Below are 44640 nucleotides of genomic sequence, written 5' to 3' on the forward strand. Positions count from 1 at the left end.
CCTCTTTCTGATGAGTTTTAGCGACTACATCGTGGCCCATTGCGAGGCCGATTTAAAGTGGATGGGTCCATTCCATTATCCATGCCGCCAACGGTCACTGGTACAACAATACCAATCCTCACTAAGCTTTTCGCTGTTCGTTTAGCTAAAAAGCTATTGCCCCAAAGCAAGATAACTTTATCGTCAGTTTGCAGTATGAATTGTCATTGCTTCCCCAGTGACACGCCATAAACTCGTCCCTGAGGGCTCGACGGCTGCATCCATCCCGCCAACGGTCACTGTTGCAACAATGCCAATCCTCACTAACCCACTCGCTTTTCATTCAGCTAAAAAGCTATTGCCCCAAAACCATTTAGAATTATTACTCATTAAAGTTTTGTATACCTGAATTTTTTCCTTCACTAAGCTAATGTGAATCAAGACTGGTAAGCCCAATCAAAGTAAAACAATGCGATACACTAATATTTGCAGAGCCCTTTTCATTGGATTACAATAACTTAATTACATATTGACATAGTTAGGATAAGGACGTTGATAAGCAAAAAGGGACAAAACAAAAAAAATGCTACCGTAGTGCTTGGCAGCGGGCTTCAATCTAGGCGCGTCAGAGAAGAGTTACTAAAACTTGCCAGAGTAAGTAATCTATCGCTCGAGCAAGTTACGGCAAGGGTCTTGAAGTATGGTATCTATAATAGACTGTCCATCGTACAACAAGATATCAGAGCTGAAAGTGTTCTTATTAAAGAACACCCTAAATTAAGAGAAGCTACTAATGTAAGAATAGTGGTAGATGCTCAAACAAAATCAGAGCTTGTAACAATCTCCACAAAGAACTGTCTTACTCTACTTCAAGCATACAATAACGTTCTAGACGCTACTCTAGCAGCTTCTAAACGCGATAGGTCGGTCGTCGATAGAATTATAAAAGTAGACCCTATAGAACCGTGGCCAAACGAAATAAAAAGAGAGCTTAAGTAATGGCTAATCGTACGAAATTTGAGAACATTTACGACGAGTTCAGAACTCTCGAGCTCAACAAAGAGTATTATGGCGCAAGAGCTCAATCGGTAAAGAACAAGCTGTTAGCCATGGATATTATCCTTGCTTTAGCTGGTAGTGTCTCTGCATTGGCTAGCATTAAATGGTGGACTGCAGAGATCTGTGGGGTGGTAATTGGTCCATATTTACTGGCTTTCGGAGCTTTGGTTGCGGTAATCCTTGGTGTAGTTCGTCCATACTTGAAACTAGAAGATGAGCACGCCCGTTTATCAAGCATGCAAGGCTCGTATAGCGCTATTTCTCACGTAATGAAGGATGTTGTAAACGACATCAAAATTAAACAGGATGTATCTGAGGTATCTCAAGCTGTTTATTCTTCACTACGTCAAGTTCGCGGCTCTCTGAGCTCCAAAGAGGACTCACCTGAGAACCGAAAATTAATCATTAAAAAGCAACAAGAAGTTCTCCAACGATATCCGATTAGCTTTTTTTATTACCCTAAGGAAGGCGATCAAGGTAAAGATTGATTTTCAGGCTATTGGCGCCTCAAATTCGATCAACCCTTAACTATCCGACGATAAAACGAAGAGCAGCGCATTTCTTATTTAGTTTCAGGCTAATGCGCTGCATCTAAGTAACTCTTAAATTAATATAGCATCAGGTTATCAATCTTTAACTTCTGGTTTTCACCATACACTTTACTACATCAATCTGCTTTAACAATGACAGCATTAACCAATCAACACTAGAAAAGTAAGCTCTCATTATCCGATTGGATTGGAACAGCACTGTTACTGATCTTCACCGTTAATATTTGACACCAAGTTATCCGACCCTCCATATATGTAGTTATTTGATTATTGATAATTTAACAAAGCCGCTAACACGGAAATGTCCCAAAGCGTGCTGCGTAAAGCTTTTAAATCTGCAGGTTACACTAATGCCAAAAAGGTGAGTCATGGTGATTAGCGAGACGACCGTCCGCCCCATGGATGGGGCGGTCGAGCATCCAGGGAGGGACTTGCTGGGTGTCGGTGAGTGAACATCATGGCTTGCCCATTAGTAGGGGCCAGCATTTAAGTTACCAAACAAGTTATTTAGTCGTACTAGGCCTCTATTTTTAACGCTATTCTGTCTGTTTTTAAGTCAGTATGTCCGCAACCTTTTGACTTCAAACCGAGAGTATTCACCTGTAAATACGTGATTTTAGAGTGCAACTGCTGTAGCCTCGTGGAAATTTATTGTTTCTTGTTCTGATCTTTTAGGATGCAAGCTTCGAGCTTTGCCATATAAGGTTGTTGATTATTTTCCCCGTGACTTTTGCTGAGTCTTTCGCTCGTCAGCAAAGCGTTCACTCATTAGAGAGGGTGTCATGTGAATGCACTTCAAAACCTAATTAAGCAGTTCAATTTCGTCAAACTAACTGTGCTGGCATTGCTAAGTTTTTTGGCTGGCTGTTCTTCAATGCAGACGGGTGAAAATGGTAACTGGGTGGGATTCACTGAATCGGGTCAGGCTTCCTTTTATGGGGATAAACATCAAAATAAGCAGACGGCTAGCGGTGAACTTTACAAACATAAATTAAAGACGGCGGCGCATAAAAAGTTACCCTTTGGTTCGAGCGTTAAGGTCACCAATGTTGATAATGGCAAAAGTGTGATTGTAAAAATCAATGATAGAGGGCCTTTCGTGCGTGGCCGCATTATTGATCTGTCTAAATCGGCGTTCAGTAGCATAGGCAACACTTCCTCTGGTTTGATTGACGTGAAAATTGAAGTGATTAAGTAGCGGCTATTTCGAAAGCAGCTGTCTAGAAAAGAACTGTTGCGAAAAGGGCTATCTCGAACACGGCCATATCGAAAAGATCGTTTTGAAAGCCGCATCTTAAAAATGAGCAGTTTGAAAGCACTCTCTTCAAAATATGGCTTCGCCGCAATTTAATGATTGAGTGCATAAAATCGAGTCGACGCTTTTGAATAAAATCCCAAAGCAGACAATTTGTTAAGCCGATGTTTGGGCTTTACGGCATTTGGTGAGAGACTAGCGGCAGACTTGGATAACAGTAAAAGGACCCGCTATGGAATACCCACTAGTAAGTACGCAGTGGCTCGAAGCATACCTCACCGATCCCCATTTAGTATTGCTCGATGCCAGTATGGAAACCGTTATTGGTAAAGAACCCCTGGTTTACGATGAGCCTATTTGCATTCCGCGCTCACGTCGATTCGACTTGGAAAATGTGTTTTGCGATAAAACTTCAACTCAAATCCATGCCTTGCCGACGTTTGAGCAATTCATCCAAGGGATAGCGCAACTTGGGATAGAGGCCGACAGTGTTATCGTTATCTATGATAATCAAGGCATTTATTCAGCCCCACGGGCGTGGTGGACCTTTAAAGTCATGGGTTTTAATCGAGTCTATGTACTCGATGGTGGCTTGCCTCAGTGGATTGAAGAAGACCGCATCACCTCATCGCGTTATCAAGCCGAAGGCGTCGATTACGGCCCGACGGATATCGATACATTAGCTGATGTGCTGCAATACCACCCCGAGCGGGTGATGGATGCCGAGGCCGTGTTATCACGTATCGAAGATGCCGAAACCGCGATTGTCGATGCCCGTGGTGCGCCACGCTTTTTAGGCCAAGTGAGTGAGCCGCGCCCCGGTGTGCGCTCAGGACATATTCCTCGCTCGGTTAACTTACCCTTCGCTCAAGTGCTCGATGGCAATAAAATCAAAACGACCAGTGAGTTACAGGCTATTTATCAAGGGCTAGCAGCAGACAAGTCCGCAAGGATATTCAGCTGTGGCTCTGGGATTACGGCGTGTATTTTGATCTTGGCTTCGGTTGCGGCAGGGCATACACATCCCATCCTCTATGATGGCTCGTGGGCGGATTGGGGCAGTCGTACCGATCTGCCGATTGAGTGCTAATTGTACCGTGCATTGATTGAGTCAGCTCAGTTTTGAGCATTATGTCTTTGCAGTGTCGTAACCCCTGCGTTGTTTGGCTAGATCACCAAGGAGGATCCCTTGATTGGTAGATTGATTGATAAGTTGGTTTTTGGGTTGATTCTTGTGATTGCCTTGCAGTTGCCGCAACTGGCTGATCATTATCAGCAATTTCTCGCTGGACTCTATGCATCGACCCAATGGCAGGTAGAAGGTTACGAGGCAACGGCTAAGGAATATCATTATGCCGATGCTGAGGCCATGATTGCTCGTCACCAGCAAAATGAAGAGCCTAGCGTGCGTGCCGACGCCGAGCAAAAGGTACAGACAATCGAGCTTTATAAAGAGTTAACACAAGGCTTGGCGATTTTTAACACGGGCAATTTGTTTGAGAAAACTGCCTATATGTTTAATCCCGTTCGCTTTGATTATCTTGAGAAAACCGTCAGTAACTTTAAGCCAGGAATACCTTTAACCACCAGTGGGATTGGCTTTGGCGTTGTGGTGGCGTTAGTCGTGCATTATCTCGGGTCAATCCCTTTTATCCTGTGGGCAAGGCGTAGAAAGCGGCAGAGATTAGCGAGAGCAAATTAGCTTTTAAAAGTCGTTATGGTTCTCAGACCGAGGCTATATCTTAGGCGAGGCTTAGTGTTGTTGCAGCTTTAATAGTAAAGAATGACTTGCATCTAAATGACTCGCATCTAAATGACTCGCATCTAAATGACGAGTGGTTAAATGGCTCGCGCATATGACAATGATGCCCATCGGATTGTATATCCGATGGGCATCATGCGTTATGGCTTAAAACCAGTTCTTAAAACCAGCCTTTAAAATCTGTTCTTTAAAAAGTGCTTTAAATAAGCTTTTAAAACAAGTCTTTAAATCTGTGATACAGCATGCCAGCCGCGAGCATAGGCGAGCGGAATGTCGGGCCGCCGGGGAAGGTCATGTGTTTGATTTTTGCGAACACATCGAAATGTCCCGCTTGTTGGCAAATGGCCTCGGCCAGTAGCTTTGCCGCCATGTGAGTGGCATTCACGCCATGTCCTGCATAGGCTTGGGCGTAGAAAATATTATTGGCATCGGGCAGGCGACCAATTTGTGGCATACGGTTCGCCCCAATACCTATCATGCCGCCCCATTCATAATCGATACGCACGCCTTTTAACTGCGGGAACACCTTCTCCAGATTCGGTCTCAGTGCTGCATCAATATCTCTGGGGTCTTTACCTGAGTAAGTACAAAGGCCACCAAACAGCAGTCGACGATCTGCGGATAAGTGAAAGTAATCTAAGGCAATTCGCATATCGGCGAAGGCCATATTCTGCGGGATAATGCTCGCGCATTGGGCCTCAGTTAAGGGCTCTGTCGCCAATAAATAACTGCCAGCGGGCAACACTTTCCCCCCAACAAAACTGTTAAGTTTGTGGCCAATATAGGCATTGCCAGCCAGAACTAAGTATTGGCAAGTGACTTCGCCCTTGGCGGTCATGACCTTAGGTTTAGTGCCTTGAATGATTTTTTCGGCGGCGCTGTATTCAAACAACTGCACGCCCAGATTACGGGCGACGCGTGCCTCACCCAGAGCAAGATTCAGCGGGTGTAAATGGCCGCTGCCCATATCAACCAGCGCACCTTGATAAAAATCTGAGCCTATGACTTCTCCTAATTGTGGCTTAGTTAACAGCTTGATTTCTTGCTGATAACCCATGGCCTTGAGTGCGCTAAATTCTTCTTCAAGCTCATCCATGTGACGAGGTTTAACCGCTAAGTCGCAGTAACCCATTTGCAGATCGCAGTCGATACTGTGTTCTCGTATGCGATTTCGCACTATCTCGACGGCTTCAAAGCCCATCTGTTGAATTGCTTGAACACCTTCAGTGCCGATTTCACTTTGAAATTGTGCAGGGTCATGGCCTATGCCGCGAATGAGTTCGCCGCCATTACGCCCCGATGCGCCCCAGCCAATTCGCCTCGCTTCTAACAGCACGACACTCATACCACGCTGCGCGAGTTCTATGGCGGTATTGATACCGCTAAAGCCGCCGCCCACGATACAGACATCGGCATTGATATTGCCTTCGAGTTGTGGGTGAGCGTAAATTTCTTTAGCAGTATCAACATAATAAGAGTGTGGATACTGTTCACTGTGCACTGGAGGTTTGCTTGCCATTATGGCTCCCAAAAATTGTTTTTATTGTAAATTGGACTTGTCTCAGTATACTCATCACACTTTTAACATGACGCAAAAAAGTGTTCGTTTTATTTAACACGCTTTTTATGTAGAATACAATGAAAGCAGTAAAACACGCGCTTTTTGGGCGAAAATGCGTTCTGGATGGTGTTTATCCTGAACAACCTGTTCGTCATCTATCGGGATTGACCCGAGCCTTTAGGGGGATGTGAAATTTGGATATTGGAGCCAGCCTCAAAACTGTTCGAAAAATGAAAGGCTTATCTCAACGAGAATTAGCCAAACGTGCTGGTGTGACTAACAGTACGATTTCAATGATCGAGAAAAACAGTGTTAGCCCGTCAGTCAGCTCTTTAAAAAAAGTGCTGTCGGGTATCCCGATGTCTTTAGTGGACTTTTTCTCCATTGAAGCCTCAACGGATAGTGAGCAAAAGGTCGTCTATCGATCCAATGAATTACTGAATATCGGTACTGGACCACTTGAATTTAAACTGATCGGTCGTGATTACCCGAACCGCGCAATGTCAGTGATGAATGAGATTTATCCACCCGGTTCAGATACGGGTGAAGAGATGCTAAAGCACGAAGGTGAAGAGGCCGCTATGGTGATAGAAGGTAAATTCGAACTCACTGTTGGGGATGAAGTGTATATTTTGGAAGCGGGTGACAGTTATTATTTTAACAGTGAATTGCCCCATAGATTCCGCAATCCCTTCGATGAACCTTGTCGCCTAGTGAGTGCGACTACGCCTGCAAACTTCTAATTAAGTCATTAACTTACCCTATTATTCAACATATTAGGCCACTTACTCACTAAAAGTGAGTGGCGTAATACTGTTATTCAACACAACTGCGTATTTATACCAATCACATTAAATATCTAATCCGTTCAGAGCCTCACAGGTATTTCAATCCAAGGCGCATTGACGCAGAAATGGTCATTCCCTTTTAAGTCAATGCCACGGGAGTGGGATGCCTGTGAGGCTCCCGAAGGGCGGCTGATGTTCACTACATGGCAACGCGCTTTATACTGCGTTCAAGGCTTTCGACAGAGTACCACTATGCCTTCAAGCCTTCGCCTTGTCTAAAGCGCGTTGAACTCCCGCTGAATGAACAGATATTTAATACGATTGGTATTACCTACTTTTTAACCCTGTCATATTGGTTATATATCCTCTTCTTTGTGTAAATAATATTGGTTCAAATTTAGCGCGAATACGGTTTAATTTACGCTGCTAAAAGTGAGCTTTTTGCCAGCTTAAGCACTATTTTATTCACATGAAATAACATTAAATAACCAAAATATGGGTTTAACTACATGTTATTTATGCTTATTAAACATAAGTGGATGAAATAATCTTTAACAAGTGCTTAACCTCTTGCCTAGTATGAAATTTCGGTGTACTGTGTGAAAAAATGAACATTTAAAGACAAAGTGTTCGTTATGCTAGTAAAACGAATTCTAAAGGTGAGATATGTCAGCCGATTTGCCCCTCATAGGTGTTATTGCTTGTAATCAACAACTGGGTTCACATCCCTTTAATATTGTTGGTGAAAAATACCTTTTAGGTGTAGTTAATGGCGCGAAAGGCTGGCCGTTAGTGATCCCATCGTTAGGTGGCGATTTACCGATAGACACGATTTTAGAACGTCTTGACGGTATTTTGTTTACTGGCTCTCCTTCTAATGTAGAACCCCATCTTTATGCAGGCCAACCGAGCGAGCTTGGTACACACCATGATCCTAAACGTGATGCGACGACTTTGCCGCTGATCCACGCCGCTATTGCTGCTGGGGTACCTGTATTAGGTATTTGTCGCGGTTTTCAAGAAATGAATGTGGCCTTTGGTGGCAGTTTGCACCAGAAGTTATATGAGGTGGGTGGCTTTATTGAACATAGAGAAGATAAAACCGCATCCTTAGATGTGCAATATGGGGCTTCTCACAGTATTACTGTTGAGCCCGGGGGGCTTATTTACGAGGCCTGGGGCCGTAACTCTGCAGAGGTCAACTCTGTGCATACTCAAGGCGTGGAGCGTCTGGGTGTTGGGTTGCGGCCAGAAGCTTATGCTCCAGATGGGTTAGTGGAGGCTTTCTCCGTAATAGGTACTAAAGAATTTGCCCTCGGTGTGCAATGGCATCCAGAGTGGAAGGTGAGCGAAAATCCGTTTTACCTCTCCCTTTTCAATGCCTTCGGTGATGCATGCCGGCGCAGGGCTACAACTCGAGTGAAATAATAATGAATAAGCTAATCGCTTTTTTAAAAGAACGAAAAATCACAGAAGTCGAATGTGTTATCAGTGACATGACTGGCATCGCCCGCGGCAAGATTGCTCCAGTCGATAAGTTTCTCGATGAAAAAGGCATGCGTTTGCCCGAAAGCGTGCTGTTACAAACCGTCACCGGCGATTTTGTGAATGAAGATGTTTACTACAGCTTGCTCGATGCAGCCGACATCGATTTTGTCTGTGTTCCCGATGAAAACGCTGTCTTTATGTTGCCTTGGACCATCGAAGCCACGGCGCAGGTGATCCACGATTGCTACGACAGAATGGGTAATCCGATTGAGCTGTCACCACGTAACGTACTGAAAAAAGTCTTGTCTCTCTATGACGAACAGGGCTGGGAACCGGTTATCGCTCCTGAAATGGAGTTCTATTTGACCCGTCGTAGTGACGACCATGATTTACCCCTAAAGCCACCTATTGGCCGTTCAGGTCGCCCCGAAGCGGGTCGCCAGTCTTTCTCTATCGATGCTGCCAACGAATACGATCCTATGTTTGAAGACATGTATGATTGGTGTGAGCTTCAAGGTTTAGATATCGATACCTTAATCCATGAAGATGGCCCAGCTCAGATGGAGATTAACTTCAGCCACGGCAATCCATTGTCCCTTGCTGATCAAGTGTTTATCTTTAAACGCACCTTGCGCGAAGCGGCACTGAAGCACGATGTTTGCGCTACCTTTATGGCTAAACCTGTGACTGACGAACCTGGTAGTGCAATGCACATTCACCAGAGTGTGATCAATAAAGAGACGGGCAAAAATATTTTCACCAATGAAGATGGCACTAAGAGCCAGTTATTCTTGGGATATATTGCCGGTCTGCAAAAATTCATCCCTGAGTTGCTGCCGCTGATGGCGCCCAATGCAAACTCTTTCCGTCGTTTCCTACCCGGTACTTCGGCGCCAGTGAACTTAGAGTGGGGCGATGAAAACCGCACCTGTGGATTACGTATTCCCGAGTCTTCGCCACAAAACCGTCGTATCGAAAACCGGATTCCCGGTGCCGATGCAAACTGTTATTTGGCCATTGCCGCGAGCTTATTGTGTGGTTATATCGGTATGGTTGAGGAGCTAAAACCTTCTACGCCAGTGCAAGGTAAAGCCAACGAAAGCCGCAGCAACAACACCCATTGTTTACCGCTTACCTTAGAAGAAGCCTTAGCGGCGATGGAAGAAAGTGATGCCTGTAAGGAGTATTTAGGTGAAGCCTTCACCACAGGTTTTGTGGCGGTGAAACAGGCTGAACTTGAAAACTTCCGCCGTGTGGTCAGTTCATGGGAACGTGAATTCCTATTGCTCACTGTGTAATGTTTTTGGATTAAGTGCACTAGCTGTGTTACCGCGTTAACCCAAGGAAAACTGAGGTTAACGTCGGTCATCCCAAGACTGAGCTTTGCACTGTTTTAGTGATATTGCACCCAACCGGTGCAACTCACTTGTTAAATAATCTGATGGTTTTTAATGGCTTGTTGATTAAAGTGATTATTCAATTCAGATGTGTGTCCGCAAGAAAAGTGAAATAGGCCTAACTGTTTTAAGTCGCTCGTTTGCTAGAGTCGCTAACTAATTGTTAGTCATATTTAAAATGTGTTTTATCTTAGTGGTTTTTGCGATTGCTTAGGGACTTGAGGCATTTGCCTTAATGTTGCAATATGTATAAGCAGTGTCATATCTAGTCTAATTTTTTGAGTGTTAATGCAATACTGATGCCTCGAAAATTTGGCACGAAACCTGATACTTAACAAATTGCAGCAAGATATAAAGCTGGCATGGATCCCGTGCCGTAGAGACTGCCGATGCGGTTTGTAAGGTGTAGCATTGGTCGAAAATAACAACAATATCCGGATAGCCCGGTGACACAATGTCAGAATTTGCTTAAGCAATTCTGCTACCCGAGAAAGGAGAAAGCATGAAGCTATTTAATAAGATGACCACTCTAGCTCTGGTCACTGCGAGCGTATTAGCGAGCGCAGCGGCCCAAGCGGAAGAAGTGGTTCGCGTGTATAACTGGTCAGATTATATCGCGGAAGATACCTTAGAAAACTTCAAGAAAGAAACGGGCATTCGGGTAATTTACGATGTGTTCGATAGTAACGAAGTGCTTGAGGCTAAATTACTGTCTGGTCGTAGTGGCTACGATATCGTTGTCCCTTCTAACCATTTTCTCGCTAAGCAAATCAAAGCGGGTGCTTTCAAACCTTTAGACCGCGCTAAGCTACCTAACTTCAAAAATTTAAATCCTGCTCTGATGAAGCTACTTGAGAAAGCCGATCCGGGTAACCAGTATGCCGTGCCTTATTTATGGGGAACCAATGGTATTGGTTACAACATAGATAAAGTGAAAGCGGCTGTGGGTGAAGATGCGCCATTTAACTCAATGGAACTGATCTTCAATCCTAAATATGCTGAAAAAATCTCTAAGTGTGGTTTTGCTATGCTGGACTCTGCCGACGATATGGTGCCTCAAGCACTGATTTATTTAGGTTTAGATCCCAACAGTTCCAACCCAAGCGATTATGAAAAAGCCGGTGAGTTACTGGAAAAAATCCGTCCTTACGTGACCTATTTCCACTCATCCCGCTACATTTCTGACTTAGCAAACGGTGATATTTGTGTGGCCTTTGGTTTCTCTGGTGACGTATTCCAAGCTAAAGCACGTGCTGAAGAGGTGGGTAATGGCAATAAGATTGGTTACTCGATTCCAAAAGAAGGCGCTAACCTGTGGTTTGATATGTTAGCTATCCCTGCGGATTCAACTAACGCAGATAATGCACTGACGCTGATTAACTATTTCCTCCGTCCAGAAGTCATAGCGCCTATCTCTAACTATGTGGCCTATGCTAACCCGAACGATCCTGCACAACCTCTGGTTGATGAGGCTATCCGCACCGATCCCGCGATTTATCCACCACAAGAAGTGTTAGATAAACTTTATATTGGTGAAATCCGTCCTTTGAAAATCCAACGCGTATTAACCCGTGTTTGGACCAAAGTGAAGTCAGGACAATAGTCGATAAGGGGCAAGCCTAGCTTGCCCCTAGCTTGGCAGACTTGCTATGTCCAATCCTATGCATAGTTCATCCACGTATAGGATTTGACACAGTTTGGTTAACCTCTTTTCATTCATTAATCGTGTTGAACCCAGAGTTTGAGCGTATTGACGCATCATTTTCGGGTGGAGAAGTACTATGGCAATCACCTCGGGCGTCACCAATAAACCGACAACAAAGACGCAAGAAAAAGTACTGCTCAGAATTGAGCGGGTAAGCAAGTTATTCGATGACGTACGGGCTGTCGACGACGTGTCATTAACCATCAATAAAGGCGAAATCTTTGCCTTACTCGGCGGCTCAGGCTCGGGTAAGTCGACGTTATTGCGTATGTTAGCGGGATTTGAAAAGCCCACCTCTGGCCGTATTTTCCTCGATGGCGAAGACATCACAGATTTACCCCCATACGAACGTCCGATCAATATGATGTTCCAATCCTATGCTCTGTTTCCCCACATGACAGTGGCGCAAAACATTGCCTTTGGTTTGAAGCAAGACAAGTTACCTAAGGCCGAAATTGAGCAGCGTGTACAAGATATGCTCAAGTTAGTGCACATGGAGCAGTATGGTAAACGTAAGCCACATCAGTTATCCGGTGGTCAACGTCAGCGTGTTGCCTTGGCCCGTTCACTGGCAAAAAGGCCGAAATTATTACTGCTCGATGAGCCTATGGGCGCATTGGACAAAAAACTGCGTACCCAGATGCAACTCGAAGTGGTTGAAATTCTTGAGCGTGTCGGTGTGACCTGCGTGATGGTGACCCACGATCAGGAAGAAGCCATGACAATGGCGGGACGCATTTCCATTATGAGCGACGGTTGGATTGCCCAAACAGGCTCGCCCATGGACATTTACGAAAGCCCGAACAGCCGCATGATTGCCGAGTTTATCGGCACTGTGAACTTGTTTGGTGGCGCGATTGAAGTGGATGAAGTCGACCATTTGATCATTAAACCTAATGAGTTGGCTCAATCTTTCTATGTTGGTTACGGGGTGTCGACCAACGTAGAAGACAAAAATGTGTGGTTAGCTGTGCGTCCCGAAAAGACCATTATTAGCCGCGAACAGCCTGAAGGTCAGTACAACTGGGCCAAGGGAATCGTACACGATATCGCGTATTTAGGCGGTATTTCAGTGTATTACATTCGTTTAGAGAATGGTCAAATCGTCCAGTGCAGTATGACTAACCGTGAACGACGCGCCGATCATGCCACATGGGATGACGAAGTGTTCATCAGTTGGGAGGACACCAGTGGCGTGGTGTTGAGATCATGAAGATACCGACTAAATTAAAGTGGCTCAAAGGCCGCATTTGGACCATAGGCATACCCTATGCTTGGCTGTTATTGTTCTTTGCCTTGCCATTTGCGATTGTCCTTAAACTGAGTTTTTCGACGGCGGCGATTGCGATCCCGCCCTATGAAGCCACGTTCCAATATGCCGATGATGTGTTAAATATCTTCCTGCATTTTGGTAACTATTTGATGTTGCTTGATGATTCGCTGTATTACATGGCGTATCTCAGCTCATTGAAAATGGCGTTAATCTCGACTATCGGCTGTTTGATTATTGGCTATCCAATGGCCTATGCGATTGCCCGTGCGCCAGCGCGTTTGCAAACTGTATTGCTGCTGTTAGTCATGTTGCCTTCTTGGACCTCATTTTTAATCCGGGTTTACGCTTGGATGGGGATCTTAAGTAACACAGGGATCATCAACCATTCGCTGATGTGGCTGGGAATCATCTCTGAGCCGTTACAAATCCTCAATACCAATATTGCCGTGTATATCGGCATTATCTATGCGTATTTACCTTTTATGATTTTGCCTTTGTACGCCACCTTAGTGAAACTCGATATGAGTTTGATTGAAGCCGCGTCTGACTTAGGCTCAAGCCGTTTAAATACCTTCTGGAAAATCACTTTCCCGCTGTCAAAAAGCGGTGTGATTGCCGGTTCTATGTTGGTGTTTATTCCTGCTGTGGGTGAGTTTGTGATCCCTGAGCTACTCGGTGGTCCAGATTCCTTAATGATAGGTCGAGTCTTATGGCAAGAATTCTTCAATAACCGCGACTGGCCTGTGGCTTCGTCACTGGCGATTGTAATGCTGGGCTTATTGATTATTCCTATTACCTTATTCCATCGCTATCAGGCGCGTAGTTTGGAGAAAGACCTATGAAAAAGTTAAGTTTTTCTTCAGCGATGTTGTGGTTTGGCTTGTTCTTCCTTTATGCACCTATGTTAGTGCTGGTGATTTACTCCTTTAACGACTCTAAATTAGTGACGGTATGGGGCGGATTTTCACCTAAATGGTACGGCGAGTTATTTCAAGACCAACAGATTTTAGACGCAGTATGGACCAGCCTGCGGATAGCCTTTTATAGCTCAACCATGGCGGTCATTATTGGCACTATGGCAGCCTTTGTGATGACGCGCTTTAAGCGTTCATGGGCGAAGCTGACATTATCGAACATGATCACAGCACCGCTGGTTATGCCAGAGGTGATCACGGGTCTGTCTTTGCTACTGCTATTTGTGCACATGGCCGACTTGTTTGGTTGGCCTAAAGAGCGCGGCATGTTGACTGTGTGGATTGCGCATTCGACCTTCTGCGCTGCCTATGTGGCTGTGGTTGTGTCGTCAAGATTGCGCGAGCTGGACATGTCTATCGAAGAAGCGGCAATGGACTTAGGCGCAACCCCGCTTAAGACCTTCTTCCTCATCACAGTGCCTATGATTTCGCCGGCGCTGGTGGCGGGTTGGTTGTTGTCATTCAGTTTGTCCTTGGACGATTTAGTGATCGCAAGCTTTGCCTCGGGCCCAGGTGCAACGACGCTGCCTATGGTGGTGTTCTCCTCAGTACGTTTAGGGGTTTCGCCTAAGATCAACGCCTTAGCGACGCTGATCATTCTGTGTGTTTCGTTAATCGCCTTCTTGTCTTGGTATATGGCAAGGCGGGCAGAGAAACGCGACCGCACACCGATGAACTAGTTTGCTTAATCTTGGGGTGGCTTTGGTATTGCCAAAGCCACCCTTGTTAATTGTCACCGCTTCCATCATCCGCTTCGCTTTGCAGGCCAGTTCTGCTACTCGACACCATTAGCATGACATCACTGCGCTTAAGATTATTGCGTGTTTGAAATATCAAACAAAATGTAAATTATTACACTTTTCTGGCTAGTGTTTCGTTTTCTGAAGGTGTAGGATGTGATGGCTGTTTAAAATAATGAACATTAGAATTCAAGGGAACAACATGTCTGCCATAGCTCACGCTGGATCATATTATGCGGCATCGGCCAACGATAAGGTTGAACGTCCGCGCCTAGAGGAATCGATTGAAGCCGATGTTTGTGTGATTGGCGCGGGTTATACGGGCCTTTCTGCTGCGCTGCATTTATTAGAATCTGGCTTTAGTGTGGTGGTGTTAGAAGCCGCTCGCATTGGCTGGGGCGCCTCGGGCCGTAATGGCGGACAAATCGTCAATAGTTTTAGCCGTGACATTGATACTATTGAAAAAACAGTCGGCAAAGAACAAGGTAAACTCTTTGGCCAAATGGCCTTTGAGGGCGGAAAAATCATCCGCGATCGGATTGCTAAGTACAACATTCAATGCGATCTAAAAGATGGCGGCGTGTTTGCTGCGATGAACGAAAAACAAATGGGTCATCTGCGCCATCAAAAGCAACTGTGGGAAAGCCACGGTCATGTGAATCAGCTCGAACTTCTCGATGCTAAAGGCATTCGCGGTGTGGTAAATACTGAGCGCTATGTCGGTGGTCTGCTCGATAAAAGCGGCGGCCATATTCACCCGCTTAACTTAGCTCTTGGCGAAGCGCGTGCGGTCGAATCCCTCGGCGGCAAGATTTTTGAAGACTCAGCAGTGCTGAGTGTCGATGAAGGCGATAGCCCAGTTGTGCATACGGCGCAGGGCAGTGTCAAAGCCAAGTTTGTGGTCGTAGCGGGTAACGCCTATTTAGGTAAGTTAATGCCAGAGTTGCAGGCGAAATCTATGCCCTGCGGCACGCAAGTGATTACCACTGAGCCTTTGAGCGACGATCTGGCGGCGAGCTTATTGCCGCAGGATTACTGTGTCGAAGACTGTAACTATCTGCTCGATTATTTCCGCCTGTCTGGCGACAAGCGGATGATTTACGGCGGCGGCGTAGTGTATGGTGCCCGTGATCCGGCGGATATCAAGTCGATCATTATTCCGAACATGCTCAAAACCTTTCCGCAATTAAAAGATGTGAAGATCGATTATGCCTGGACAGGTAACTTTCTGCTGACGCTGTCGCGCCTGCCACAGGTCGGTCGTATCGGTAAGAACATCTATTATTCACAGGGTTGCAGTGGCCACGGTGTCACTTATACCCATCTGGCGGGCAAGTTACTGGCCGAAATGCTCAATGGCCAAGCCACGCGCTTCGATGCCTTTGCCGCATTGCCACATTATCCCTTCCCCGGTGGTCACGCACTTCGCGTCCCTTTTAGTGCTATCGGAGCTTGGTATTACACTTTGAGAGACAAATTAGGTATCTAGTCTGTTTCATTTATTTTCATTCGAGGCAAGTGATTGCCTCACTAATGCGAGGACGTCCTTGTGTTGCTAAAAGATCCGAGTTTGCTGCGTCAACAATGTTATATCAATGGCCAGTGGTGTGATGCCGAGTCGAAAGAGACTGTTGCCATCGCCAATCCTGCTACGGGCGCTGTGATTGCAAGCGTCCCTGTAATGGGGCAAGTCGAAACCCAAGCTGCGATTAAAGCGGCGGAAGCGGCGCTGCCAGCTTGGCGAGCGCTTACAGCCAAAGAGCGCGGCGCTAAGTTAAGGCGTTGGTTTGAATTACTCAATGAAAACAGTGATGACTTAGCATTGCTCATGACGACTGAGCAGGGTAAACCGCTGGCAGAAGCTAAAGGTGAAGTAACCTATGCCGCTTCGTTTATCGAGTGGTTTGCCGAAGAAGCGAAACGTATCTATGGCGATACCATTCCCGGGCATCAAGGGGATAAACGCTTGATGGTGATTAAGCAGCCCGTTGGCGTAACGGCGGCGATTACGCCGTGGAACTTCCCTGCGGCGATGATCACTCGCAAAGCGGCTCCGGCTCTCGCTGCGGGTTGTACTATGGTGGTTAAGCCTGCGCCGCAAACGCCGTTTACCGCATTAGCCTTGGCCGAACTTGCCGAGCGTGCGGGCATTCCGGCAGGGGTGTTCAGTGTGGTCACAGGCGATGCCGTCGCGATTGGTAATGAAATGTGCAGCAACCCGATAGTGCGTAAGTTGTCGTTCACTGGCTCGACCAATGTCGGCATTAAGCTGATGGAGCAATGTGCGCCAACTCTTAAAAAATTATCTTTAGAATTAGGCGGTAATGCGCCATTTATCGTGTTTAACGATGCCAATATCGATGCCGCTGTCGAAGGCGCCATGATCGCTAAGTACCGTAATGCCGGCCAAACCTGCGTCTGCGCTAACCGTATATATGTGCAAGATGGCGTATACGATGAATTCGCCCTAAAACTCAGCACTGCTGTGGGCAAGCTCAAAGTCGGAGAGGGCATCAAGGAGGGCGTCACAACGGGCCCGCTGATCAATGCTGCCGCAGTCGAAAAAGTGCAAAGTCACCTTGTCGATGCCATTGCCAAAGGCGCATCAGTGGTCGCTGGCGGCAAAGTCCATGACCTTGGCGGTAATTTCTTCGAGCCAACCGTGCTCACTAATGTCGATAAAAGCATGCGTGTCGCCCGTGAAGAGACCTTTGGTCCACTTGCGCCGCTGTTTAAATTCAGTGATGTCGACGATGTGATTAAACAAGCTAACGATACGGAATTTGGCCTCGCCGCTTATTTCTATGGTCGCGATATTTCACTGGTGTGGAAAGTCGCCGAAGCCTTGGAATACGGCATGGTTGGGGTCAACACTGGCTTGATTTCGACGGAAGTGGCTCCCTTTGGTGGGATGAAATCTTCAGGGCTTGGCCGTGAAGGTTCTAAGTTCGGCATCGAAGAATATTTAGAAATGAAGTACATCTGCATGTCCGTTTAATACGGTCCGATTTGGCGTGTGAGGAACACTAAATGACAACAACCAATGATTCATTGATGGCACGTCGCCAAGCCGCAGTTGCGGGTGGTGTCGGGCAAATTCACCCTATTTTTACCGCTCGCGCCGAAAATGCGACTGTGTGGGACGTTGAAGGTCGCGAGTTTATTGACTTTGCGGGCGGCATTGCCGTGCTTAATACCGGTCATCTTCACCCTAAAGTGAAGGCGGCGGTTGCAGCTCAGCTGGATAATTTCTCCCACACTTGTTTTATGGTGCTCGGTTACGAGAGCTATATCCAAGTGTGTGAAAAGCTTAATCAATTGGTGCCAGGGGATTTTGCTAAGAAGACGGCATTATTTACCAGTGGCTCAGAAGCGGTTGAAAATGCAGTTAAAGTGGCGCGAGCCTATACCAAACGTGCTGGCGTGATTGCGTTTACGTCTGGCTACCATGGTCGCACTATCGCGGCCTTGGCATTGACCGGAAAAGTCGCGCCTTACAGTAAAGGTATGGGGCTGATGTCGGCGAATGTGTTCCGCGCTGAGTTCCCCTGCGAGCTGCACGGCGTGTCCGATGACGATGCTATGGCCTCGATTGAACGTATCTTTAAAAATGATGCCGAGCCAAGTGATATCGCCGCCATTATTTTAGAGCCAGTGCAGGGCGAGGGCGGTTTCTACGCCGCATCACCCGCCTTTATGCAGCGCCTGCGCGCACTGTGCGACCGTGAAGGCATTATGCTGATCGCCGATGAAGTGCAAACGGGCGCAGGCCGTACTGGCACTTTCTTCGCTATGGAACAAATGGGCGTGGCTGCGGATATCACGACTTTTGCTAAATCTATCGCGGGTGGTTTCCCTCTTTCGGGGATTACCGGCCGCGCGCAAGTGATGGATGCGATTGGTCCGGGTGGTCTTGGCGGTACGTATGGTGGCAGCCCGTTAGCGTGCGCCGCAGCGCTTGCTGTTATTGAAGTGTTTGAAGAAGAAAAGCTGTTAGACCGCGCCAATACCATAGGTGAGCGCATTAAGTCTGCCCTGAATGTGATGCAGGTCGAACATCCACAAATCGCCGATGTGCGTGGTTTAGGCGCTATGATCGCCATCGAACTGATGGAAGAGGGCAAACCTGCGCCGCACTATTGCGCGCAAGTGTTGAGCGATGCCCGTGACCGTGGATTGATTTTATTATCCTGCGGCACTTACGGTAATGTGCTGCGTATTTTGGTGCCATTAACCGCGCCGGATGCACAAATTGATGCAGGCCTTGGTATCCTCAAAACCAGCTTCGATGCCGTACTGAAAAGCTAATTTTGCTTTGATATAAAGCTGTTTTAGATGATAGTTTTACATAATACAAATCCCGCTTCGGCGGGATTTTTTATGGAAGTTGTTTTGACTGTCGATGACTTTCAGCACGAGTCAGTTTACTGAATCGCTACTGTTTAATCTCCATTAGGATCTGCAGCGCTTTTTTGCGTTTATCAAGGTCATACAAGTCATTAGTGAAGATAAACTCATTCACGCCGAGTTCTTTGACGATCATTTCCAAACGATGCTTAATCGTCGCTGGGCCGCCAATGACAGATAAACCTAAGAAATTATCGACATAGGTTTCTTCCTGCGCACTCCATAAGCCATCCATAGTGTCAACCGGAGGTTTTAACCATAACTCGTGACCACGGATAAGCGCCAGTACGCGCTGTTTCGAGGTCGTGCCCAGAAATTGCGCCTCTTCATCAGTGTCGGCGGCAACGAGCGGCAAACCTAACATCACATACGGCTTATCAAGCACTTGAGAAGGTTTAAAGTCGCGGCGATAGATTTCAATCGCATCGTAGAGAAAACGGGGTGCAAAGTGGCCTGCAAACACATAGGGCAAACCGCGCTGCGCCGCTAACTGTGCGCTAAAGAGACTCGAGCCCAATAACCAAATCGGCACATTGGTGCCTTCTCCAGGAATCGCTCGCACCGTATGGCGACGATTGTAAGGGCCGAGTAAGGTTTGTAATTCACTGACTTCTTCAGGGAATTGTTCGGCGCGGCTGATATCGCGGTTCAGTGCTCGGCTGGTAACTTGATCGCTGCCCGGTGCGCGTCCCAGTCCTAAATCGATGCGACCAGGATAGAGACTTTCAAGGGTACCGAACTGTTCGGCAACCACTAACGGCGCATGGTTTGGCAGCATAATGCCACCCGCGCCGACGCGAATACGCTGCGTATTGCCAGCAATATAACCAATTAATACTGAAGTCGCCGCGCTGGCGATACCGGGCATATTGTGGTGTTCGGCAAACCAAAAACGATTAAAGCCGAGGCGATCGGCTTCCTTGGCATACTGCAAACTGTTGTGCAGCGTTTCACCCACAGTCGAACCTTGGCGCATGGGCGCGAGTTCCAATAGCGAGAAGGGAATATCGGCCAATATTGATGTCTGTTGTGACATAGTGTCTCCAAGTGACTGCCGTCTTTTGCTAGCGAAAACATTCGGCGCTAACAGTGTTAGTCGCATTGCTAGTGGCATTGTTAGGCGCATAGCGAAGAACAAGCGTTAACGGCTCAGTCTTGATGAATAAAAAGGTATTCAGTGATATTGATATGGGGCTAAGTACTGTGCTTCTCAAGCTTGAACGGCTAACTCTTTTCCCCATTCGTTATTTCATTAGTCATGTCAATTTGAGTTTGCACTTGAGCAGCGCTATTAAACCAGATGCGTCCGAGTCCATACTTGCTTTGTAACAAATCGAGACGGTGAAGTCATCCCAGCGTGAGGGACGATAATGTGGAACTGAAGATCTTATTCTCAGCAACTCAGCGCTAGGGCTGTCACTGTGGGATTGGGTGACGTTTGCTACAGTTCATTTGGTTATGAGTTGCAACACAAGGATATAACTAAGTGAATTAATAAAAAACTGCCTATAGCAGGGCTATCGGCAGTTGATGTTATGCAATAGATAAATCGCTATTGTCAGTCGAGCATTACTGTTCGGCTTTCACATCCCGTAGCGATGCCGCAGCACTTTCATTAATATCATGATCAGCAGCATTATTATGTGAATGGTGAGTCTCAGTCAGGCGACGCATTAGCGGTAATACCGCAAGGGCGATAAAGGTACAAACCACAGCCGCGATACCCAATTTATTAAATAGGCTGGTGTATACGGGCAAGGTTTGCAGTGGATCGACTAAATCTTTTGGCACACTGGCGAAGTTAGCGACCACACCGCCCAGATACTGTGAAATACCTGAGGCGACGAAATAGGCTCCCATCATAAAGCCGCCCATACGCGCAGGTACGTAGCGGGCAATCATAGCAAGACCAAGACCACTCACCAGCAATTCGCCTAAAGAGTAAGAGGCATAGCCCCAGATCATGATCCATGAAGAGGTTTTACCGTTGACGGCGAATTGTCCGGCAAAGCCATAGATAAAGAAGCCAATCGCCACAACGGCAAAACCTAAGGCAAATTTTGCCGCGATAGAGAAGTCTTTATCATTACGACCCGCCCACGAATAACTCCACGCTAAGATTGGACTTAACACCATAATCCATAATGGATTTAATGCTTGGAACTGGGCCGGTGACCAAGTCCACAAATGGGTACCAAAGATTTGGAAATCCCAGTCCACGTTACGCAGGGCAAACAGGGCCAGAGAAGTCGACATTTGTTGATAGAAGATAAAGAAGAACACGGTTTGCACTGTGAGGATCAGCGCCGCAATCAGTCCCGCTCGTTCACTGGTTTCACTGGTGCGGATCAAGTGAAAGAAGATTGCTAATACGGCTACGCCTGCGGCGTAAACAAAGACACGGGCAACCGCTTCATATTCAAGAATAATGGCCGAAGCGACTACTGACAACGCGGCCAGAGCTAATACTATCGCGAGGCTTTTCTTGTTCACTGGGCGAGTATCTGGCTCAGAACCGTAATGGACTAAACTCTTACGCATAAGTGCATAGTTGCCTAACCCCACCAATATACCGATACAACACACGGCAAAGGCGGCATGCCAGCCAAACTCGTTGCCATACTGGGCGTTGACATAATCTTTAATCCAAGGCGTCAGCAACATAGAGAAGGTCGAGCCGACGTTGACCGCCATATAATAGATGGTAAACGCACTGTCGATTTTAGAATCGTCACCTTCGTAAATTTTACGAACTAAGTTACCCGCATTGGGTTTGAACAGGCCGTTACCGACCACAATCACGCCGAGCGCTGAAAACATAAACCACGTATTTTCAGTGGGTACGGCCATCAGCGCATAACCCAGAGACAAAATCCCCGCGCCGAGCAGCATAGTGCGTTTAGTGCCGAGGATCTTATCCCCAACCCAACCACCAATCGCCGGTGATACATAAATGAGCGCCGCACAGGCACTCCATACTAAGTTTGCCCGTGAGTCATCAAAGCCAAGGCGCTGCACCATAAAGTACACAATCAGCGCTTGCATGCCGTAATAACCAAAGCGTTCCCATAATTCGATAAGAGACACAGTCATAAATGAATGTGTTTTACTTACCGGAGCAGTCCCAATAGTCATATCGCTTGCTTCCAACATTGTTGTTTTAATATTTGAGCTCAAAAGTATAAGGCGATAACCCAAGCAAACCAATGGCAGAGACTGGCAAAACAGACTTTGTTACAAATGAATTGATGAATTTTAATGTGTGTTTAAGGCTTTGGGCGGTGTTAACAACGATTTTGGGGACGTCAATAAACCCAGCTAAACCTAAAGTCGTCAGCATCAGTAACAGTGATATAACGCTCTGCGAATCGCTGCGTTAGCGCACTGAGGCTTTAAACTCGATAAAAATATTGCTCGTTAGCCGGCCTGTTCTTGGGTTGGCATCAATATCGGTTTGTGGGTTCACTAAGATGGAATGCAGCAAATTACCGGGATAAATCACTAAACGATTCGGGCGATACTCGACTTCATGATAAATCTCATAATGACTGTCGCTTTCAACACAATAGCCCGAAGGATGGCGAGTAATGTCATCGACTAAAGGTTGAGCCGACTTAAAGTAGCCTGGCATACGTTCTTCATTTATCCGCTCAAAGCCCGTCGGAATATGGCGGAAAAACGCCGTATTGCCATGGGGGCCGTCGTTTAAATAGTGCAACAGCGCGAAATAGTGCGGTGATGGAGTATCAAAATGCGGCAGGCATTGCAGCGGTTTAAGCTCACTCGCGGGGGTGCTGATCAGCGAGAAATACAATGCCTGTAATTTGATGCTTAAGCTCGAAGGGATTTGATAAACATCATAAATCAGTTGGTACACAAGATTGAGTACATCGGTGACATAGGCCTGCGGCAAGGGGGCACGCACGCCGGGGTAAAAAGACCCGTTATCGGCAGAAAAGTGTGCTTGGTTGTAGGCACACTCACGTATTGGCAATAGATCCGCCGCAACATCATCGATAATAATCAAGGGCGTCTTTTCATTGCCAAGATAAACTAGCTGAGGCGTGAGCTTGACTGTCTGTGACTTAATTGTCTGTGGCTTAGTTACCTGTTGCTTAGTTACCTGTGACTTATTCGTATCAGCGTTGCGATCTATTGTTTGCATCCCAGTCCCTCACATTGCCATAGGTTTAGTGTTGGTCAAAACCTCAGCAGGGCAATAGTGCTGAATAAAATCGAGGTGTGCGGGTAGGCTTTCTACCTTACGCTTAACGGTCGATTTTATGTTGTTTAAGAAGGCTTCGAGTTCAGGCTCGTCCATCACATCGACTATCGGGTGATAGTGTTTTGGCATTATGCCTTGGCCCATCATCACTTGGATCCATGAGCTTTCGCCAAAGAGTTCACTACCGTATTTATAGACTTTGCCGCTGTCGGCAAACATTTCGATTCGATGTTTGAGCGACGCTGGAATGTCCATATTTTTGCAATAACGCCAGAAACGGCTGTCTTCGCGTTCCGTGGCCTTGTAATGCAAGATAATAAAGTCGCGTATATTGTCCATTTCGAGTTTAGTTTGTTGATTAAACTCATCAATATCGGATTGCACTATGCCCGCCGACGGGAATAGTTGCATCAATCGAATAATACTACGTTGGATTAAATGAATGCTGGTGGATTCCAGTGGCTCTAAAAAGCCGCTGGACAGCCCGACGGCAACACAGTTTTTATGCCAATGCAGGCGACGGGTGCCGGTTTTAAACTTAATGACCCTAGGCTTATTCAGCGGTTCCCCTTCAAGATTAGCGAGGAGCAATTCAGTGGCATCCTCATCGGAGATAAATTTGCTGCAAAAGACCAGGCCATTGCCCGTGCGATTTTGCAGTGGAATACGCCACTGCCAACCCGAATCGCGGGCAATCGAGCGAGTATAGGGAATAGGGGCACCCACTGACTGGGTTTGCACCGCAATCGCACTGTCGCAGGGGAGATAATGGCTCCAATCTTCAAAGCCAGTATTAAGCGTTTGCTCAATCAGCAGTGCGCGAAAGCCGGTGCAATCGATAAACAAATCCCCTTCGATTGTTTCGTCATTCTCTAAGACGAGCGCTTTGATATTGCCGCTATCATGATGCTGTAATACCTGTTTTATTTTTCCTTCAATACGGTGAATACCGTGTTGTTCGGCCATTTTTCGAAGGTACTTGGCATAGAGACTGGCGTCCATGTGGTAAGCATGGTTGTAATCTTGGTTTGGCAGTACGGCAAATCGTCCTTGACGGGCGGCGAGATGTTCGGCGCAGTAGTCGCCTATTTCACTCACCATGCCAAGCTGCTTACCTTTCAGCCAAAAATGTTGAAAACCACAGGCCCAACAATCTTTGCCTAAGAAACCGAAGGAATGCAGGTAGTTTTTATTGATATCCTGCCAATTTTCAAAGGAGATCCCGAGTTTAAAGGTCGCATTTGTCGCAGCCATGACCTCTTGTTCTTTGAGGCCCAGTAATCGATGGAAAATGTGTAATGTGGGAATAGTCGCTTCGCCAACGCCGACCGTACCAATTTCATCGGATTCGACCAGCACTATATCCAAGTGTTTGCCCATCAACTTAGTCAGCGCCGCAGCTGCCATCCATCCGGCTGTTCCGCCACCCGCTATCACGACTCTTTTTATGGCTGTTGTCATCGTTTATATCCTCAACTGGGCTAACGTTTGAGCTTATTGGTTAAATCTGCCCGCAGTTTTCGGGCGTTGATTTCATCGAGTGGGGTGGTCAGCATACCTTGGGCAGCACTAGGAATATGCTCTAGATCGTCATCCTCATGGTCAAAAATATAGTGATCGAACAAGGCTTTCCACGCCTGACGCTGGGCCTTGGGTAAGGAGCGTAAACTTAACATCGCGTGCAGTAAGGCATTATTGGGGCGACCAAGATAACCGGGCGTATCTCGCCACCAATGGGTAATGAGAACATTAAAGTCATCCATTCCGCGCACATGGTGCCACCACATACTGGGGATGAATAACACATCACCGGGTTCCAGTGCGGCGACCTGCGCGGCTTCCATCGCCTTGGCAAATTTAGGAAAGCGGTCAAAATCGGGATTATCCATATTGACTAAGCTAATGTCTTGGCCGCCTGGGGCAAACTCCATTGGGCCAATATACAAATTGCTGATTTGTTCCGGCGGAAACAGGGTAAAAGTGCGTCTACCGACGACATTGCAGGCTAAGTTATGGGGAAAGTCGAAATGGGCAGCGATACGAGTTTGATTGCCAAGCCAGATATTGGTGAGCGGTGACAAAGGTGCAAGATTGAAACTATTGTCGTCGCCAAGTCCGGGTAAGCACTGATTAATATCGGTTGAGCCCATATAAATACTGGCGGCTTGCTGCGCTGTGAGTTGCGTGAAAATCTGCCGCAAATCTAACTTACCCGCCTGATAATTAAACCCATCTAAAGTGTCGTTATAAAATACGCGGCCTTGATGTTCTGGCGCTAAATAATAGGCGGTGACGGGCATGCCTTGATAAAACTGGGCCAGATACTTCATCGCGCTATCGCTGGACTCAAGCCCTGCTTTCACTAAAGGCCAGTTTGCGCAAAGTCCTTTAAATACCAAAGGCTGCTCAGCATCTTTAATCAGCGTGAGCATCTCCTCGGTTGAGCAGTTTTCAAGGTGTTTGACGACATTAGTTTTAGGTTTAATCACATCAAGACTCATGGCTGCGACCTAGTTAACCTTGCGCATTTTTAAGGTTAAGCAAGTCACGTACTCTTGCCTGTGAGGCCAAGGTCATGTAAATCGCCTCTAGATAACTTTTAGCATGTAATTGAGCGAGCACTTCTGCCGAAAGGGCCGCTAGCGATTCTTCATTAATGGTATAGAAACCGATCATTTGATGTTGGTGGCCATTGTCGAGCTTGATATCTAAGGTAAAGGATTCCAGCAACTTATGTTCGATAAGCAAATCGATAAAGTGCTTACTGTCGATAAGCCCGTGGTGGATACCTTCTAACATATCCCCAATGTCATCCAGATATTGCGTATTCCCACCATAGGGATGGAACAAAGCTTCGCCTTCGGTTGTGCTGACTCTTGGGCTCGCCATATCGAGGTGTATGACCCTTTGTTTGCGCTCGACACCGTCTTCGCGCACGCTTTGCTGACCAATAAGAAATGGCTGACGACGTTGGGTGAGAGGGATATAAGAAGCCTGCCAAGTGCCATTATTTAAAAACAGATTCTCATTATTTTGAAAACCATAAAGCGCCACCGCAAAGAACTGGCCTGTGGTCTGATCCTTTTGGTAAAAAATCGGATAGTACGCCTGTACGCTGCGAAACTCCGCTGGAAAGGTGACACTGAACCAGACATTATCGCCGTACTTAGCACTACGCTCAGTGATAATTTTAATATCTTTATGATCTACGCTGTTAAGTAATACGTGTTGGCTCATAGGGTTACCTTTGTCCTTTGTTGGTTCTCACTGCCGCGAGTTATTTTTGTTATTTGTGCTAAATCTTAGGAAAACCAAATTGCCTGACCTTGTTTAATAGGTCGCGATTGCTCGGAAGGCTCTGGCTCAATGCATGGATCTTTTGCTGATTCTCGCTAAAAAGTCTTTGGGCAACTTGCTGTTGCGACGGCTTGATATGGGTGGGCAGGGCAGTATTAAAGCCCATACCATAAAGCACATATTGGAAACTCGCCGCCGGAAATAAGGGTTCTTTGTAGCTAATATCGTGACTGCTTGGCGCTTGATAACGCCATAGGTCGAGCTGCTGCTGTAATCTTTCTGGGATGGATGCGGCCTCTCGGTGATCGCGCCAGTAGCCATCTACTTCGCGTCGACTCACGACATAATGCAGTTTCAAAAAGTCGATGATTTGCTGCCAGTGGCGCTCGTAGCGTTCATTCACTCGCTGGGCAATCGTGTCCATTACGCCGCGATGCGTTGGCAGTTGCGTGGCTAAGGTATTCGCCGTCCATTCCACTAAAGCCAATGCTGATGCTTCTAAAGGCTCAATAAAGCCTGCCGCCATGCCGATGGCAATACAGTTATTTTGCCAGCATTTTGCATGGTAGCCGGGGTTGATATTTAGCTTTCGATATTCTTGTTTACGACTATCAACTGCGTTGCTGGATGCCGATTGAGGATTAGTTGATGTGTCATTGGTTAAATAGGCTCTTAAGGTTTGTTCTGCCTCGTCATCGCTACAATGTGCCGATGAATAGACATAACCCACGCCTTTGCGAGTCGGTAAACCTATATCCCAGATCCAGCCATTGGGCTGCGCCGTTGAGAGTGTGCATGAGGCGATAGGGCTGTTTTCTTCGGCATAGGGGACTTGTATTGCTAAGGCGCTGTCGTTAAACAGCACAGCTTTTTGGCAGAGGAAGGGCACGTTAAAATGCTCGCCCAGCAGCAATGATTTAGTGCCAGAACAATCGACAAACATATCGCCTAAGATCACGCCATGCTCTTTGGTCGCAAGGCTTTCGATATCCCCATTATCAAGGCTTTGAACCTGAGTGACATGATCTCTAATGTACTTTATCCCCAGTTTTTCGGTGCAATGCTGCATTAACAACTGGCTAAATTTTCCCGCATCTAAGTGGTAGCCGTAATTGTTTTGAAAATGATATTCAGGCGTCGCAATGGTTTTAGGCGCTAGCCCTAACTGAGTCAGCGCATCTTGGTTGGATACCGCCTGAGCAAAACTGACCTTGTCACTGTGAGGCAACCAAAAAGGGCACAAGTCTAATTCTTGATGACCATGGGGTAGGCTAAAGGGATGTAAATATTGGTTAGAACCGAAGGGGTTAGTATGTTCAGTATCGTCGTGCTGCCAGTAAATGAAGCGTGAGCCTTGCTTGAAACTCGCGTCGCATTGGCGGATAAATTCGGTTTCGCTGATGCCGATTTTATCTAAGGTGTTACGCATCGATGGCCAAGTGCCTTCGCCGACGCCAATCGTGGCCACATCGGGGGATTCTATTAATGTGATATTGAGTTTAGGCGAGTGCGCAAGCTGGCCTTTATCGACATTATGCTCGGCGGCCAAAAGGGCAGCGGTAATCCAACCGGCTGTGCCGCCACCGACAATGACAATGTTATTAATGGCTGTGTGAGTTGCTTGCTGCATATCGAGTGCCTAATCTTTTATTGTTGTTTATAAAAGGCTTTTATTTTTTCGTTATCACTAACGCGGTTAGCGCTTGCGTTAGGATTGAATAGTTTTACTGCGATTTCCAGTATTTATTTTACTCATATTGACTAAAAAGAGCGGCTACGTCCGTGTAGCCTGCAGTCATCCTGATAAAAATGAGGCATCTATGGCATACCTCATACGACCTTAGGGTAAAGATCTGTTGCTCTTAAATCGGTACGACTAGAAAGTGTAACGTGCACCTATACTGTAACGCGCACCCGTCTGGGTGTAGTTCAGGACTTGTTCCGTCGCACGACCGTGTACACGGGTGGCTTCATTGGTGATGTTTAAGCCTTCGATGAAGATGGTTAAACCTTCAACCGCTTCAACGTCGTAGCCTATGTTAAAGTCCACCTGCGAATAAGCTTCGGTGTATTTAGGGTTAGATCCAGTATCCTGACCTGTTGAGTTTAAGAACTCATCACGCCAGTTATAGGCGATACGGGCCGAGAAACCATAGTTTTCATAGATACCGACCAAGTTTGCGGTATCGCTGATCCCTAAAATCACGTTCTGGGTCGCATCACCTGGGCGACCTAAGTTAGTGTTATCATAGCTGTCCCCCGCATCCACCATAGTGTAGTTGGCTTGGATACCAAATCCTGACTCACCAAAGAAGTGCTGGATAGAAAACTCCCAACCATCAATCACATTACTTAAATCACTGTTTGTTGGGTTAGTAATGAGGAAGTTTAACGATGGATCACCTGGGTTACCGGTAATCTCGATATTGCCGTTATCAGGATTGATCTTCACATTCGGGTCGGTTGCACCGTATTTGTCATAAATCCATTGGCGTTGTTGAATCGCAGTGGTGGCACCTGCCGCAATGGCTTCATCAACATATTTACCGTGTGCTGGATCCGGAATGTTGTAGATGTCTGAGTTTTCAGGATTACTGCTGATAAAATTAGTCACATCTTTACGGAAGTAACCGATTGAGACGTAACTGGCATCGTTGTAATACCATTCTGTCGACAAGTCATAGTTCGTTGACTCGAGTGGTAACAGACTTGGATTACCCGCCGAGCCGCTACCACCGTTGCGATAGGCAAGCGTTCCTACTGTGGTGCCACCTTGAATCGAGGTGTAATCAGGACGACCAATCGTTTGGCTAAAGGCGGCACGGACAAACACATCTTCCAGCATTTCAATATTAAAATTGAAGCTGGGTAGCAGGTAATCGTAATCACCCTTTTGAGTTTGATAAACGCGATTATTATCCACTGAACTCGTTAGGGCGATTTCAGACTCTGCAATCCAAGTGGCTGTATCATAAGAGGAAACAACAGAAGTCGATTCAACATCTGTTTTTTCGTAGCGTAAGCCGAAATGCACATCATAGGGCATGTTGGCAATTTCGCTGGCGAAGTTGTATTGGATATAGGCAGATTGAGATTTTTCTTCAGTGAAACGGTCTGTGCCTTTGGAGTAATCGGTAGAAGGGCAGAAGCCATTACCACAATCACCCACAATGCTCGTTGCATAGAGTTCTGCTGCACGGGCACGAACCGCTTCAAAGTCCCATAGAAACATAGTGTTTAGTGGATCTGTCGATGCATTACCGTTATAACCTGCGAAATTACCTTTTGAACCATCAAATTTATCGATAACCGAACTGGTTGGAAACCAAGCAGCATCTAAATCGCCCGCTGCACCAACACCACCCCAGTCGTTACGTTGAATATCAACCTGTTGAGAGTGGTTATTCACGTCTGACATCGCAATACCAAAATCGATACTGCCTGCTTCGGCTAAATCATATTTACCCGACATTTGCAGCTGTTCAATTTCGGAGCGATTGACGGCATTGGTAAAGGTTGAACCAGTCACGCGCATATCTTCTGGGCGAACCGCATTCCCCCCCCCAACGGCGAGTACCGGGACATCACCGCTAAAATCGGTCGCTGCACTGGTACGAATAAAGGCGGCAGTACTGAGGTTGCTCGTACTGCCATTGACATTGTTAGGCGTACGTTCGGCGTAGGAGTTATGGTAATCCAAGTTTAAGGTCAGATTATCACTGGCTTCCCAAGCTAAGTTAAAACCCAGTGAACCACTTTGGTCGCGGGTACCGAAATCGCCAGCAGCCATTGAAAGGTCGGCGGGTTCATCGTAGGTTTCTGAATAAACGAGTGGTGATGAAACTGGGCCATCACTCCAAATATTTTCTTGGGACGGCACAAAGTTAAACCATGCCGAGACGTCGTGCGTTTGAGTATCGATGTCGTTACGCATGTAAGTGTAATCAAGCGTTGCGCGCAGCGAATCAATTGGCTCGTATTGCAGCACTAATTGACCGTTGGTGCGTTTGCGTTGTTGTTCTTCAAAACGGTAAATCGTGGTTTGTGGCACGCTATACACGTCATCATCGCCAGGGCGATTGACTTGATTGTCGTTTTTAGGAACGCCGCCCCATTCTGCGTTGGGGCCGCTGTAATCTTGGTCAACGATACCTGGGAAGCTGCGCCAACCGGTACCGACTTGGGCTTGTTGATTACCACTTTCCCTTTCTTGATAGCTACCTGAAATAGAAATCCCAAATTTATCATCGGCAAAGGTATTTGAGTACAAGCCAGAAAGCTCTGGTGTGGTAGAGCCTTTATCCGTGGATGAGTCATCAACGGCCTTTGCACCGAAAGTGGCTTTCATGCCTGGCGAGCTTAGCGGTCTATGGGTGAGCACATTGATCGTGGCGCCAATACCGCCCGTTGGATTTTCAGCCTTAGCGGTTTTCTCCACTTCAACCGCACTGATGGCTTCTGACGCTATGTTGGCAAAGTCGAATGAACGAGAGCCTGTGGTGACGGGCATTTGACGTCCGTTTAACAGCACTAAGTTTTGATCGGCACCAAAACCACGGACTGACACTCGGCTACCTTCACCGTTTTGACGGTCGATAGATACGCCAGAAATACGTTGTAGCGATTCAGCTAAGTTACTGTCGGGGAATTTACCGATATCTTCGGCGTTAATGGCATCAACAATGCCTTCTGAGCCGCGTTTTACGTCCATCGAACGGACTAAACTACCGCGGATCCCTGTTACTTGAATAACTTCAATATTTTCTTCTTTTTTGTCAGTATCGGCGGCATAGGCGGGCATGATAGCGCCCACGCCTAAGACTAGCGAAAGGCTAGTGGCCAATCTGGTTTTTTTAAATGTTCTAAGTTCCATCTACATCTCCCCGTTGAGTAGATATTCAGGCTACAACTCTCTGATTTTGTTTTTGGGTAGAACAAATTATGTACAGCTTGCTCATATTCTTGTTCGAGTTAGGTTTATGTAAGCGCTTACATGAAGCTAGTTTAAATTATCAACAGAGTCAACGGTAAGTTGCTTTATTGTTGCAACATTATGCTGTTCTTGTCAGTGAGTTTATTCTAACCCATTGTTTTAAAATGAAACCAGTTTTATATTTTGTTACATGTTGATGATGTTGTTTGTGAAAGAAAGCATGCTAACTCTACTTTATGAACTTCGTAATGGCGCGTTTTGCCATTTGGTGAATAGATAAAGTGTGAGGATATTTTGCGTAAGCGGGGGGGGATATAGCGTGAGTTTCTCTTGCTGTTTTTGAGTGTTTTTTATACTTAGCTTGAGTCGGGCCTGTTTATTTTTGCCTTTGAGTTCTAGTGAAAAAATGCAGCGCCTTGCCCACTGGGTCGACCCATCAGGGCAACTTAAGTATATGAGTAGACTAGGGGAGTCTACTCCTTAGTGATTTAACTATTTATGATCTTAGTTGCTGAATTTCTTATAAATAGTGATGGGGTGAAACGGCTAACAATTTCCACATCGGTTTTATTGTATACGTGTTTTAGTACCCAGAGCGCCGCCATTTTACCCATTTCATGGATGGGGTTGCTGACAGAGGTGAGCTTAGGGGAAATATACTGGGGAAACGGGATGTTATCATAACCCATGAAGGACAAATCTTCGGGCACCTTAAGCCCTTGTTCAAGGCAGGTTGAAATCGCACCCGATGCCATTTGGTCATTGGCGCAAATCACCGCTGTAAACGGCCGTTGCAGGCTGAGTAAATGTCGCATGCCATCGCAACCACTCGACTCTTTAAATGTCCCTTCGTAGAACAGCTCACTCTCATAGGGAATGGCCGATTCAGTGAGCGCTTTTTTATGGCCCATCAGGCGCTGCCTAGCATCTAGTTTGAATAAAGGTCCTGATATATAAGCAATATGTTTATGCCCTAACGACAACATATGCTGAGTCGCGAGGTAACCGCCAAGCTCGTTATCGAGATAAATACAGCGTTCTCGTATGGCGGCAACATAGCGGTTAATCAGCACGATTGGCGTGCTCTGCTGACAGAGATCGATAAGATAGTCATCTGAAACCGCTTCCACGTCGATAATTAACGCATCACAGCCGCGATCAAGTAAAAATTGCACCGCATCCTTTTCTAGGGATTCATTGCTTTTACCCGCGGCAATAATAACGTGCTTACCCGCATCGCGCAGGGCATCTTCAATTTCAGTCATCATAGGTCCATAAAATGGGCCATCGAGTTGTGATACCAGGACGCCCACACTATTTGAGCAGTTGGACGCTAATGATTGGGCTATCGCATTGGGGCGATAGTCCAACTGAGCCATAGCGTCTAATACCTTTTGTTTGGTTTTCTCACTGACATTGGTGTTTTTATTCATCACCCGTGACACAGTCGCAAGTGACACGCCTGCAAGTACCGAAACGTCGTAAATAGTGGCCATATCATCTCAAATTAGAGGTACTGAAAAGTACAATGCCTTGAAGATTAGCATAATTTTATTCGGTGGCTCTATTTAATTCCAGATGGATTTCATCCACTTTCTGGTTATTTAGCGTATAACGACGCATGATAAATGCGACCAGAATTGAGCCGATAGCGGGATAAAGGGTAAATGAAATTAAGATGCCATTGAGTGTCGTTTCACTCTGAACCACATCGGCTTGATAACCATAACTTGCCAGTAACCATCCTGCCGCTGCACCGCCAATCGCGACTCCAAGTTTGATAAAGAAAATCACCGAGGAGTAAATCATGCCTGTGATACGCACGCCGGTTTTGTATTGACCATAATCGACCGTATCCGCCATTTTTGCCCAGAGTAATGGAGTGGCCATATTGAAGGTAAATCCCCAGACAATATAAAGAGTGAAGGCGAGAACGACTTGATCTTTAGGGACAAAAAAGTGCAGTACACACAGGGTCGCGGCTAGGATTTGCAACACAATATAGGCTTTAACCTTGCAAACGCGCTTGGCTAATGGCTCTGCGAGAATGCAGCCAAAAATATTGCCCACCATGCCTAAGGTGATGAAAAGGGTGATCATATCTGGCAGGTTAAGAAAATATTTTACGTAGTAAATGGCGAGGCTAGTGCGCAATACCATGCCGGATAATAGGCAAACTGCAGCGGCGGATAACACTCGCCATTGGTCATTTTGTAATAGATAGGTAAAGTCCTGTTTAAAGCTGGAATTTTGATCCACGGGCGGATGTAAGCGCTCTTTTGTGCCCCAGAAGCAGGCCAAAAACATGGCAACGCCTAAGATACTCATGGCGAGAATCGTGAGCTGATACCCTTTTGCTTGGTCACCTTTACCGAGAAATTCGACGAGAGGCAGGGTGAGTCCTGAGACAAGTAAGCCACCGAGCATAGCGAACACAAACCGATAGGATTGCACCGAAACTCGCTCTTTGGGATCGGCCGTCAGTACTCCACCTAAGGCGCAATAGGGAATATTAATGGCGGTATATACCATCATCAATGCTGTGTAAGTCACGAAGGCATAAATCATTTTCCCATCTTCAGATAAATCTGGGGTCGTAAATGCCAATACACTGATAATCCCAAAGGGCAGGGCAAACCAGAGTAAATAGGGTCTGAATTTACCCCAACGCGTGTTCGTGCGATCTGCCAATGCGCCCATTAAAGGATCGGTGACGGCATCAATTAACCGTACTAGCAGAAACATAGTGCCAACAAAGGCGGGTGAAATGCCAAAAATGTCGGTGTAAAAAAAGGTAAGGAACAGCATAACGGTTTGAAAAACGATGTTGCTGGCAGTGTCGCCAAGCCCATAGGCTATTTTTTCTTTTATGCTAATCATGGCTTTAGCCTTATTTATTATTGTTATTGGTTAAGTGGGCCCTTGAGCGAATCAAGTCGCTGTAGGCGTGACCACTGGCCTTTATTGTTCGGGTTTGACTGGCATAATCCACATAGACTATGCCAAAACGTTTTAAGTAGCCTTCCGCCCACTCAAAATTATCCATCAAGCTCCAGGCAAAGTAACCCTGAATGTTAACACCTTGTACTATGGCATTGTCTACTGCGGTTAAATGGTGCTGGTAATAGCTGAGCCTATCGAAGTCATCGATACGCCCATCAATGCATTTATCGTCCATGGCGGCGCCATTTTCTGTGATGAAAATAGGCGGTAAATCATAGAGTTGATCTAAATAAACCAATAAATCGGTAAAGGCCTGTGGATGGATCTCCCAGCCTATGTCGGTTTTGGGTACCCCAGGTAAATCAACTTGCACAAATCCTTGTTCGGCATCGGCCTGATATACGGCGCGGGTATAAAAGTTGACCCCTAAAAAGTCAATGGGTTGACTGATAATCTCAAGGTCGCCGTCGTGAATTTCCGGTCTATCTTCTGGCGCTAATGCCGCGAGAAGCTCTGGGTATGCCGCATCGAAAATGGGCTTGATATACCACTGGTTAAAGTAATCATCGGCTTGTTTTGCGGCCTGAATATCGGCAGCATTTTGGGTTAATGCGTAGCAGGGCGTGAAGTTAAGCACTATGCCATTCATGCTGTTTGGGCTGTTCCTTTGTAGTACTTGCATCGCTAAACCGTGGGCGAGTAACAGGTGGTGAGCCGATTGACGGCCATAGGCTTTTTTCATTAAGCCGGGGGCGTGAATGCCTGCCTCATAGCCTAAATATGAGCTACAAAAGGGTTCGTTTAAGGTGGCGTAGGAATACACTCGGTCGCCGAAGGCTTGGCTTATTTTGTCGGCATAGTCTTTGAAAATATAAGCGGTATCTCGGTTTAACCAGCCGCCTTGATCCTCAATATGTTGAGGAAGATCCCAATGGTAAAGCGTGACAAATGCTTTGATATTTCTACGTTTTAGTTCGTCTAGAATGCCAATGTAGAAATCAACTCCTTGCTGATTAATGTTGCCATCTTGATTTAATACCCGCCCCCATGCGATTGAAAAACGATAGGCATCCACCCCGAGTGACGCGATTAAGGCGATATCTTCTTGCCATAGATTCAAGTGGTTGCAGGCGACATCGCCATTGGAGGCATCACGAATTTTATCTGGTGTTGCACAGAAGGTATCCCAAATACAGGTTTGGCGAGAGTCCACGCCACCTTCGATTTGAAAGGAAGCGGTCGCCACACCAAAAGTAAACGCTTCGCTTTGGAGTATCGAGTTCTTTGGTAAAGATATTTTCATATATTCAGTCACTTAATTATATTTTTGAATTCATGCCTGCGATTTAAAACACAGAGTTCAAGATAAAGAGAGTAAAGATGCTTGCCGACTGTCACTAAAAATATTGACTTTGGTTATCGACATGTTAACAATGAAAGCGCTTACATCGAGGTTAGTGACTAATCATAAAAAGGTCAATATGTGATTTGGATAAATTAATCACGCCATTTTGACTAAGAAGATTAAACGTTTTTATCTAGATAATCGGTTGGGGAGAATAGGGCAAACATGGCTATTGCAAATGAAACTGAGGCGAGTTCGGTGAGTGAGGCAGCAACGAGTGTGCACCAGAGTGGCAACTTTAGGTTCGCTTTAGTGGCATTAACATCGTTGTTTTTCATGTGGGGATTCATTACTTGTCTTAACGATATCTTAATACCTTATTTAAAAAACATGTTTGAGCTGAATTACGCCCAAGCCATGTTGGTGCAGTTTTGTTTTTTTGGGGCTTACTTTATTGTCTCAATCCCAGCGGGTGCACTTGTGGGTAAGATTGGTTATCAAAAAGGCATAGTCACTGGGCTTGGTATTGCGTGTTTAGGCTGCTTATTATTTTATCCTTCAGCGAGTTTCGCTTCGTATTGGATGTTCCTAGGCGCTTTTTTTGTTTTAGCCTCTGGCATTACCATTCTGCAAGTGGCGGCTAATCCCTACGTCAGCGTGCTGGGACCTGCAAAAACCGCGTCATCAAGACTCACTCTGACCCAAGCGTTTAATTCCTTTGGCACCACAGTTGCCCCGTTTTTTGGTAGTTGGTTGATTTTATCGACTTCACATCAAATGACAGGAGAGGCTGCTCCTGACCTTGTAGTCAGCACTGCGGCCCAAGCGAGCACAGTACAAGTTCCCTATTTGATTTTAGCGGCCAGTTTATTTGTGCTGGCGGTGATTTTTATACTGTTAAAGCTGCCTTTTTTAGGTAAAAAACTGCCTGCGAGCAGTGCTAAAGTGCTGGGCAGTGCATGGCAATTTCCGCATCTTGTTCTCGGTAGCGTGGGGATTTTTGTGTATGTGGGGGCCGAAGTCGCCATTGGCAGTTTTTTGATTAGCTTTCTAGTTCAGCCCGATATTGGCGGTTACACTCACGCCGAAGCTGCACATTACATTGCCTACTATTTTGGCGGCGCTATGGTTGGGCGTTTTATTGGCGCGGCCGTGATGCAAAAAATCAAGGCCGGCAAAGTGTTAGCCTTTAATGCGATTTGTGCTTGCCTGCTGGTGGCCTTAGCCATGTTTAGTACGGGGGCTATGGCAATGTGGGCCTTACTGTTAGTCGGGTTATGTAACTCTATTATGTTCCCGACGATTTTCAGCTTGGCATTACAAAATCTTGAACAACACACCAGCCAAGGTTCAGGCATTTTATGTTTGGCGATTGTGGGCGGCGCGATTGTGCCCTTATTTCAAGGTATGTTAGCCGATCATTTTGGTATCCAATTGGCCTTTATCTTACCGCTGCTTTGTTATGGTTTTATCGCCTATTACGGGGCTAAGGGCTGTGATGCCCCAAGACCAAGATTTTAAATTAATTAAAACACGACGATTAAACACATGGATGCGCACACGGCGTGTGTATTAAGACATTTTATTTTTTGAGGGCGAGAATTATGAGCGTTATCGCATTGAGACCCAAAACCTTTAGTTTGAGTTTATTGGCTGTGCTGACCTGCGCCAGTTTAAGCGGATGCAGCAAAACAGAGCAGATAAAAGCAGCTGACAGTCAGTCTGTTAAGCCTAGTGATGTGGCCGCATCTAGCTCACCTAATAGCCCCAATGGTTACAGTATCAATGGTAAGTCTACAGATATTAATATTTGGCCGCAGTTAACTATCCCCCATAAAAATCACGAAGATGTTGAAAAACGCGTCGCAGATTTATTGGCAAAAATGACGCTAGAGCAGAAAGTTGCGCAGATGATCCAACCAGAGATCCGCGATATCACGGTCGAAGATATGCGCAAATACGGTTTTGGCTCTTATTTGAATGGTGGCGGTTCTTACCCGAACCAAGATAAACATGCGACGCCAGCAGATTGGATTGCCTTAGCCGACGCTATGTATCAAGCCTCTATGGATGACTCGCTCGATGGCATCAGTATTCCAACCATGTGGGGCACGGATGCGGTTCATGGTCACAACAATGTGATTGGCGCAACACTGTTCCCGCATAATATAGGGTTAGGTGCGGCCCATCATCCTGAGCTTATTCAGCAAATTGCTGCGATCACCGCCAAAGAAGTCATGGTGACGGGGATTGATTGGGTATTTGCACCGACTGTCGCTGTGGTGCGTGATGACCGCTGGGGACGAACCTACGAGGGGTATTCAGAAGATCCTGTCATCGTTAAATCCTATTCGCACGCGATTGTTGAGGGATTACAAGGGGGCAATGATAAAGACTTCTTATCAGATCAGCATGTTATCGCTACTGTAAAACATTTCTTAGGGGATGGTGGTACCGAAGGCGGGGATGATCAGGGCGATAATATCGCATCCGAACAAGCCTTATTTGATATTCATGCCCAAGGTTATGTCGGCGGGTTAACTGCAGGCGCACAAACGGTAATGGCCTCATTCAATAGCTGGCACGGCGCTAAAAATCACGGTAATCCTTATTTATTGACCGATGTACTTAAGGCTCGCATGGGCTTTGATGGCTTTGTCGTTGGCGATTGGAATGGTCATGGGCAGGTTGAAGGTTGCAGTAACGAATCCTGTCCTCTGGCCGTTAATGCGGGCTTAGACGTATTTATGGTGCCTACGGCCGCATGGAAACCCTTATATGAAAACACTATCGCGCAAGTTAAGTCGGGTTTGATCAGCCAAGCGCGGATTGATGATGCAGTGAGTCGTATCCTGCGCGTAAAAATTCGGGCGGGATTATTTGAAAAGCCAAGTCCAGCTAAGCGTCCTTTATCGGGTAAAACCGAGTTAATTGGACAAGCTAGCCACAGAGACGTTGCGCGCCAAGCGGTGCGTGAATCATTGGTATTATTGAAAAATAATCAGCATTTACTGCCGCTATCGCCCAAAGCTAAAGTACTCGTCGCGGGTGATGCCGCCGATAATATTGGCAAGCAATCGGGTGGTTGGTCTATTACTTGGCAGGGTACAGATAATCAAAATGCAGATTTCCCTGGAGCGACATCGATTTATGCCGGCATAGCAAAAGCGGTTTCTGCCAGTGGTGGTAACGCTGTGCTGAGTATTGATGGTCAGTTTGATACTGCGAATAAACCCGATGTGGCGATTGTGGTATTTGGTGAAGAGCCCTATGCCGAGGGCAATGGAGATATCGATAATCTTGAATATCAAAGGGGGAATAAGCGTGACTTAGCTTTATTGCAAAAGCTCAAAGCCGCTGGGGTTCCTGTGGTGTCTGTGTTTATTAGCGGCAGACCTTTGTGGGTCAATCCTGAGCTTAATGCCTCTGACGCCTTTGTCGCCGCTTGGTTGCCTGGCACTGAAGGAGCAGGGATTAGTGAAGTGTTATTCACTCAAGCTAATGGTGATGTTCAGTATGACTTTACTGGTAAATTGTCTTTCTCATGGCCGTCGACACCACAGCAAACTCAAGTGAATGTTCACGACAGTGATTATTTGCCATTACTTCCCTATGGCTATGGCCTGAGCTATGCGGATAAGGCTGATAGTACTCCGCCTGCTTTATTATCAAATAGCTTGTCCGAAGATAACTTCAGTGAGCAAGTGCAACTCAGCCAGAAGCCGTTATTCGAGCGTGCCGTTAAGGCGCCTTGGAAGATGCTGATTGGCAGTGTTGAAGGTGACAAGGTTTTGATGGAACCCATAGCCAGCAGTGTGCAATCGAATGATGTTGTCACGATTAAAACCTTTGATAAACAAGTACAAGAAGATGCTCGCCATGTCAGTTTCAACGGTAAAACGCTTGGTTTTGTGAGTTTGCAGGGGAACTTCCCTGAAGACTTACGGGCTTATCTGGCGAGCGAGTCTGTGCTCAGCACACAAGTCAAAGTCGGTTCATCGATTACAGCGCCTGTTAATGTTGGCATGACCTGCGAAGGCGATTGTCGAGCCAATGTGGATATCAGCACTCAACTAAGCGCGTTAAGCCTTGATACTTGGAGTGAACTAAACATAGATCTCACTTGCTATCAGGCGCAGGGGATAGATTTTGGTAAAATTATCTCGCCTTTCATATTGTCATCATCGGGCGCTGTGGATATCAGTTTTAGCGATATCACCTTAAAGCCAAAAACGGCGAGTATGGCGTCAGTCGAGTGTCCGTAATGTAAGACTCCAAGGCGCAGTGGGTCGTTTACATGACGACTGTGCCTTCATTGTTTACTGTAATAAACAGCCTTTATTTTGACAGGGGCTAATGTTGTTTTTGACCTGAGGCAGTTTTCAATTACAGTGTATGGCATCAGGCAGTAGAGCCGAGCTTCACTGAGCCGCTTTGCGTTAAATATATTGAGATGGAGTAAGTTGATGTTACGAATTGGTATCGATCTTGGCGGCACAAAAATCGAATTAGTCGCATTAGATGACGATGGTAAAGAAGTGTTTCGTAAACGCATCCCAACGCCAAGAGAATATGTTGCGACAGTCGATGCATTAGTCGCACTCGTGACAGAAGTCGAAGAGAGCTTGCAACAAACCGCCACAATAGGCATAGGTATTCCTGGGGTGATTTCTCCTTTTACTGGCCTAGTTAAAAATGCTAATTCAACGTGGATCAATGGCCATCCCCTCGATGTGGATCTGGGCGCTCGATTAAACCGTAAGGTGAAAATCGCTAATGATGCGAACTGTTTTGCCGTATCAGAAGCGGTCGATGGCGCAGCTGCTGGCAAGTCAGTGGTCTTTGGCGCCATTATTGGTACTGGATGTGGTGCAGGTATCGCCATCAAAGGCCAAGTGCATGATGGTGGTAATGGTATCGGCGGTGAGTGGGGTCATAATCCTTTACCTTGGATGAAAGCCGATGAATTTAATACCACGACGTGTTTTTGTGGTAACAGAGACTGCATCGAGACGTTTATCTCAGGGACGGGTTTTGTACGCGATTTTCGCGCAGCAGGTGGAGTAGCTGACAGCGGTATTGAAATCGCCCAAATGATGCAAGCAGGCGATCCGCTGGCGACTCAAGCATTTGATCGCTTTATTGACCGTTTAGCCCGCTCATTGGCCCATGTGATCAATATGATGGATCCAGATGTTATCGTCCTTGGCGGCGGAGTGTCCAACATCGATGCCATTTACACTGAATTGCCAAAAGTTTTACCGCGATATGTGGTTGGCCGTGAGTGTCACACTCCGGTTGTTAAAAACTGTTATGGCGCTTCATCGGGCGTACGTGGTGCCGCTTGGTTGTGGGGACGCTAACTTTAGACTTAATTTGAAATAGTGTTTGATATTTAAGGCCGAATTCATTTATTTGAATTTGGCCTTTTTTTGATCTTGTCATGCTAAAGTTTTACATTTCATTAGCAAATCTTTATCTTAAGTGCTGGTAATTCTTACGCTAAGTGCTATTTTTAATGCTGGCTAGAAAGTATAAAAATGAATGAGATCAAAATAATTACGCCATTGTCGTTTTCTTGGGAGTTTACTCGATGAAGCATTTGTCCATCAGTACTAAGTTGTTGTGGATTACATCAGCATTATTTTTATCGATAGTGGCTATTTTATCTATCAGTTTATGGTGGACACTGTCGGCTCAAAACGCGCAATTATCTGATCAAGTTCAAAATACCCTACAAACTGAAACGCGGGATAAACTCGAAGCTCGCGCCGGTGAATATGGCGAAATGGTCGCTGGATTCATCAACGAAGCTTATCGTATTCCATTTTCTTTTGCGGGTATGCTGGAAAGCACAGCCGATGAATTACCTTTAAAACGCGACCGCTTAGAACTCGCAGTGGCGGCAGTACTAAAGAAGAATGCGCAAGTTTCTTCTATGTATGCCCAGTTCGAACCTAATGGTTATGATGGGCTCGACAGTGAGTTTTTGAATGTGAATGTTAGCCACAGTGTGGCGACATCGGGTGCGCTAGAGGTTTATTACACTCGTAATGACGATGGCACAGTGGAGCATAACCAAGTTGAAGATTCGGCAGAAAAGTACCTCACTAGCTTAAATGAGTTTGGGATCCGCGATGCTGAATGGTATTTATGCGGTAAAGAAACCTTAAAGCCCTGTTTAATGGAGCCGTACTTATACGAGATCACTCCAGGCAACAAAGCGTTAATGACCTCCTTGACAGTGCCTGTGCTTAAACATAAGCAATTTATCGGTGTAGTCGGTGTAGATGTAAACTTGCCTGTGTTTCAAACCCTTATCGATAAGTTATCCAAAAGCCTCTACGATGGACAAGCGAAGGTCACTTTGCTGAGCACCCGCGGTTTAGTGGTTGCAGCCAGTCATTACAGTAAAAAGGCGCGCCCCTTAGCTGAGTCGATAAATTCAACTCTCGCCTCGCAAATTATCTCCTTGCACAAGAATTCCGGCTATATGGTTAACGATGATGAAATTATTGTTGCCTACCCCATTAAGATCCCGCTAGCGAATGCCGAGTGGTCCTTGGTTATCCAAGTGCCGACAGCACAGGCCTATAAAAGCTCAATTGAGCTTAATAATGATATGGATGAGATGGCGACCTCTTTAGGCAGTTTGCTGCTGATAGTGGGGATTGTGGTATCGATTGCCGCTGTAATTACCATTAGCTTAGTGATCCGTAGCATTATCTCACCTTTGAAGCTGATCCAAGGCCGAGTGGAACATCTTGCGAGTGCCGATGGCGATTTAACACAATCGATTGAGGTTGATTCGCACGCTGAATTGATTGCGTTAGCGAAAGGTTTTAACTCCTTTATTTATAAACTTAAGGATTTGATTGCCGAACTTAAAACGCTTGCAAGTCGCTCTCAGGAAGAAAGCCAAGCCTCTGCCAAAATTGCCCAGCTCACCCGTGACAGTGTGAACCGCCAGTACGGCGAAATTGAGAGTGTGGTAACGGCTGTGAACCAAATGAGTGCCACCGCACTTGAGGTTGCTAAGGCATCAGAGCAAACGGCTGCAGAAACTGAAGCCATGTCGCGCAATATTCGTCACAGTGAAGAAAGCCTGACAAAGGCAATGGATTTCGTCGCGACTATGTCTCAGGAGTCAATGGAGGCTAAGCTAGCGGTGAGTAAAGTCGCCGACAGCAGCATGAACATCAGCCGTATCCTTGAGGTGATTAGCTCCATTGCTGCGCAAACTAACCTGTTAGCGCTCAATGCGGCAATTGAAGCGGCAAGGGCCGGCGAGCAGGGACGGGGCTTTGCTGTGGTGGCTGATGAAGTCCGTGCACTGGCATCTAAGACTCAAAGCTCGACGAACGACATTAGTACCCTTATTGATGCACTACAGAAAGAAGTCCAAAGTGCTTCTGGCATCATAGATAAAGGTGCTGAGCGGGCACAAATGGCCGTCTCTCAAACAGAGCAAGCGTTAAACTCATTGAACTCAATGGTGAGTCAGATTGGTGAAATTTCTGGTCAAGTGACCCATATTGCCGCCGCCGCAGAAGAGCAGAGCGCAGTGACTGAAGAGGTTAATCGTAATATCACCGGCATTTCTGATTCGGCTTCCGAACTTGCACGTCTTGCGGGCGAAGCACAGCAAAGCAGTGTGGTTCTCGCAAACTTAGTGAAGCAGCAGCATGAGCAGTTAGGTAAGTTAAAAACCTAGTACGTAGAGATTTACTGAATTAATGCATTGATTTTAATTAGGCTCTTTGATTGTGTTGCTGGTTAAACACTGATCAAAGGGCCTATTTTTATGGTGATGTTAACTAACAATACATAGGCAGAAGCCATAAAATAGTCAGCGAGCGAGCCAGCTGTATATGCATGGTGATTATACTGTGATTAGCAGGATAAATTTTTTAGATACAAAAAAGCCCATTTTTCAATGGGCTTTTTCGTTGAATCGGGTGGTGGCCCCTCACGGACTTGAACCGTGGACCTAACGATTATGAGTCGATCCTGAATGATTTACCTGACCTGTGAAACCATGTTAAGTGGTTGATAATAAATGCATTTTGCATTTTTGGCAACTTAGGGTTTTGCATGGTTTTGCACTGTTTTGCATGTATCATGTGCGATAGGTGTGCGATCAAATTTCATCAAATTGAAGTGAGATAGCACATGAATAAGACATTAAAAATTGCGTTTACCAATCAATCTATATCAAGTTTTTTGGCCTACTTAGGTTACAGAGTCTCTTCTACTAGGAAGAGATTAAAAGTTGTCCAAGAGTTTGAGGTGTATTTAAATAGTCAATTTACGTTTGCAGAACTAGCTGCTTTCCACGAGAGCATAGAAAGTTGGTGGGCGGGGAATTCTAAATACTTGGCTATAAATAGTCATGAGATTGCAGGTCTTTCAATTCGGCTTTACAAGTCTGAATTTACATTGAAAAATGAAAAGCTTACAGCGATAGGAGAATCTCTCGCGAGTGTTTATCTAAGGCAGCGTGATACGCTTTCTGCAGCGCTGAAAACAATAAAGCTTGGCAATTTGACCAATTCTAATTTTCAAGTTCTTCTGAAGGCTGCACAACACGTTAAAGCAGGAAATAATCTAGGGATAAAAATCGTCGACAAACAACGTGGAACATCCGCAAGTGGAGAGAGTAGTGTTTCCCTTAGGGATTTTTTATATGGAGAATATGTAGAGACAAAACGATATGAAAATCCAAAAACGGTAATGGTGAAGGTGGATATCATTTCACGTCATTTTGGGCATTTACTAGATAGCCCTATCGGTAATATTAATGCTGATTTGGTACGGCAGTGGATGAAATCTAAAGAGCGAAAGTTGACAAAAAGGCAGTTAGCTGCGGGTGATAGTCTTTGGACGTTGAGTCCTTCAACGATGAAAGAAGGTATTTGCACTTTTCGAGCCTGTATCCAGTTAGCAAAGGAAAAAGGT

At 46.1% G+C, this 44640-nt stretch carries 31 protein-coding genes, 1 tRNA gene and 1 pseudogene; 20 read left to right on the forward strand and 13 right to left on the reverse strand.

Translation table 11 applies throughout. The features are described 5' to 3' along the window. Positions 1-531: 531 nt before the first annotated feature. From Q4Q57_RS18580 to Q4Q57_RS18600, 5 genes are all read left to right on the forward strand, one after another. Positions 532-978, forward strand: a complete 447-nt coding sequence (locus Q4Q57_RS18580) for a hypothetical protein (RefSeq protein WP_311891670.1) — start codon at positions 532-534, stop codon at positions 976-978. Then, complete coding sequence (locus tag Q4Q57_RS18585) at positions 978-1526, forward strand: hypothetical protein (protein WP_311891671.1); 549 nt, start codon at positions 978-980, stop codon at positions 1524-1526. Before Q4Q57_RS18580 ends, Q4Q57_RS18585 begins: the two co-directional genes overlap by 1 nt. 847 nt (positions 1527-2373) lie before the next feature. Further along, positions 2374-2787 (forward strand): septal ring lytic transglycosylase RlpA family protein, encoded by a 414-nt coding sequence (locus Q4Q57_RS18590; RefSeq protein ID WP_311891672.1) that lies wholly within the window; start codon positions 2374-2376, stop codon positions 2785-2787. Between the two features lie 289 nt (positions 2788-3076). Next, positions 3077-3934 carry a sulfurtransferase gene (locus tag Q4Q57_RS18595; protein ID WP_311891673.1) on the forward strand — a complete coding sequence of 286 codons (858 nt, stop codon included), beginning with the start codon at positions 3077-3079 and terminating at the stop codon, positions 3932-3934. A gap of 99 nt (positions 3935-4033) precedes the next feature. Next, positions 4034-4546 carry a DUF2937 family protein gene (locus tag Q4Q57_RS18600; protein ID WP_012588299.1) on the forward strand — a complete coding sequence of 171 codons (513 nt, stop codon included), beginning with the start codon at positions 4034-4036 and terminating at the stop codon, positions 4544-4546. A gap of 271 nt (positions 4547-4817) precedes the next feature. Here Q4Q57_RS18600 and Q4Q57_RS18605 read toward each other — a convergent pair whose 3' ends face one another. Next, a complete protein-coding gene (locus Q4Q57_RS18605; RefSeq protein WP_311891674.1) occupies positions 4818-6125 on the reverse strand; it encodes an FAD-binding oxidoreductase in 1308 nt (435 codons plus the stop codon). A gap of 236 nt (positions 6126-6361) precedes the next feature. Here Q4Q57_RS18605 and Q4Q57_RS18610 point away from each other — a divergent pair, with 236 nt between their 5' ends. The 10 genes from Q4Q57_RS18610 to gabT all read left to right on the forward strand — a co-directional run bounded on the left by Q4Q57_RS18610 (position 6362) and on the right by gabT (position 18840). Then, positions 6362-6910, forward strand: coding sequence for a cupin domain-containing protein (locus tag Q4Q57_RS18610; protein ID WP_028760885.1), 549 nt, complete (start codon positions 6362-6364; stop codon positions 6908-6910). Between the two features lie 711 nt (positions 6911-7621). Beyond that, positions 7622-8383, forward strand: a complete 762-nt coding sequence (locus Q4Q57_RS18615) for a gamma-glutamyl-gamma-aminobutyrate hydrolase family protein (protein ID WP_006080695.1) — start codon at positions 7622-7624, stop codon at positions 8381-8383. Positions 8384-8385: 2 nt separating this feature from the next. After that, on the forward strand, positions 8386-9741 hold the full coding sequence (locus Q4Q57_RS18620) for a glutamine synthetase family protein (protein WP_063884501.1): 1356 nt from the start codon (positions 8386-8388) through the stop codon (positions 9739-9741). 601 nt (positions 9742-10342) lie between these two features. Further along, the gene (locus tag Q4Q57_RS18625; protein ID WP_311891675.1) at positions 10343-11443 is read left to right on the forward strand and encodes a polyamine ABC transporter substrate-binding protein; all 1101 of its coding nucleotides are present in this window, start codon (positions 10343-10345) and stop codon (positions 11441-11443) included. A 178-nt stretch (positions 11444-11621) separates the two neighbouring features. Further along, positions 11622-12758: a polyamine ABC transporter ATP-binding protein gene (potA, locus tag Q4Q57_RS18630; RefSeq protein ID WP_006080699.1), complete on the forward strand. Its 1137-nt coding sequence runs from the start codon at positions 11622-11624 to the stop codon at positions 12756-12758. Further along, positions 12755-13660: an ABC transporter permease subunit gene (locus tag Q4Q57_RS18635; RefSeq protein WP_006080701.1), complete on the forward strand. Its 906-nt coding sequence runs from the start codon at positions 12755-12757 to the stop codon at positions 13658-13660. Before potA ends, Q4Q57_RS18635 begins: the two co-directional genes overlap by 4 nt. Then, positions 13657-14472 (forward strand): ABC transporter permease subunit, encoded by an 816-nt coding sequence (locus tag Q4Q57_RS18640; RefSeq protein WP_006080702.1) that lies wholly within the window; start codon positions 13657-13659, stop codon positions 14470-14472. Before Q4Q57_RS18635 ends, Q4Q57_RS18640 begins: the two co-directional genes overlap by 4 nt. A gap of 262 nt (positions 14473-14734) precedes the next feature. Then, positions 14735-16021, forward strand: a complete 1287-nt coding sequence (locus tag Q4Q57_RS18645; protein ID WP_311891676.1) for an FAD-binding oxidoreductase — start codon at positions 14735-14737, stop codon at positions 16019-16021. A 60-nt stretch (positions 16022-16081) separates the two neighbouring features. Beyond that, positions 16082-17530, forward strand: a complete 1449-nt coding sequence (gabD, locus tag Q4Q57_RS18650) for an NADP-dependent succinate-semialdehyde dehydrogenase (protein ID WP_106649773.1) — start codon at positions 16082-16084, stop codon at positions 17528-17530. 32 nt (positions 17531-17562) lie between these two features. Then, positions 17563-18840, forward strand: a complete 1278-nt coding sequence (gabT, locus tag Q4Q57_RS18655; RefSeq protein ID WP_311891677.1) for a 4-aminobutyrate--2-oxoglutarate transaminase — start codon at positions 17563-17565, stop codon at positions 18838-18840. 127 nt (positions 18841-18967) lie between these two features. On the opposite strand, the gene Q4Q57_RS18660 is transcribed toward gabT, so the two are convergent. The 11 genes from Q4Q57_RS18660 to Q4Q57_RS18710 form a co-directional block, all read right to left on the reverse strand. Further along, positions 18968-19975, reverse strand: a complete 1008-nt coding sequence (locus tag Q4Q57_RS18660) for an LLM class flavin-dependent oxidoreductase (protein ID WP_311891678.1) — start codon at positions 19973-19975, stop codon at positions 18968-18970. Positions 19976-20508: 533 nt separating this feature from the next. Further along, on the reverse strand, positions 20509-22074 hold the full coding sequence (locus tag Q4Q57_RS18665) for a peptide MFS transporter (protein WP_311891679.1): 1566 nt from the start codon (positions 22072-22074) through the stop codon (positions 20509-20511). A 241-nt stretch (positions 22075-22315) separates the two neighbouring features. Next, the gene (locus Q4Q57_RS18670; RefSeq protein WP_311891680.1) at positions 22316-23104 is read right to left on the reverse strand and encodes a DUF6445 family protein; all 789 of its coding nucleotides are present in this window, start codon (positions 23102-23104) and stop codon (positions 22316-22318) included. A 9-nt stretch (positions 23105-23113) separates the two neighbouring features. Next, positions 23114-24625, reverse strand: a complete 1512-nt coding sequence (locus tag Q4Q57_RS18675) for a tryptophan halogenase family protein (RefSeq protein WP_311891681.1) — start codon at positions 24623-24625, stop codon at positions 23114-23116. A gap of 20 nt (positions 24626-24645) precedes the next feature. Then, positions 24646-25665: a cupin-like domain-containing protein gene (locus Q4Q57_RS18680; RefSeq protein WP_311891682.1), complete on the reverse strand. Its 1020-nt coding sequence runs from the start codon at positions 25663-25665 to the stop codon at positions 24646-24648. Between the two features lie 13 nt (positions 25666-25678). Next, on the reverse strand, positions 25679-26401 hold the full coding sequence (locus tag Q4Q57_RS18685) for a SapC family protein (RefSeq protein WP_311891683.1): 723 nt from the start codon (positions 26399-26401) through the stop codon (positions 25679-25681). A 58-nt stretch (positions 26402-26459) separates the two neighbouring features. Then, positions 26460-28091, reverse strand: a complete 1632-nt coding sequence (locus tag Q4Q57_RS18690) for a tryptophan halogenase family protein (protein WP_311891684.1) — start codon at positions 28089-28091, stop codon at positions 26460-26462. Positions 28092-28337: 246 nt separating this feature from the next. Further along, positions 28338-31334: a TonB-dependent receptor gene (locus tag Q4Q57_RS18695; RefSeq protein WP_311891685.1), complete on the reverse strand. Its 2997-nt coding sequence runs from the start codon at positions 31332-31334 to the stop codon at positions 28338-28340. 548 nt (positions 31335-31882) lie between these two features. Next, entirely contained in the window at positions 31883-32890 is a 1008-nt protein-coding gene (locus Q4Q57_RS18700; protein ID WP_006080715.1) for a LacI family DNA-binding transcriptional regulator, read from the reverse strand. A 55-nt stretch (positions 32891-32945) separates the two neighbouring features. Further along, positions 32946-34274 (reverse strand): glycoside-pentoside-hexuronide (GPH):cation symporter, encoded by a 1329-nt coding sequence (locus Q4Q57_RS18705; protein ID WP_311891686.1) that lies wholly within the window; start codon positions 34272-34274, stop codon positions 32946-32948. A 10-nt stretch (positions 34275-34284) separates the two neighbouring features. Beyond that, on the reverse strand, positions 34285-35640 hold the full coding sequence (locus Q4Q57_RS18710) for a GH1 family beta-glucosidase (RefSeq protein ID WP_311891687.1): 1356 nt from the start codon (positions 35638-35640) through the stop codon (positions 34285-34287). A gap of 267 nt (positions 35641-35907) precedes the next feature. On the opposite strand from Q4Q57_RS18710, the gene Q4Q57_RS18715 reads away from it, so the two are divergent. The 4 genes from Q4Q57_RS18715 (at position 35908) to Q4Q57_RS18730 (ending at position 43396) form a co-directional block, all read left to right on the forward strand. Beyond that, a complete protein-coding gene (locus Q4Q57_RS18715; RefSeq protein WP_259481952.1) occupies positions 35908-37203 on the forward strand; it encodes a sugar MFS transporter in 1296 nt (431 codons plus the stop codon). Between the two features lie 83 nt (positions 37204-37286). Further along, positions 37287-39947 carry an exo 1,3/1,4-beta-D-glucan glucohydrolase gene (locus Q4Q57_RS18720; RefSeq protein WP_311891688.1) on the forward strand — a complete coding sequence of 887 codons (2661 nt, stop codon included), beginning with the start codon at positions 37287-37289 and terminating at the stop codon, positions 39945-39947. Between the two features lie 201 nt (positions 39948-40148). After that, complete coding sequence (mak, locus tag Q4Q57_RS18725; RefSeq protein ID WP_226058854.1) at positions 40149-41045, forward strand: fructokinase; 897 nt, start codon at positions 40149-40151, stop codon at positions 41043-41045. Between the two features lie 230 nt (positions 41046-41275). Further along, entirely contained in the window at positions 41276-43396 is a 2121-nt protein-coding gene (locus tag Q4Q57_RS18730; protein WP_106649789.1) for a methyl-accepting chemotaxis protein, read from the forward strand. A gap of 245 nt (positions 43397-43641) precedes the next feature. Here Q4Q57_RS18730 and Q4Q57_RS18735 read toward each other — a convergent pair. Continuing rightward, a tRNA-OTHER gene (locus Q4Q57_RS18735) sits at positions 43642-43720 on the reverse strand. Positions 43721-43854: 134 nt separating this feature from the next. Between Q4Q57_RS18735 and Q4Q57_RS18740 the strand changes: the two are divergent. Continuing rightward, positions 43855-44640 (forward strand): annotated as a pseudogene (locus tag Q4Q57_RS18740) (site-specific integrase); the annotation flags it as partial.

The sequence above is a fragment of the Shewanella sp. SP2S2-6 genome, from assembly GCF_031931965.1.
In the GTDB taxonomy this organism is placed as follows: Bacteria; Pseudomonadota; Gammaproteobacteria; order Enterobacterales; family Shewanellaceae; genus Shewanella; species Shewanella baltica.

Excerpts from the sequence above, each read along its gene's own strand:
- Q4Q57_RS18685 (WP_311891683.1), bottom strand. The coding sequence starts at position 26,401 with ATGAGCCAACACGTATTACTTAACAGCGTAGATCATAAAGATATTAAA.
- Q4Q57_RS18710 (WP_311891687.1), bottom strand. The coding sequence starts at position 35,640 with ATGAAAATATCTTTACCAAAGAACTCGATACTCCAAAGCGAAGCGTTT.
- mak (WP_226058854.1), top strand. The coding sequence starts at position 40,149 with ATGTTACGAATTGGTATCGATCTTGGCGGCACAAAAATCGAATTAGTC.
- Q4Q57_RS18675 (WP_311891681.1), bottom strand. The coding sequence starts at position 24,625 with ATGACAACAGCCATAAAAAGAGTCGTGATAGCGGGTGGCGGAACAGCC.
- Q4Q57_RS18730 (WP_106649789.1), top strand. The coding sequence starts at position 41,276 with ATGAAGCATTTGTCCATCAGTACTAAGTTGTTGTGGATTACATCAGCA.
- Q4Q57_RS18695 (WP_311891685.1), bottom strand. The coding sequence starts at position 31,334 with ATGGAACTTAGAACATTTAAAAAAACCAGATTGGCCACTAGCCTTTCG.
- gabT (WP_311891677.1), top strand. The coding sequence starts at position 17,563 with ATGACAACAACCAATGATTCATTGATGGCACGTCGCCAAGCCGCAGTT.
- Q4Q57_RS18705 (WP_311891686.1), bottom strand. The coding sequence starts at position 34,274 with ATGATTAGCATAAAAGAAAAAATAGCCTATGGGCTTGGCGACACTGCC.
- Q4Q57_RS18720 (WP_311891688.1), top strand. The coding sequence starts at position 37,287 with ATGAGCGTTATCGCATTGAGACCCAAAACCTTTAGTTTGAGTTTATTG.
- Q4Q57_RS18645 (WP_311891676.1), top strand. The coding sequence starts at position 14,735 with ATGTCTGCCATAGCTCACGCTGGATCATATTATGCGGCATCGGCCAAC.
- Q4Q57_RS18635 (WP_006080701.1), top strand. The coding sequence starts at position 12,755 with ATGAAGATACCGACTAAATTAAAGTGGCTCAAAGGCCGCATTTGGACC.
- Q4Q57_RS18595 (WP_311891673.1), top strand. The coding sequence starts at position 3,077 with ATGGAATACCCACTAGTAAGTACGCAGTGGCTCGAAGCATACCTCACC.
- Q4Q57_RS18670 (WP_311891680.1), bottom strand. The coding sequence starts at position 23,104 with ATGCAAACAATAGATCGCAACGCTGATACGAATAAGTCACAGGTAACT.
- Q4Q57_RS18605 (WP_311891674.1), bottom strand. The coding sequence starts at position 6,125 with ATGGCAAGCAAACCTCCAGTGCACAGTGAACAGTATCCACACTCTTAT.
- Q4Q57_RS18665 (WP_311891679.1), bottom strand. The coding sequence starts at position 22,074 with ATGACTATTGGGACTGCTCCGGTAAGTAAAACACATTCATTTATGACT.
- Q4Q57_RS18700 (WP_006080715.1), bottom strand. The coding sequence starts at position 32,890 with ATGGCCACTATTTACGACGTTTCGGTACTTGCAGGCGTGTCACTTGCG.
- Q4Q57_RS18690 (WP_311891684.1), bottom strand. The coding sequence starts at position 28,091 with ATGCAGCAAGCAACTCACACAGCCATTAATAACATTGTCATTGTCGGT.
- Q4Q57_RS18620 (WP_063884501.1), top strand. The coding sequence starts at position 8,386 with ATGAATAAGCTAATCGCTTTTTTAAAAGAACGAAAAATCACAGAAGTC.
- Q4Q57_RS18640 (WP_006080702.1), top strand. The coding sequence starts at position 13,657 with ATGAAAAAGTTAAGTTTTTCTTCAGCGATGTTGTGGTTTGGCTTGTTC.
- Q4Q57_RS18625 (WP_311891675.1), top strand. The coding sequence starts at position 10,343 with ATGAAGCTATTTAATAAGATGACCACTCTAGCTCTGGTCACTGCGAGC.
- Q4Q57_RS18615 (WP_006080695.1), top strand. The coding sequence starts at position 7,622 with ATGTCAGCCGATTTGCCCCTCATAGGTGTTATTGCTTGTAATCAACAA.
- Q4Q57_RS18715 (WP_259481952.1), top strand. The coding sequence starts at position 35,908 with ATGGCTATTGCAAATGAAACTGAGGCGAGTTCGGTGAGTGAGGCAGCA.
- Q4Q57_RS18585 (WP_311891671.1), top strand. The coding sequence starts at position 978 with ATGGCTAATCGTACGAAATTTGAGAACATTTACGACGAGTTCAGAACT.
- potA (WP_006080699.1), top strand. The coding sequence starts at position 11,622 with ATGGCAATCACCTCGGGCGTCACCAATAAACCGACAACAAAGACGCAA.
- Q4Q57_RS18660 (WP_311891678.1), bottom strand. The coding sequence starts at position 19,975 with ATGTCACAACAGACATCAATATTGGCCGATATTCCCTTCTCGCTATTG.
- Q4Q57_RS18680 (WP_311891682.1), bottom strand. The coding sequence starts at position 25,665 with ATGAGTCTTGATGTGATTAAACCTAAAACTAATGTCGTCAAACACCTT.